Origin of the sequence: Paracnuella aquatica, assembly GCF_003332885.2 — a bacterium.
In the GTDB taxonomy this organism is placed as follows: domain Bacteria; phylum Bacteroidota; class Bacteroidia; order Chitinophagales; family Chitinophagaceae; genus Flavisolibacter; species Flavisolibacter aquaticus.
Window position 1 is genome coordinate 115344 of record NZ_QOWJ01000005.1, and the last position, 57536, is coordinate 172879.

The following is a 57536-nucleotide window of genomic DNA, read 5'->3' on the forward strand; positions in this document are numbered from 1 at the left end:
CGTACAACAGGCCTTCGTCCTGCAGCAATTGCAGGTGTTGCAGCAGGTGGTTGTAAAATCCGCCGCTGTTGAGCAGGAACACTTTTTTATCGTGTAGCGCCAGCCCGTTCCAGGTCAGCATTTCAAACAATTCGTCCAGCGTGCCAAAGCCACCCGGCAAAATAATAGCCGCATCGCACAACTCATACATCAGCCGTTTGCGCTGGTGCATGTTTTCCACCACGGTCAGCTCCGAAATCCCGGTGTGTTGCGTTTCCCATTCAATAAGCCGCGTAGGAATGATGCCCCGCACCGTGCCACCCGCCGCCATGCAGGCATCAGCCACGCAACCCATCAGCCCGTTTTTGCCGCCGCCATAAATCATGGTAATGCCTTTCTCTGCCATCAGCCGGCCCATTTCGGTGGTGTGGGTAGTAAATAGCGGGTTGTTTCCATACTTCGATGCGCAAAACACCGCCATTGATTGGATGCCCATTGATGATTATAAATTTTAGGCAGCAAAGGAAAACAAATTTTTCCCCCATAAAAAAAACCGCTTCTTTGCAGACGCGGAGCGGGGAAGAGTTGACAGTTGACAGTTAGTAGTTGATAGTGGGGAGTATGCGGCGTGTAATGGTTTTACTGATACCTGGTGCCTGCATTACAGAGATTAATTAGAAACAATTAATTGTTTCATCCGGCTGTTTACTCTCAACTACCAACTGTCAACTGTCAACTCCTCCCTCCCTCCGCATTCAACCCAACCCGTTCATATGTCTGCAACCCTGTTGTTTTCTTTTGTCATTGGTTATTTCCTGTTGCTGCTGGTGGTGGCTTATTTTACATCGCGCAACTCCAACAACGATTCTTTTTTCATTGGCAACCGCAGCTCCAACTGGATGCTGGTGGCCTTTGGTATGATCGGCACATCGCTCAGCGGCGTTACGTTTGTGAGTGTGCCCGGCACGGTGGGCAGCGCCGGACTGCAATATTTCCAGGTGGTCATCGGTTATTTTCTCGGCTACATTGTCATTGCCTACGTGCTGTTGCCGTTGTATTATCGTCTCAATCTTACTTCCATTTACAACTACCTGGAGCAGCGCTTTGGCATGGTGAGCTATAAAACCGGCGCTACCTATTTTATCCTTTCCCGCACGCTGGGCGCCACGGCCCGCATGTACCTGGTGGTAAACATCCTGCAAATCTTTATCCTCGATTCGATGGGCGTGCCGTTTTGGGCCACGTCGCTCATTATCCTGCTGCTCATCCTGCTCTATACTTTTGAAGGTGGTGTAAAAACCATTGTGTACACCGATACGCTGCAAACCTCCTGTATGCTCATTGGGCTGGTGGCCTGCATCATTGCTGTAATGAGCAAAATGGACCTGAGCCTGGGTGCTGCCGTCAGCCAGATGAGCGAAGCGGGTATGACCACCATCTTCAATACCGATCCAAAATCGCCGGGTTTTTTCCTGAAACAAATCATTGGCGGCGCCTTTATTACCATTGCCATGACGGGCCTCGACCAGGAAATGATGCAGAAAAACATCTCGGTGCGTACGCTTAAGGATTCGCAGAAAAACGTGATGACCCTGAGCGTGGTGCTCCTGTTTGTAAACGGGCTGTTCCTGCTAATGGGCGGGCTGCTCTACCTCTATGCCGGTTCCATTGGCCTCGACGTAAAAGGCGACGACCTGTTTCCAGCCATTGCCCTGGGCAATTACCTGTCCACCGGCATCGGCATCATCTTTATCATTGGGTTGATTTCGGCGCTTTTCCCTTCGGCTGATGGTGCGCTTACCGCACTTACTTCTTCTTTTTGCATCGACATACTGGGATTGAAACGCCGGGACGACTTAAATGAAAAAGGACGCAGGCGTACCCGCCTTACCGTGCATCTTACGTTTGCCGTGGTGTTTTTTCTGTGTGTAATGATGTTTAAATGGATCAACGACAAAAGCATCATTGACGTGATCCTGAAAGTGGCGGGTTACACTTATGGGCCACTGCTGGGGCTGTTTGCCTTTGGCATTCTTACCCGCCGCACCATCAACGACCGGCTTTCTTTGGTGGTGTGCATTGTGGCGCCACTGCTGGTCATTGGTCTCGACCTCATCAACAATGCCGAGTGGTTTGCCGGTAAATTAAAGCTCGCCGAAACATCGGCCGCCGCGCTGAAAGATTTTTCCAACAACTTGTTTTACGGCTTCCGCATTGGTATTGAGCTGCTCATCATCAATGGTGCACTGACGTTTTTGGGACTGTGGCTGATTTCGAAAAAAGCTCCGGAAGTGGCTAAATAAGTTTTCACGCAAAGGCGCGGAGTTTTGGGCATAAGGCGCAAAGGGCATGTTTGCCTAAATATCCTTCTCTGTGCTCCTTCGTTTCTTGGTGCCTTTGTGGTTCAAAAATCAAACGCAACATCCATGGAAATACTCCCCGAAATAGTACTCGAATATGCCGAAAGGTTCACTTCCCCCGAGGACGAACTGCTGCAGGAAGTTAGCGAGTACACCGTAGCCCACCACCCCAAGGCACACATGCTGAGCGGAAAGGTGCAGGGAAAATTTTTGGAAATGATTTCCTGCATGCTCAAACCGGCGCGGGTGCTGGAAATCGGCACGTTTACCGGCTACAGCGCACTCTGTTTGGCCAAGGGGCTGGCAATAGATGGCCAGCTTCATACGTTTGAACTACGCGAAGCAGACGCCGCCGTAGCGCAGGATTTTTTTAACCGGTCTGTTTTCAAAGAAAAAATTTTCTTGCACATCGGCGACGCCCACCAGATGGTCGGCGAACTGGATGAAACTTGGGATTTGGTGTTTATCGACGCCGACAAGACCGGTTATGAGGATTATTTTAAGCTTGTTTTGCCAAAATTGCGACCTGGTGGTTTTATCTTCGTTGACAATACGCTCTTTCACGGACAGGTACTAGAGAAAGAAGTCAGGGGCAAAAATGCGTTGGCGGTACACCGGTTCAACGAGTTTTTGCGGCAGCAAACCGGCATCGAGCATGTGCTGCTGCCTCTGCGGGATGGATTGACCCTTGTTCGTAAACTGTGATATTTTGCGGTTACCTGTGTAGTAAGATTTTGCCGGGTGTAGCCACTAACCACAATCGATAACCAAAAACACTTTATTTTTTGCACAGCCTCCCGGGGCTGCGCACCAAACCGTGTACTATCCAAATGAAAAAAAGCCGTTTCCCCATCCTGCTTGCCTTGCTGCTTACCGCACAGGCCACCTTTGCCCAATCTTCTGCAGTTATTCGCACCTATGTAATGCAGTTTAAAGACATTGCCATTGAAGAAATGAAACGCACCGGCGTTCCGGCTTCCATTAAGTTGGCGCAGGGTATTCACGAAACCATGGCGGGCCAGAGTGTGCTGGTGCGCAAATCGAACAACCATTTTGGCATCAAATGCAAAGAAACCTGGACCGGCCAGTCGGTAAAACACGACGATGATGCGCCGCAAGAGTGCTTCCGCAAATATGACCTTGCTGCCGAATCTTACCGCGACCACTCCGAATTTTTGCGTACCCGCAAACACTATGCTGCTCTTTTTGAGCTGGATCCCACCGATTACCGGGGCTGGGCTTATGGTTTAAAAAAAGCCGGATACGCCACCAACCCCAAATATCCGCAGATCATTATCAAGCTGATCGAAGATTATAACCTGCAGGATTATTCGCTCATTGCCTTGGGCCAAAAAACCGAAGGTCCCGATGTGCTGTGGGCACAGCAGGGCACCACGGTGCCACAGCCGCAGCAGGCCATTGTTGCCGTGGCAAAAGAAGCCGCGCCACAGCCCGTGGCTGCTCCCAAGCCGCAGTATCCTTCCGGCGTGTTTCGCATCAACGATACCAAAGTGATCTGGGTAGCCGCCGGCACATCTTACCTGAGCATTGCCGAAGAACACCATATTCCGCTGGCCCGCCTGTTCGATTTTAACGACATGCCCGTGCAGGAAACCGCCACCTCCGACGGCCTGGTTTATTTGCAGCGCAAGCGCAAAACCGGCAGCGCCGAAGCACACAAAGTAGCTTTTGGCGAAAACCTCCACAGCATTGCACAGGCCGAGGGCATTCGCCTCGAAAGCTTGTTGTCGCTGAACCATTTGGAAAGCGGCATGCAGCCCGAAATTGGTGAACTGCTGTTTTTAAAGGAAAAAGCCCCGGCTATGCCCCGCCTCATTACTGCCACCGCCCAGGTATCGGTGCCCCAGATGGCAGCGCTGGCATCGGGTCCGGCGGCAGCAACCGTTGGTGTGGAAGAAACCGAAGGATTTTCGGAGCACGTGGTGCAGCCCAAAGAAACCCTGTACGCCATTGCCCGCCGCTACTCGGTAAATGTGCAAGACCTGATGAAATGGAACGAACTGCAGGATGGCCATCTTAAAAGCGGGCAGACGCTGCGCATTAAAAAATAAATGGAAACAGTACACGTTAAGGACCGGAACTTTGGTACCTATCTCACCGAGGCCATGATCGCCGAAAAAGTGGCCCTGCTGGCTGCGCAGCTCAACCGCGATTATGCCGGCAAACAGCCGCTTTTTATTGCCATTTTAAATGGCGCATTTATGTTTGCCTCCGACCTGTTCAAGCAAATCAACATCGACGCAGAGATATCGTTTATCAAGCTGGCTTCTTACAAAGGCATGAAGTCAAGCGGCAACGTGATCACCGCCATTGGGTTGGAGCAAGACCTGTACGGCCGCGACGTGATCATTGTGGAAGACATTGTGGATACGGGCAAAACGCTGTATCATTTTTTGCCGCAGTTGCAGCACCAGCACCCGGCTTCGCTAAAAATTGCCGCCCTGCTGCACAAGCCCGAGGCCACAAAGTTTCCGCTGCAGATCGATTATGTTGGTTTTACCATCCCCAATAAGTTTGTGGTAGGCTACGGCCTCGATTATGATGGCCTGGGCCGCAACCTGAAAGAAATTTACCAGCTGGCGCAGGAGTAGCGTACCGTCTTCTCCCGGCAATAGAAATGATTGATGCAGCACCGATGCAGCGTAGAAAAAAGCGTAGCAGGTGCTGCATTTTTTATAAGTCGTTGAGCAACATACCGGCCCATACATTTTTAGAGCGTTGCCGGCGCTAAATTCGTACTTTGCAAATACTATCTGCTGCCGTGAACCTGAAAAACCTCATATACTTTTCGCTGCTGGTCCTGTTGCCCCGTTTGGGCATTGCGCAGCAGTTGTATGTTCGGGGCGAGGTCACGGACGAGCAGGGAAAGCCGCTGCCCAACGCCGCCATTTTACAACACAGCACCCGCTTTGTTTTTTACTCGGGTGGCACCGGCGGTTTTGGTGTGCTTTGTCCCAAAGCTACCGACTCCCTTACTTTTTCGATGGATGGCTACCAAAGCCTGAAGCTGCCCGCCGATGCGGCGCAATACCTGAAAGTGGTGCTCAAGCGCAAGCAGGTAACTGCCGGCTCGGTAACCAAACTGGCGTCGCTAACGCAAAACCTTACCCGCGAATGGCAGCAGCCCTGGCTTACCGGCGATGAAACCTATGTGTCGCTGCTGGAAAACGGTTTTGTGCCTGCGGCTGGTTTTCCATCCACCGGTGTCCGGCTTAATATCGACCGTGCCTCGTACAGCAATGTGCGGCGTTTTTTAAAAATGAGCACTCACGTGCCACCCGATGCGGTGCGCATCGAGGAAATGCTCAATTACTTCAACTTTCGCTACGAGCCGCCTCCTCCGGGTGAAACTTTTGCCATTAGGCCGGTGCTCACCGAGTGCCCATGGAATGCAGCCAACCGCCTGATGTTTGTGCAGGTGGCTTCCCGCCAGGTGCCGCTCGATAGCCTGCCGCCTTCGCATCTTACTTTTCTGATTGATGTATCGGGGTCGATGGATATGCCCAACCGGCTGCCGCTCCTCAAATCGGGATTTCGCAGCCTGGTGCAAAACCTGCGGCCTGTTGATTCAGTTTCGATTGTGGTGTATGGCGGATCGGTAGGGGTGTGGATGCCCACCACCGGCGGCGATCAAAAGGAAAAGATCTTTCGTGCTATTGATAGCCTGGAGCCGGGCGGTGCTACGCCTGGCGAGGCAGGGGTAAAACTGGCCTACCGGCTGGCGCAAACCCATTTTATCCGCAACGGCAACAACCGCGTAATACTGGCAACTGATGGTGATTTCAATGTGGGACTTCGCTCCGAATCGGACCTGGAAGAACTAATTACCAAGCACCGGCAAACGGGCATTTACCTAACCTGTCTCGGAGTGGGTATGGGCAATTATAAGGATTCCAAAATACAGGCGCTGGCGCAAAAAGGCCACGGCAATTTTGCCTATATCGACTCGTATGCCGAAGCAGAAAAAGTGCTGTTGCAGGAGTTTATGCAAACCCTGTATACCGTGGCCGATGATGCTTCGTTTATCGTGCAGTTTGATCCATCGGTGGTGCAACAGTACCGCCTTGTTGGGTTCGACAACAAAGTGGGTGCTTTCCTCGATTCGCTGGCGGCCATGGAAGGCGGCGAGATCGGGTCGGCTTATTCTTCTTTACTCATTTTTGAAGTAGAGCCGGCTACCTCATTTACTGCTTCGGTTCAGCCTGCACAGTTTCAACTCCTCTACCGCCTGCCTAACCAGAACAAAGTATTGCAGGTAAACGAATTTCCGCACATTACCGAAGTGCCCTGGACCCAGTTGAACCGCGAATACCAACTGGCCGGTTCGGTGGCCTTGTTCGGGATGTTGCTGCGCAACTCGCGGTACACCAAAAACATATCCTGGGACCAGGTAATGAATCTCGCCGCAGCTGCAGCCGATAAGGAAAACAAATCGCAGCAGGAGTTCCTGGAAATGATCAAGCTGGCGAAGAAGATTTATGGCAAAAAGAAGCGGGGCAAAGGATAAGTCGAAAACGCATTTTGATCCATTAAGAAGAAATAATTCTGCTCCTCGTAGATTTGAGTCGTCACTATTCTCAAATTGAATTCATGAAATGCCTGTTTAATTTGCAGGTTTCATCAGATAATAAGAATATTCAGTTCCAGGGTCAGTTCCTGTACTGAATGCTGAAATCAACTGCCAACCATCGGCGCCCAACGCATTAAGCGCGTCATCGGTGTACTTAAAGTTTTTTATTTTGGCCTTAAGCGCATCATTTACATGATCACTATTCACCCACATATTTTTAGGATTACCGATCCTGTCCCATTGATCATGAAAATACAGAACAGCATACGAATATTTTTTACTGGCTTGAGCCGTTGCTTTACTTACGGAACTTTGGGCTAGTGTGAACAAATAGGTGCAGGATGCGGCAATGGCTAGTACAATCACAATGAAGGTTCTGTTCATAATTATGGTTTTTAGTGGATAATCATTTTAACTATTACACAAAACCTCTTACTACGAATTTTGAATTGTGGTCCCACTTGTCCCCTCAAAGAAATTGGGATTGCTATACGGCTGCTATCATCGCAAATAGAAATTGCATAAGCCACATCCCTCTAAACAGGCGTATCATTTTTGGGCGTAGACAACAACCTGCACACTAATGTATTATTTTTTATTAATGCAATGGTGTAAACATACCAGCAACTTTATGTTTGCTTGTTTTTTTCGGACTCAATGTATAAACGGTAAAGTTTAATTGTTGTCTTCCTGATAAAAGATGCATTTTTTGGCACTCAATATGGGCTTTGCGAATACCCTTGGCCAGCAAGGAACACTGAATGATTCTTGCGCATTTGTTGATTTAAATCAGTGGAATGACTTAATGGCTCACAACAACAATGACCAAAGCCTCATGCATTCTATAAAAAAAGAGGCACTAGGCCTCTCCATATTTTTACCGGTAAACGGTGCACTGTTTTATCCAAACATTTCCCGCACCTTATCGTAAAACGACTTTTGATTTTTATCGGGAGCCGGTTTAAAGTTGGGCGAATTGGACAGCTTTTCCAGCATGCTTTTTTCCTCGCTGGAAAGGTGCTGCGGTGTCCAGATGTTTACATGCACCAGCTGGTCGCCTTTTTCGTAGCTGTTTACTGCCGGGAAACCTTTGCCCTTGAGGCGGAAAATCTTGCCGCTTTGCGTACCCGCCGGGATCTTGATCTTGGCCCTTCCATCGATGGTGGGCACTTCCACATTGGCGCCAAATACGGCTTCGGGGAAGGAGAGGTGCAGGTCGTACACCACGTTCAGACCTTCGCGCTGCAGTTCCTTGTGTGCTTCTTCTTCAATCAGGATAATGAGGTCGCCGGTGGGGCCGCCCCGTTCGCCGGCATTGCCGCGGCCACTGATGTTGAGCTGCATGCCTTCCTGCACGCCAGCCGGGATATCGATGGTTACGGTTTCTTCGCCATACACGCGGCCTTCACCTTTACAGGAGCCGCATTTGGCCGTAATGGTGCTGCCTTCGCCATTACAGGTGGGGCAGGTAGTTACGGTTTGCATCTGGCCCAAAAAGGTGCTGGTTACTTTGCGTACCTGGCCGCTACCACCGCAAGTGCCGCAGGTTTGAACGCTGCCGCTGTCTTTGGCGCCGCTGCCGCCGCAGGTATTACAGCCCACGTATTTTTTAACCTTGATGTTTTTGGTAACGCCCTTGGCAATTTCCTCGTAAGTGAGCTTGAGCTTGATGCGCAGGTTGGAGCCGCGGGTACCGCGGGCCCTTTGTCCGCCACGACCACCGCCGCCTCGGCCGCCACCAAAAAAGGAACCGAACATGTCTTCGCCGAAGATGTCGCCAAACTGGCTGAAGATGTCGTCCATGTTCATGCCGCCGGGGTGGAAACCACCGCGGCCATTGCCGCCCAGGCCGGCGTGGCCGTAGCGGTCGTACTGGGCTTTTTTATCGGCATCGCTCAGCACTTCGTAGGCTTCTGCCGCCTCTTTAAACTTTTCCTCGGCTGCTTTATCGCCCGGGTTACGGTCGGGGTGGTATTGCATGGCCACCTTGCGGTACGATTTCTTGATTTCGTCCGCAGAGGCGTTTTTGGCTACGCCCAGTACTTCGTAATAATCTCTTTTCGACATTGGGTTGTTTTCCTAATTATTTGTTCGGGGGTTGGACCCGAACGGTGCAGTGTGCGACGCAACAGGTGCCGACCGGAGCGGTGTAGGCGGCTACATCATCACTGCTTTCTTTTAAAGAACTGCTTTATTTTGCCAAAGCCTGTGGCCGGGCCACTCCTTCAGCGGCCTACCACCACTTTGGCGTGGCGAATGATTTTGTCGTTCAGGTAATAGCCTTTGATGATCTCGTCCACCACTTTGCCGCGGTGCTCATCGCCGGCTTCAATTTCGGTGATGGCCTCGTGCAGGTCGGCATCAAACTCCTGACCCTTGGCTTCCATGGGGCGCAGGCCGCGGCCGGCCAGGTTTTGGCGCAGCTTGGCAAATACCAGCTGGATGCCTTCTTTGATCTGGGCCAAATCGTCGGTTTTTTCCATTTGGATCATGGCGCGGTCGCTGTCGTCGAGTACATCGAGCAGGCCGCTGATCACGTCTTTGCCGGCGGTTTGCATCAGTTCGATGCGCTCCTTGGCGGTGCGGCGGCGGTAGTTGTCGAACTCTGCGGCCTGGCGCAGGTATTTATCTTTTAGTTCGGCCACCTGGGCCTTGAGGGCCTCCAGCTCCGAAGTCTCGTTTTCGGTTTGCGTTGTTTCCTCGCCGGCAGCATCATTCAGTTCCTGATCCTGCACGTTTTCTGGTCCGTTGGTGGGTTGTTCCTGAAATTCCTGTTGCTTCATATCGTAACAAAAAATTGTGTGCAAAGGTAGCGGTCAAATGCATTGCCAATGCCGGTTTTCGGGACAAATTGTCGCCTCGGGGCATAGCTTAACGAAACATTTGGCACATAGGGTTGGAACCACGGAGACACAACGGCACGGAGTGACACGGTAAATTTTTGAGTTGGTTTTAAAGATTATCACCGATACTGGTACGAAGAAATAAAACCGTGTTACTTCCTGTACACCCTGCCTCCGTGGTTCAAATCAGGTGTTCAGAAAAATACTGGCGGTTCGCTTTCTGCACCGGTTACCTTTGCAGCCTTATGGCTACGGTTCATTTAAAAAGAAAGATCGCCCCGCGGGTTGCCAATGGGCATCCCTGGATTTTTGCAAACGAGGTAGAGAAAGTGGAAGGCGACCCCGAGCCGGGCTCGGTGGTGCCGGTGTTGTACCACGATGGCAAGTTTGCCGGGCAGGGTTATTTCAATGCGCAATCGCAGATCATGGTGCGGCTGCTGACCCGCGACCGCAAAGAAGTAGTGAACGAGGATTTTTTCCTGAACAAGATCAGGGAGTGCTGGGCCTACCGCCAGCAACTGGGCTACGTGGAAAACTGCCGCCTGGTGTTTGGCGAAGCCGACGGCCTGCCGCAGCTGATCATCGATAAGTTCAACGATTATTTTGTCATTCAGTCGCTGGCGCTGGGCATCGACCAGTGGAAACCGGCCATTGTAAAGGCTTTGAATACCGTATTTCAACCCAAAGGCATTTTTGAACGAAACGACGTGCCGGTGCGGGAACTGGAAGGACTGCCGCAGCAAAAAGGCTTTCTTTCGGCGCCGTTCGATACCAAAATCATCATCAACGAAAACGGGCTCAAGTTTCATGTGGATATTGAAAATGGCCAAAAGACCGGCTATTTCCTCGACCAGCAGGACAACCGCCGCGCCATTCAGCATATTGTAAAAGGCGCCGACGTGTTGGGCGCATTTACCTATACCGGCACATTTGAAATCCATGCAGGGCACTACGGCGCTAAAAGTGTGCTGGGACTGGATATTTCGGAAAATGCGGTGCAGCAGGCTAATAAAAATGCGGCGCTGAACGGACTGCAGGATACCGTGAAATTTGAGACAGCCAACGCTTTTGACGTGCTGAAACAGTGGGGCAAGGACGGCCGCCAGTACGATGTGGTGATGCTCGATCCGCCGGCATTTACAAAAAGCCGCGCAAACATCCAGAAGGCCATTACGGGTTATAAAGAAATCAATTTGCGGGGTATGAAACTGGTGAAAAAAGGCGGTTTCCTCGTTACCTCATCATGCACCAACCTGGTGAATGCGGAGCTGTTTTTACAGATTATTGATATGGCTGCTAAAGATGCCCGCCGGCCTATCAGGCAGGTAACGTTTCAAAACCAGTCGGCCGACCACCCCATTATCTGGGGCATGGAAAACACGCACTACCTGAAGTTTTTGATTGTGCAGGTGGGGTAGGGAGAAGTTGGGGGACGGAGGTCCGAAAAGACCGGAAAGTCAGGAAAGACGGAAAAGACTGGAAGGCTTATTACTAAGCGAATTATTTTCGAATCGAGGGTTATAAAAACGAAAAGGATCGGGATTGCTCCCGATCCTAAATTATTTCACTGGTTACCAAAGCCAGGACTAATTCCTGCTTTTCCTTACGAATTCTTCTGGAATTTTCCCGACTCAACCAACTTTCCGGTGCGATCGTACAACTGGTAGATGTAGATGCCCCGGTTAAAATCCGACAGGTTGATGGTGGTTTTTTGGGACAAATTTGCAGACTCATACATCTTTTTGCCCAGAAAACTAAACACCTGGATGGAGTAGCCCCGTTCGTATTCTTTTTGAAAATCAAAAGTTACAAAACTGGTGGCCGGGTTGGGATAAAAGCGCACAATGGGGGAGGGTGCAGCGGCACCTTCCCGCGGCTGTGCCGGGGTTTGGGTGGTAATCAGTAGAATAAAGGACAGTATAGGTAAAATTCTCTTCAACGAACTTCCTCCTTTTTTAGTATTAGCAAAGTAAACGAATTTAAAGTTAATGCAAACTGTTTGCCGGGAAAAGAAAAGGTTTTGTCAAACCGAAGCTGAAATTTTTTCCAGTGCGGCTTCAATTTTTTGGAAATCGGGCTGTTCGCCGGCGTTTTCCAGCACTTCGGCATGCTGCAAAATGCCTGCCGCATCTAAAACAAATGCAGCACGTTTGGCCACGCCACGCAACTCCATCACAAATTCGGGGTACAATGCGCCGTAGACGGCGGATACTTCTTTGTTGAAATCGCTCAACAAATCAAAATTCAACGACTGGTCTTCCTTAAATTTTGCAAGGGTAAATGGAGAATCTACTGAAATGCCCAGTACTGTTGCGTCCAGCTCATTGAAGCGGGCAATATTATCGCGGACATGGCACAACTCGGCTGTGCACACCGAGGTAAACGCCATTGGGAAAAACAACAACACCACGTTTTGCCCACGCAGCTCTGATAGTGTAACTTTTTGTTTTGCGGTATTGAATAAAGAAAAATCGGGTGCTTGCTGGCCAATAACTGCTGCCATCTTAAGTATGTTTTTTTAGGTAAATGCCCTGCGGAAAAAATACCTGCAGGGAAGGTAGACCTAAAAAGAACAATAGCAGCGCCTGTTTGGTTGATGGCTTTTGGGCCACAAAACCGGCAGGCACTGCTGATGGCTGGTATTTTTTTAAAACCGGGGGCAACGCACTGCAAACTCGGTGGAAGTTGCGCGGTCGAGAAACCCGACGTAGGAAATGCCCAATTCAAACCCGCCGCGGCCAAACGATGATGTGCGCAGTTTAGAAATATTGAGGTCGTAGGAAAGAGAAACCGAAAACGGACGATAGTCCAGTTTTACCACCGGTATAAATGCATCATTCCAGCGCAGGAATGCGCCGCCGTGCAAAGTGTAAATCGGTTTGTCTTCCTCGGGGCCAATCTTAATTCCATACAATGCACCGGCGATGATCACCTGCGCATCATTTTGCAACATATAATCGCCCTGCAGCGTGATGTAGCTGGCCGGCGTAACGCCAAAACGAACGCCTGCTGAAGCCACCCAGTTGGGATCCAGTTCCACTTGCTGCGATTGGTAAAACGAGTTTTTGGGGCGGGTAAAATGATGATAGGCTAGGCCAACAAAAAAGTTATCGGCCGGGTTTTCGTTTAACTGCGAATTAAAACTCATGCCCACCGATGCATCCACATAAGTGTATTGCGCCCTTGGAAAAGTTTCGCCATCGCCGCGGCCCTCGTAACTTTCATTGGTGGTCATTTTTGAGCGGTCGATGCGGCGCTGCACCGGGCCAGCCATAAATCCAAGCGACAAGTAGCGGTTGTAATTTTCGCTTAAGGATTTGTGGTAGTTCAACGCCGGTTTCAGGTGTGCCGATGTCCAGCCCACGGTACCGGCTTTGTCGTATAAAATTTGTACCCCTGCGGTTACAAAATCGCTGCCTTTTACCGGCATTTTATATTCGGCGTTCAACGAGCCGGTGCGGTAAGCATTGGTCACACTGTTCCACTGATCGCGGTACACAACCTGTGCCCGCACATCGCCTTCAAAAAGACCGGCAAGTGAAGGATTGCGCAGCAGCGGTGCTTCGAAAAACTGCGAAAAATGGATGTCTTGCGCAGCGGCATTGCCTACCAACAACGAACCAAAAAGCAATGCGCTCAAGTGCCTCAAACCTTTTTTAAACATTCTGCTCATAGCCGTCGGTTTTATTGAATGAGGGCAACATTGCCTTCGATGCGAATGATTTCGCCACTGATACAATACACTTCTGCCTGGAACACATACACGTCGGGTTGCGGCCGTCCGCCTTTGTATCGACCATCCCAACCAACGGTAGCATCGTTGATGGGACATTCGCGGCGTTCAAATACCACTTCACCCCAACGGTTAAACACCCGCAGCATCCGCACCCGGTCGAGCCCTTCGCCACGCAGGTAGAATACATCGTTGGCGCCGTCGCCATTTGGTGAGAACGTATTGGGTGCAAAAACGTTTGCATCCGGGCAAATAATATTTACCTGCGTTTCCGCACTGTTATGACAATTGTTGCTGTCCAGCACATTAATGGTATAGCGGACATCGTTCTTAGGCGCAGCTATGGGTTGCGGGCAATCGGTACAACTGAGTGCTGTTGGCGGCGACCAAAAATATTTGCGTACGCTGCTGGAGTAGGTAGCCTGGAGCAACACCTGCTGGCCTGCTACAACCGTGTACAGCGGCGGCACCGCCACCTCCGGCCTCGGGTGCACCCTGATTCGTTTGACAATCGTATCGGCACAACCATCCGGGTTGTTGGCTATGGTAGAAATGGTGAAATCACCTGCATTTGGAAACAGCAGCATACCGGGTGTTTTAACCGTAGTGGTGGAGCCGTTGGGCAATTGCCATTTCCATTGCACCTGCGTTGAATCCAAGTTGTGCAGCACACCGGCGTATGGCCTCCGTTCCCGTTCGCACATTACGGTATCACCCAGCAACTCGATGCGTGGCGTGGTGGAAATGCGGATGGGAATTTGGGCCGAAGTGTCTTTACAGCCACTAGGTGTTTCGGTGATCAGCTGCACCATATAGTCGCCCGGTTTGTTGTAAAAATGCATCGGGCTCGATGCAGTGGAAGTGCCGCCATCGCCAAAATCCCATTTATAAAAAACGAGACGGTCGTTGGTGCTGGTGGAGTCGATGATGCGTAGCATACCCTCATCGCAGAACAGGTTTTGGTTTACACCAAATTTTGCTTTCACGCCAATGGCATTGATCGTATCGCGGCCTTTCAATGTTAGTACGCAACCGGAGGGCTCGTACAAAATTACGGAGGGCAGGTAGCTGCCGAAATCGCGGTAGATATGCGAAATCTTATTTGAAGAAGTGTCGATCACATTACCGTCGCCAAAGTCCCAGATAAAACGGCCGTTCATTTCTTCAAAAGCTTCCAAGTCCATACGCAGTGGGCTACATTCCGTAACCGCCACATAATTCAACTTGGCATCATTCGGGTCGCGAACCACTAAAGGCATGGTGGTGGAATCTTTACATCCGCCGGGGCTTGTAGCCACCAATTTGATGTTATAAGTGCCTTTATTAGTGTAATACGCCTGCGGGTTTTGCAGTGTGGAAGTGCCTTGTCCCAAGTTCCACAGCACCGAATTGGTGTAAGTGGAAGTGTTGGTAAACTTCGCTTCGTAAGGCGTACAGAAAGAAATAAAATTGTTGGCTTCAAAGCTGGCTTTGGGCAGGCCGGAGTAAACAAAGTTGGGTGTCACGGTCGAATCGGTACAACCCAGGTTGTTGGTCACCCAAAGGGTAACATTGAATGTGCCAGTGTCTTTGTAAGAATAACGGGGTTCTGCAACCGTTGCAGTGCCGCCGTCGCCAAAATCCCACCTGAACTTGGCTCCGCCACCCGGCGTTGTGTTTCTGAACTGCAGCGGAGTGCCGTTAGGGCAGGTTTGTACATCGCCGGTAAATGTGGGACGCACCACCGAGGTGGTTACAAAATTCCGTTTGATCAGGGCATCGCTACACCCACCTGCATCAGTTACTTTCAAACGAACGTTGAACGTTCCAATCGAATCGTATTGCTTAGAAAATGGTGGTTGTGTATAAACAGTGTCTGTATTATTGATGCCATACGACCATTCCCAACTTACGATGGCATTCGTGCCATCGGTTTTGGATTTATCAATGAAATTGACTGTTCGGCCGACACAAGTAGCAGCATTTGGACTTTCAAAATCCGCTTTTGGTCCATTAACCTTCAGGTATTTAAGTTTATCCACCGAACCACGTGGACAACCAAACGAGTCGATGATTGTCAGGCGTACATCGTAGAAGCCACTTTCTCTTAACGTAGTGGAAATTCCTTCCACAGTTGAGTTTTGCGTCTGAACATCCTGTCCATTTGTGAAGGTCCAGGTTAAGTTTCCAATACCCCTCAGGTCGGAACTTACGGGATTCAGGTTTACAGTAGCGGGTTTGCAGGCAATTAATGGATTACCCGTAAAATCAATTGTTCTCCTACCTATTGCAACGGACTGTACTTTCGAGTGCTCGCAGTCTCCATTGGTTACTGTAATCTTTATCGAATAGGTGCCCTCTTTTGGAAAAACATGTTTGTGTGGCCCCACGCCACTAACCACCGGCGACCCGTCGCCGAAATCCCATTTCCAGCTTTGTGCGCCAATTGACTGATCAATGAATTCATACTCCAACAACCGGTCGCAGTTTGGAATATTGTATTTAAAATTAGCGATAGGTGGTTTGATCCGGACATATTGCGGCTTGATCAATGTATCGCCACAGCCAATCCGGTATGCAATAAGGGTAACATCAAGCCGCCCGGTATCCGAAAACTCGTATTTGGGGTTCATTTCTTTCGAACTGCCACCATCCCCAAATTGCCATAAGTATTCTGTTGCATCTTCCGACTCGTTAATGAAATTGATTGCTGTAGAGGCGCAGGCTTCTAGTGGCGAAGCACTAAATGCAGCTTTAGGCTTGGTTCCTACCCGCACTGCATCTTTCATGGTAATGGTGTCTGTGCAACCGCTTACTGTAGTAACGATAAGCGTAACTCGGTAGCCCCTTGTTTGCGTATAAATGTGCGTGGGTTCGGCTTCGGTGCTGGTGTTGCCATCGCCAAAATCCCACAGGTAGGAAGCAATAGGTTCTACCGAGGAAATGATTGGTTTCAGCTTGGCCTCGTAAGGAATACAACCGTTTTGGGGCAGATTGGCAAATTGCACCCGAGGTTTATTGATGCGCACATAGTTTCGTTTTTTCAAAGTCGATACGCAGCCCAACGAGCTGGTGGCAGTGAGGGTCACGTCATAGCTTCCTAGGCTTGTGTACGTATGGCTGGGACTGGCCGCAGTTGAAAACGTACTATCACCAAATTCCCAGAAATATGAGGCAGCACCGGTAGTATTGTTGGTAAAAGTGGCAGTAAATGGGGCAAAACATTTTGCTGTGTCATTCGTAGTAAACGAAATAGTAGGCGGTGCCGAAACATTGATGGTTTTAGTAAGCGTATCGTTACATACGCCGAAGGAGTTGATCAACCTTATTTGTACAGGGCCCGCAGTGTTGAACACTTTCTGCGGGTTGGCTGCTGTGCTGGTGGAGCCGTCCGGGAAAAGCCATTGCGATGAGGTAGGCATTGGCCGTGAATTATTCAACAGTACCGCCGTTCCACCCGGGCAAATGCTATCCTTTAACTGAAAATCGGTATTAAATCCCCCCAATATTACCGCTCCTTTCTTGGTTAGTGTGTCGAAGCAGCCTTCGCTACTGCTCACTACCAATTGCACATTAAATGTGTCATTCGTAGTATAGGTGTGCGATGGGTTTCTGTCACTGCTGGTGCTGCCGTCGCCGAATAGCCAGTTATAGGTAAGTGTGCCGGGGCCGGTGCTCCGGTTGGAAAAACTCACCGTGGCGGGCGCCGTACAAACGGTTGGTTGGGCGTTGGTAAAATCGGGTTTTACACCAGGCGAAACATTCACAAATTTCGGTTTCAGGACGAGGCCCGAGCAGCCTTTGTCGTCGGTTACTTTGAGGGTAACGGCAAAATCGCCAGTGCCGCGGTACACATGCAGCGGATTTTTTTCATTGATCAAATTACCATCGCCCAAATCCCAGGCCCATTGCACAATGCGGTTACTGGTATCGGCAACCGAGGAGTCTCGCAACTGCACCCGCACCGGGCTACAACCCGATACTACCTCAGCGTAGAAATTTGCTTTGGGATTGTCAAAAATATTGACATGCTCCACCTTGGTCATGGTGTCCTTCAACCCTGCTGCATTGGTAACAATAAGGGTGATGGTGTATTTACCCGCCTTTAAATACGAAGTGGCGGGGTTTTTCAGCGTCGACGTATTGCCGTTGCCAAAATCCCAAAGCCAGGCGGTGGGGTTGCCAAACGAAAGGTCTTGAAAGGAGATTACTGCTGGCGCACAGCCAGTCGTCTTATCGGTACGGAAATTAGCGGCAAGTTGCTGCGAGTGGGCCGTAAACGCCCCCAGTATGCTCAGCAGCAGCATGGCTATTAGCTTGTTTGTTTTCAATTTCAGGTGTTTTCTCTAGCGGCGGTTTTGTCTGTTTGGGCCAATTAGCCCGGGCAAACATTTCTTACAATTTTTCCATGCGTAGGGTTCGTACAACACCGCTAACGGTAGCGGTTGCTGAAAGCGTGGTCAGGGTATTTTTGGTGATGTTCCACCGGGTGCTCAACAGGGGCAACGGGTGGGCAGCTGTGGCGTTGAACTGCGATTCAATGGTCCGGGCCACCACGTCGGCTTTCCAGCTTCCGGTGGCTTCAGTGGCGTTACTGCGTATGGCATCAACCGTGTTGTTTTTATTGAACCGGAAATGGTACGGCTGAAACGCACCATCCAGGTTGTTCGATCCTTCCGAAAAAGCAGTCACTTTCCACTCGGTGCCATCCAAAAAGCTGCCTGCGGCTTGTTCGGCAATCTGTTCTTTTGCTTTTTTGCAGCCCAATAGCAAAATTAGGGCCGTAAAATAGGGGAGGATGCGCTTCATAGCAGTTGATTCAAGATAACAAATTATATATCGTTCCGTACTTATCCAAAATGTAGCTCATGAAATGAGCGGTGTTCAGCCCTTCCCCGGTTACTTCCCTGCACAGTTCTTCACTGGTTTGCAGCCGCCCTTTTTGGTGGATATTGCGGCGCAACCATTCCAGCAGACCCGCTATCTCACCCCGTTGTATTTGGTTTTTCAAATGGGGCAGGGCTTTGCCGGCGGCTGCATAAAACTGCGCGGCATACAAGCTGCCCAGGCTATAAGTAGGGAAATATCCGAACGAACCATGGCTCCAGTGCACATCCTGCAGGCAGCCCTGTCGGTCGTCGGGCACGGTTACACCCAGCAGTTTTTGGTACTGCTCGTTCCAAAAATGGGGTATGTCGGCCGTGGCTAAACTTCCCTCCAACAGTCCTTTTTCCAGCCTATAACGTATGTACACGTGAAAATGGTACGTAATCTCATCGGCTTCGGTACGGATCAGCGATGGCTGTACCTTATTGATGGCCTTAAAGAACTGATTTTCATCTACCGACTGAAACTGCTGTGGAAAATATTTTTTTATATGGGGTAAAAAATGGTGGCAAAACGCCTGGCTCCGGCCCACATTATTTTCCCAAAGCCGCGACTGCGATTCGTGGATGCTGAGCGAACAAGCCTCGCCGGCCGGAAGCCCATAAGATGCCCGGGGCAAACCCTGTTCATAAAGCGCATGGCCCACTTCGTGGATGCAGCTCCAGGTCATGTTTGCAAAATCCTGCTCGTCTATCCGCGTGGTGATGCGTACATCATCGGCACCAAAAGAAATAGAAAAAGGGTGTTCGCTCCGGTCCTGCCGGCCGGCTTCCAGGTCGTAGCCCAGTTGTGCTACCAGCCACATGCCCCAGTCCCATTGGTTTTGTGCGGGGAAATGTTGTTTCAAAAATTGGTCGTCCACCTGCGGCTGCGCCAAAATGCGATCCAGCAAGTCTTTCAGTTGCGGCAACAGTGAGTCAAATGTCCGGTCGAGCAGGGCAACCGTAGCGCCTTTTTCATATTCGTGCAGCAAGGCATTGTAAGGATGGCCTTCGTAACCCAATACATCGGCCTCGGTCTTTTTTAATTGCACCAGCCGGTCCAGGTCGGGCAGGTAATGGGAAAAACTATTGGCCTTGCGGGCCTCAATCCACGAGTGAAAGGCAGCGTTGGAGGCGTCCGACAGCTGGCGCACCAGCTCGGGCGAATATTTTTGCTGCCGGCTGTAATCTTCCCAGGTTTGCACCACGTTTAACCGTTCGTTGCCGGTGAGGTCATCCTTCGATAAAAGTTCCTGGAGTAATCCGCCAAATTGTTCATCGGTAAACATGCGGTGCGCCATTTCGGTCAGCGTGCTGATCTGGCGTCCACGGGCGGCAGCACCTTTTGGCGGCAGGTAGGTTTCCTGGTCCCATTGCAACACGGCAGTGGCAAAGCGAACGTCGGCCACCCGCTCCATGTTTTCACGGTACTTTTGATACATTGTTATGGTCGATGCCATTGCCCAAAAGTATCATTTTAACAAAGAACAGCATATAACAAAGTGGAACACAATGCCACAGATGGGCTTTTAAGCCCAAAAATGCAGGCAATTGAAAAATCGACTCACCGTTTCATTCCTTCAATCTGCGTTTTTTAACCATACCGCCACGGGTGTCCCGGATGCTTTGCATCACGATAAATGCCTGTGGGTCGATGCGGCCTACTTCGGTGTTCAGGCGATTCACTTCCAGCCGGGTAATCACCACGAATATGATGTCCACGGGCTGGTCGCTGTGGCCCCTTTTGCCAAAGCCCCGCTGCCCAGAATAAATGGTGAGGCCCCAGCCCAATTTTTCCTTGATCATACTGGCCACCTGCTTGCTCCGGCTGGAAATAATGGTAACGCCGGTGTATTCCTCAATGCCCTCCAAAATAAAATCTACCGTTTTGGATGCGGCCAAATAAGTAAGAATGGAGTACATGGCGGTTTCGATGCTCAGCAGGTAGGCTGCCACCGAAAAAATAAAAATGTTCAACACTAGGATGATGTCGCCAACAGAAAGGCTGTAGCGTCGGTTGAGAAAAATGGCCAGCACTTCGGTGCCGTCAATCACACCCCCACCACGGATGCTGAGCCCAATGCCCGCTCCCAGGAAAAAGCCGCCGAAAAGCGCCACCAGGAGTTTGTCGCTGGTAACATTGGGGTAGGGCACAAACGCTACCGCCAGGGCCAGCAAGGCAATGGCAATAATGCTTTTTAAACTGAAAATATGGCTGATTTGCCGGTAGCCCAATAAGAGGAACGGAATGTTGAACAAAACAATCAGCAGGGGCACTGAAACGCCGGTTTGCTGGTTGGTAAGGAGCGAAATACCCGTTACGCCGCCGTCAATAAACTTGTTGGGAATAATAAAACCCCGCAATCCAAACCCGGCGGAAAGCACACCCAAAGCCAGTAACAGTGCATCTTTTACCATGCTGCGCACAAGCAGGCGGCGGCGTTTAGCTGCCTGCATCCGCTGGATATTTTCCAGCGACCGGTACGGCGAAGGCCACACCCATTGGCGCATGGAGCGCAGTATATGTTCAATTTTTGTAAGCAGGCAAAATGGTTTTGGAGCGGTTTTAAAAGGGAGAAAAACCTACCTTTCGGCGTTGTTTTAAACCCAATTGAAAATTACACTTTACACTTCGAAAAGGCTGTTTTTAAACACTTGATTATGATCATTCAGGATATTTTGGTGCACCTGGAGCGGCTGGCTGCCCCGGAACTTCAGGAAGACTGGGACAATGCAGGCCTGATTACCGGCCAGCGCCAGTGGCCCTGCACCGGTGTGCTGGTTTGCCTCGATGCTACTCCGGAGGTAATCCGCGAGGCAAAACAAAAGGGTTGCAATCTGGTTGTTGCCCATCACCCTATTGTGTTCAAAGGACTGAAACGCATCAACGGTAAAAATTATATCGAGCAGGCCATCATTGAGGCCATTAAAGCCGACATTGCCATTTATGCAGCCCACACCAACCTCGATCATGTGTTGCTCGGCGTCAACGGTAAAGCAGCAGAAAAACTAGGTCTGCAAAACATTTCCATTTTGCAGCCCAAACGAAAAGTGCTGCGCCGCCTCATCACCTTTGCCCCGTTGGATGCCGCTGAAACTGTACGCCAGGCCCTGTTCGATGCAGGTGCCGGCCATATTGGCCAGTACGCCGAGTGCAGTTTCAACAGCGAAGGCACCGGCACTTTCAAAGCCGAAGCCGGCGCCAACCCCTTCGTGGGCGAAGTGGGCAAGCGCCACGAGGAGCGGGAAACCAAGATCGAAATCGTGTATCCGTTTTACCTCGAGCCGCAAATCGTGCGGACCCTACAGCAAAGCCATCCTTACGAAGAGGTAGCCTACGATATTTTTACCATGGAAAATGTGCACCAGGGCATTGGTGCGGGCATTGTTGGCGAACTGGAAACCGAAATGGATGAAGCCGCATTTTTACAACACCTGAAAACCACCTTTGGCGTGCCGGTGGTGCGCCACACGGCGCTGCGCGGCAAGGCGGTAAAAAAAGTGGCATTTTGCGGCGGTGCCGGCTCTTTTTTAACCGGGGCAGCGCTGGGCACGGGCGCCGACTTTTACGTAACCGCCGATGTAAAATACCACGAGTTTTTCGACGCCGATGGCCGCATGGTGCTCGCCGATATAGGCCACTACGAAAGCGAAGCCGCCACCATCGATTTGCTCCATGAGCATTTGCATTCAAAAATTCCTACCTTTGCCGTCCTTAAAACAAGCGTGAATACCAATCCGGTGCGGTATTTTTCGTGAATGAGGAGTGGTGAATGGTGAATAATTTATTTCCACCAATTAGCCTTACTCTATTGACGATTGACCATTCACCATTCACGATAATAACTTACAAATCAGACAATTCTATATGGCTAACGTTAAAGAATTTTCGGTTGAAGAAAAACTTTCTTCACTGGTAGCTTTACAAAAAATCGAATCGAACCTCGACGAGATCCGTGTGCTGAAAGGCGAGCTCCCCATTGAGGTGGCCGATCTGGAAGACGAAATCCAGGGGCTGCATGCCCGCCAGATCCGCATTGAGGAAGAGATCAACGGCATCACCGAGTTCATCGAGCAAAAGAAAGCGGCCATCAAGGAAGCCCAGGATCTGGTTGCCAAGTACGAAAAACAAAGCGAGAACGTAAAAAATAACCGCGAGTTTGAAGCCATCAATAAAGAAATTGAGATGCAGCAGCTCGAGGTAAAACTTTGCGAAAAACACATCAAAGACGCCAACGAAGAAATTGCTGAAAAAGCAGTGTTGCTGGAGCGTGCCAAAAAGGCCATCGCCAACAAAGAAGGCGTATTGACCAACAAAAAAGGCGAGCTGGAAAAAATCATCACTTCTACCGAAGAAGAGGAGAAAGGTTTCCAGGATAAGGCTGAAGAAGCCCGCAGCCACGTTGATCCGCGCCTGCTGGCATCGTACACCAAAATCCGCAACAACTTCCGCAATGGCCTGGCTGTAGTGCCGGTTGAGCGTGATGCCTGCGGTGGTTGCTTTTACTCCATTCCGCCCCAAAAGCAAAGCGAGATCAAGCAGCGTAAGAAAATTATGGTATGCGAAAACTGCGGCCGCATCCTCGTGGATTCGGACCTGAACGATAGCGTTGAGGTAAAATAATTTCCCTGTTGAAAATTGGTACAGGCCGCTCCGCAAGGGGCGGCTTTTTTTTATCAAAACAACAGCAACGGCGGCCCCGCAATCTGCACCGCATTGATTAATTTGCTGCCCGTTCCGGCAATAGTTCACAGGTTTACGGGTTCGCGAGTTCACAAGTTGGAGGCAAGCCGCCTGCACCCTGAACTCGTGAACACGTGAACTGGTGAACGATGGAACTTTGCTCCTATGCTCAAAAAACTGCACATTACCAACTACGCCATTATCGAAAGCCTGGAAATCGAATTTTCGGCCAACCTCAATATACTTACCGGCGAAACCGGTGCGGGTAAATCCATCATCATGGGTGCGTTGGGCCTTATTTTGGGCCAGCGTGCCGAAACCGGCGCCCTGCTGCACCGCGACCGCAAATGCGTGGTGGAAGGCATTTTTACCCCCGAAAGCGAAGAGCTGGCCCAACTGATGGGCGAAGCCGACCTGGACATGGGCGAGGAGGTGGTGGTGCGTCGCGAGATTGCGCCCAACGGCAAGAGCCGCGCATTTGTAAACGATACGCCGGTAAACTTGGGCCAACTGCAACAGGTAACCAACCTGCTTGTGGACCTGCACCAGCAATTCGATACCCTAGAGTTGGGCGAAAGCGATTTTCAACGCGAAGTGCTGGATGCGCTGGCGGGGAATGGACCTGCCCTAAAAGCTTATCGCCGCCTGTTTGCGCAGGCGCAGGCAGCCAAAAATAAGTTCGAAACATTGCGGGAGCAAAAATCCCAGTTTGATAAAGAAGCCGATTACAACCAGTTTCAATTCAACGAGCTGGACGAAGCCGGTTTCAGGGAAGACGAAATGGAAGAAACTGAAAACGAGCTAAAGCTTTTGAATAATGCCGAAGGCATCAAAACGGCGCTGGCAAAAGCATATTACGGCCTGGAGGAAAGCGAAGAACCGCTGACCCGTCAACTCAAAGGCTTGTGCAGCGGCTTGCAGCAATACGCTGAGTTGCACCGCGACCTTCCCGACTTGGTAAAGCGCCTCGAGTCGGCTTATATAGAACTGCAGGACATTGCCGAGGAAACCGACCGCATCCACAACGAAATCAATTTTGACCCGGCATCTATTGAGCGACTCAACGACCGGCTTTCGCTGGGATACAAATTGCTGAAAAAACATGGTGTAAAAACCACTGCGGAGCTACTGGCAATAAGAGCAGCACTCGAAGAAAAGCTGCAGGCCGTGCTCCACATCGACGAAGAAATAAAAGCGGCGGAAGCGGAATGGAGCCGCCTTTTAGGCGAAGCCGAGGCAGCAGCGGAAAAAATATCTGCTGCCCGTAAAAAAGTGGTGGACGGCTTGGAGCAAAAAGTGGACGCCATGCTGCGGCAGGTGGGCATGCCCAATGCCCGCATCCAAGTTTCGATAAAAAAAGTAGCGCTCAACACCACCGGTTTTGATGAAGTGGAATTTCTCTTCGATGCCAACCGCAGCAACAATTTTAACCCGCTGCGCAAAGTGGCGTCCGGTGGCGAGTTGAGCCGCCTCATGCTCTGCATCAAATCCTTGGTGGCGCAAAGCATCAACCTGCCCACGCTTATTTTCGACGAAATTGACACCGGTATTTCCGGCGAAGCCGCCAAGCAGGTGGGCATCATCATGAAAGAGCTGGCCGGTGCCCGACAGGTTATTTGCATCACGCACCAGCCGCAGATTGCCGGCCGTGCCGATGCGCATTATTTTGTGTTTAAAAACGTACAAAACGGCGCCGTTACCACCGGCGTTCGCCTGCTCAATACTGAAGACCGCATTGTGGCCATTGCGCAAATGCTGAGTGGCGAAAAACCCACCGCTGCGGCATTGGAAAATGCCCGCGAAATGGTGGTGGCAGGCTAAGGGAAAAGCTCCGGTGCGGCCGGAGCTTTTCTTTTGGGGCCGCCGGCTGCGGCGCAAACAATTTTACCGGCGGTAGCTTCATTTCTTTTCACCTTTGGCCCGAAAAGATATATTTGCCTACTTGCTGCTGCAATTAAATGTAATTTAAACGGCCGGCCTGTTAAGCTCCGCTATACAACCAACGCAAAGCAACTAGTTTCAAACACCAACCCCGGTTCCGCTGCTATGAAAAATGATGTGATTCAAAACCTGCTGGATGCACTGGCCATATCGCCCGACAATATACCGCTGCGCATGCATGTGGCCGCGCTGATGCTGCAGGATGGCCTGTTTGACGATGCCGGAAAACAATATCAGCAGGTGCTGGAAAAAAGCTACGGCAACCGCGATGCAAAGCTGGGCCTGGCGGCCTGCTATCATGCCACGGGTAAATGTTCCGCTGCCATTGTTATTTACGAACAGCTCTCCGACGAACTTTCGCTGCCCGACCAGGTACGTTATATAAAATGCCTGTTACACGAACGGAGCACTGCCCATGCGGTAGAATTATACCAGCGGGTGCTGGCCCTCAACCCCGGATTTAGCGATGAAGAGCTGGATGCCCAATTGCGCATGCCCGCCCAAAACGGTTTTGAGTTTGAAGACGAAGACGGCCTGCTGCCCGAAGACGATGCTTATTTTTTGCAAAAACCGTCAGTGCGGTTTAAAGATGTGGGCGGCATGGAGCGGGTAAAGCGGGAAATTTCGATGAAAATTATTGAGCCGCTGCGCAACCCCGACCTGTACCAGGCATTTGGTAAAAAGGCAGGCGGCGGCATTTTGTTGTACGGCCCTCCGGGCTGCGGCAAAACCTTTATTGCTAAAGCCACGGCCGGTGAGATCGATGCTAAATTCATCTCCATCGGTCTGCACGATATTCTGGACATGTGGATGGGCAACAGCGAAAAAAACCTCCACGAGATATTTGAAATTGCCCGCCGCAATGCGCCCTGCGTTTTATTTATTGATGAAGTGGACGCCATGGGCGCTAGCCGCAACGATATGAAAGGCAATGCCCTGCGCCATGTGATCAACCAGTTTCTTTCGGAGTTGGATGGCGTAGCCACCAACAACGAAGGTGTGCTGGTGCTGGCCGCCACCAACGCCCCGTGGAATGTGGACGCTGCGTTTCGCCGCCCGGGCCGCTTCGACCGGGTGATTTTTGTGGCGCCGCCCGATACCGAAGCCCGCACCCAGATGCTGGAAAGCATGCTGCACGAAAAGCCGGTGGGCCGAATGGATGCGCAAAAAGTAGCCGCCGTTACCGAAAATTATTCCGGTGCCGACCTGAAGGCCATCATCGATATTGCCATTGAGCAAAAGCTACAGGATTCGCTGGCCAAAGGCGCCATTCAGCCCATTGAAACCGCTGACCTGCTGAAAGCGGCCAAGCAACACCGAGCCACCACGCTGGAGTGGCTGGCATCGGCCCGCAACTATGCCCTGTATGCCAACGAGTCGGGTCTGTACGACGATATTTTGCAGTATTTAAAAGTGAAAAAATAATGGTGGATACCGGTGTGCTGCTCGATCGTGCCGGCTTGTTGCTTGCCCAGGGACGTGCAAAAGACGCAGAGGTGGCCGCAAGGGAAGTGCTGGCCCAGGAACCTTATAACGATGCTGCGCTGGCCCTGCTGGGCCGTTGCGCTTTTGAGTTGGGCCATATCCCCGACGGCATGGGCTTTATTCGCGAGGCGCTGGCCATCAGGCCCGAGGCCAGTTTTTATTATTACCTGCTGGCTTATGGCCATTACCAGCAAGAACAATACGCACCGGCGCTGGAACACCTCGAAACCGCTGTGGGGCTGCAGCCTTATGTTGCCGAGTATTATGGCATGCAGGCATTTGTGCTGCTGGCGCAAAGGCAATGGGAAGCGGCGTTGGAAAAAGCCAACGAAGGCCTGGCCCTGGAAGCCGACAACCTCACCAGCCTCAATGCCCGGTCAAGGGCGCTCAATAAACTACGCCGCACCGACGATGCGATGGAAACCATGCAGGATGCACTGGCCGTGGACCCGCACAGCGAGCTTACACACCTGACCGTGGCCTGGAACTATTTGGAAAAAGGCCGCCACCGCGATGCGCAGCACCATTTCAGGGAAACGCTGCGGCTGAACCCCAACAACGATGGTGCCCGCTCTGGCTTGAAGGAAGCACTTAAATCGAATGTGGCGCCGTACCGCTGGCTGCTGCAATACAGTTTTTGGCTTCACAATAAGGGCAAAAAATGGCAAACCGCTGCGCCCATTATCCTGTATGTTTTGTTTAGGGTGGTGAGTGGTGCGCTGGGCGCAAGCGAAAGCACCAAAGGACTGGTGTGGATACCGGTTTCCCTATACCTGCTGCTGGTGGTTACTTCATGGACCATTGGGCCTATTTGCAACTTCGTGCTCTTGTTTCATCCTTTAGGCAAACATGCCGTTACGCTATCGGAGCGCTGGTCGGCCATTTCGGTGGTGTCGGCGCTGGTTGCAGGTTTGGCTTTGCTGGGTGTGGCGCAGGTGCCGTCGGTGGCTGCTGCTGTGCCGGAAAATGTATCGCTGGAACTGGCCGGCATTTTACTTCTTACCATAGCTTTCCCGCTGGGCGAAATGGTTTTTCCGCTGCGGTGGAAAGGGTTGTTGCGCCGGCAACGTGCGGCCATGCTGTTGGTGGCATTGGGCCTTGTTTCGGTGCTGGGTGCCTTATTTGCGCCGGTGCTGGTGCCCATCGCCGTAGTGTATGGTATTGGGTTTATTTTATATAGCTGGACGGGCATTTTCCGTTAGCCTTCATTTGGTTGGGTTAAAAGCAGAATCCTTTACTTTTGGGCCTTCTTATAACCGACTGTTTAGCAACAATCCAGAAAAATAGAGCAAATGGCTAATAACTTATTGCAGGGAAAAAAGGGAATCATCTTTGGTGCGCTGGACGAAAAATCCATTGCCTGGAAAACGGCGCTGGCCTGCCACGAGCAGGGCGCACAACTGGTGCTCACCAATGCCCCGGTGGCTCTGCGCATGGGTGAGATCAACAAGCTGGCTGAAGCGGTAAATGCACCCGTAATTGGCGCCGATGTCACCAATATGGACGACCTGAAAAAGTTGTTTGAAGGTGCCATGGAGCATTTTGGCGGAAAGATCGATTTTGTGCTGCACTCCATTGGTATGAGCCTGAATGTGCGGAAAGGCAAACCATACACCGACATCAACTACGAGTGGAACCAAAAGACCCTCGACATTTCTTCGATGAGCTTGCACCGGGTGCTGCGCACTGCCTGGGAAATGGATGCCCTGAGTGAGTGGGGATCGGTGGTGGCACTGAGCTATATTGCCGCACAGCGCTCCTTCCCCGATTACAACGAAATGGCCGATGCCAAAGCACTACTGGAAAGCGTGGCCCGTTCATTTGGCTACTACTACGGCAACCGCAACAAAGTTCGCATCAACACCATTTCACAATCGCCAACCCGCACCACTGCCGGCAGCGGCGTTAAAGGCTTTGACGGCTTTATTGAATACGCCGAAAAAATGAGCCCGCTGGGCAATGCACCGGCCGAAGCCTGCGCTAACTACTGCGTATTTATGTTCAGCGATCTGAGCCGATACATCACCATGCAAAACCTGTTTCACGATGGTGGATTTTCGTTTGTGGGTGTAAGTGAGGCCATCATCAACGGCATTGAAGCCGCCAACAAAGGCGAGTAATTTTTTTACATAAAATAAAAAGCCCGCAGCTTACTGGTTGCGGGCTTTTTGTTTGCCGTTTAGTGATGGGCCAAAAAAAGCCGCCCCGGATGGGAGCAGCTTGTAAAAGGGAAAAAGATTTTTTAGTATTCGTCTTCGTTGAACATAAAGCCTTCCTGCGATGGGTAGTCGGGCCAGATGTCTTCGATGCTTTCATACACTTCTCCTTCGTCTTCCAGTTCCTGCAGGTTTTCCACCACTACAATGGGAACACCAGAGCGAATGGAGTAGTCGATCAGCTCATCCTTGGTTGCGGGCCATGGCGCGTCTTCGAGGTAGGAGGCTAGTTCAAGTGTCCAGAACATTTTATCGCTGTTTTTGCTGTTAATGGTTTGGTTTGGCCCTAATTCTATGCCAGTTTTGGTGGGGTAAAAGGGGCCAATTTTCGGCAAAAGTAAAGGTAAATGCCAAATTACCAAATGAGGTTTTATCTGCAGCTGAAATGCCGCCTTTGAATGTTTATAAATAGCCGGAAGATTGTACCATTTTGGCGCCGCACATTGGAGCCAGCTCATTACTGCTGCATTTTGTTTACCGGTCAATACGGCTGTTGCTTTTCCCAAACTTTATGCATTCATGCGTTCAATGCTCCGCCAGTTTACGGATATTTGGGCCCTTTAGCCCCAACTATGGCAATACTGACCGCACAAAATATTCATAAGCGTTACGGAACGGTGGAAGTGCTCAAAGGCGTGGATCTTTCGCTGGAGCCCGGCGAGATCGTCAGCATTGTTGGATCATCGGGTGCCGGCAAAAGTACGCTGCTCCATATTTTGGGCACGCTTGATAAACCCGACGCCGGCGAAGTGGTGTTGGCCGGCGAAACAGTTAGCCGCTTGGATGGCCATAGGTTGTCGCAGTTTCGCAACCGCCATGTGGGTTTTGTGTTTCAGTTTCACCACCTGCTGCCCGAGTTTTCGGCGTTGGAAAATGTGTGCATTCCCGGTTGGATACAGGGCGGCAATAAAGCGGCGGTGCGCAAACGTGCACTGGATTTGTTGCAACTGTTAGGGCTGAGCCACCGCACCGAAAACAAACCGGGCGCCCTGTCGGGTGGCGAGCAGCAGCGGGTGGCCGTGGCGCGGGCACTGATTAATAACCCCAGCGTAGTGTTTGCCGATGAGCCCACGGGCAACCTCGATTCGGCCAATGCCCGCGACCTGCACCAGTTGTTTTTCGACCTGCGCAAAGAGTTCAACCAAACATTTTTGATTGTAACGCACAACGAAGAACTGGCGCATCTTACCGACCGGATGATCACGATGAAAGACGGAAAAATCCTGGCGCCGGAAACGGCGGAATAAGGCAAAAGTAAAAAGGCAAAATTCAAAAAGGGCGTCCGCTTAGGAACCAGCTTTTTTGACTTTAAATTTTTACTTAAGCCGGCACGTACAGCATGTATTTTTCCTGAAAATATTCCTCTTCAAAAAGCCGGCTGATCTCCATCATTTGGGGCTTGGTGTTGCTTTCAAAAATCTCCTGCGCCAGGTCGCCGCCTTTGAGGCAAATAAGCCCGGAGCGCACTACCGAAATGCCGCCTGCTTCGTGGATGGTAAAGTCGCGTTTCTTCAACAGCGGCTTAGCCCATTGCCACAAATCTTTCAGTGGCGCTACTGCACGGGATACGGCAAAATCAAATTTCTGGCTTTTTATTTCTTCAGCACGGGTGTGCTGCGTAGTGATGTTCTGCAGGTTCAGGGCCTCTTTTACTGCTTCGATGATCTTTAGTTTTTTGCCGATGCTATCAACCAGGTGAAAGCGCACTTCGGGAAAATAAATAGCCAACGGCACACCCGGAAAGCCGCCGCCAGTGCCGATGTCGATGATGTGGCTGCCCGCCGGAAAATCGAACGCCGCGGCAATGGCCAGCGAATGCAGCACATGTTTTTCGTACAGCGCATCAATGTCTTTCCGGGAAATAACATTGATCTTGGCATTCCAGTCTTTGTACAAATTTTCAAGTGCCGCAAACTGCTGCTGCTGCTGTTCGGTAAAGCCGGAGAAATATTTGATCAGAACATCCATGATGGCGGCAAAGGTAGGCCTTGAGAACAGATGAACAGACGAACGAGGAATGTCGAACATAAGGAGGAAGGAGCACAGGAATTATAAATGATGATTAATGAATGATGTTCGAGATGTAGCCGTAGCTGACATTTTTAAACATAATTAAGCAGAACAGGCAGCGGGCAAAAAAATGTGGGCATGGCCCACACCTGTTGGTAGCACCACATCCAGTAGGAAAAATATTTTGGGCGTAGCCCAAACCAATCCACCAGCTGCTTTTTTGCAATATTTCACCGGTTCGCGGTGTTGATCTACGATCAACGATAATTAAAGCAATCTGTAAAAGCCATTTTGCTACCAACAGGCTTGGGCCACGCCCAATTGCTGGCGCCGGAAATCAAATAGAATAACGAACAGACGAACAAGGAACAGACGAATGACGAAGTGGAATGATGAATTATGAATTTCGATTGCCCCCAATAATTAATAATTCATCATCAATAATTCATCATTCTTCCCGTCACTTCCAGCTTTTGCGCGGCCGCTTCCAAAGCGTGGGGGCAAAAATGATGTAGTAAATAAACATCCACAGGTCGAGCAGTACGAACCAGGGATATAGGTCGGCTTCTTTCAGTCGCTTCATGGCTTTATCCCAAACAATGGCCTGCACGCCAATGCGCACCAGGAGCGGGATCAGGGCCCAGCGCCAGTCGTAAAAAATAAGCGACGCTGCAAACAAGGGGTAAAACAGCATGAACGACAGCGTGTACAACCCAAGCCAGGCCTGGTGGCTTTTTTTATAATATTTACCCGTGGTATAATGTCTTGTTTTTTGCCGCACCCAGTCGGTCCAGGTTTGCTTGGGCAGCGATAAGGTAAATGCTTCCGGATCGAGCACCACCGTGGTGTTGTCCCTCGTGGCTACTTTATTAATGAACAGGTCGTCATCGCCGCTGGGCACATGGTTGATGGAAGCAAAACCTTTGTTGCGGAAAAAAGTGCCCCTCCGGTACGCCAGGTTGCGGCCCACGCCCATATAAGGTTTGCCCGCAAGGGCGTACGATAGGTATTGCAGCGCGGTATGAAAGGTTTCGAAGCGAATCAGTTTGTTGAGCAGGCCGGGTTGTTTGATGTAAGCGCCATAACCCAGCGCCACTTCCACACCGGGGCCAAAAGCATCCTGCATTTTATACATCCAGTTTTCCGATGCAGGCGCACAGTCGGCATCGGTGAGCAGCAGCACTTCGTGGCGGGCTTCTTTAATGCCTACGGACAGTGGAAATTTCTTGCCGTCAATCAGTTTGGCTTCCTGGGTGAGGTCGATGATATTGAGCTTGCGGTGTTGCTTTTGCAGGTCGCCCAGCAGGTACCGCGATTCATCAAAAGAGTTGTCGTTTACCACAATTACTTCGTGGGTGGTGGGATATTGCTGCTCCAGCACGGTGGGCAGGTTTTGGGCCAGGTTGGCGGCTTCGTCCCGGGCACAGATCACAACCGAAACCGGGTGTTGCAGCGACTGGCTGCGGGGTGGTGGGTTTTTGTAAAAAGCAAGTCTGCGGAAAAAATAGAGGTAGTAAAAAAGCTGAATGCCGGTAACGAGCACAAAAACGCCAAACAGCAGCAGTCCCACAGTCATAAGCATAGTAACCCGTGATGGGCAGGATTTTACAAGGATCGGAAAGATAATCGCTCCATACCCATCACGGGTGCAAAAGTATATATCCCGAACCAGTGATGCACATGATTTTATAAGGATTAATACTATTGGTCTACTGTCAAAGATGGTATTGATTTATAAAATAAATAATAACTAATTAGTAGTCAATGTGTATTCCCGGCTTCGCTCCCTGCTTTTCAAAACTTAGCCAGCGTCAGCATTAATTAATCATTCAAATCTTTCTGTAATCCTGTACATCACTGGTTACCTTTGCGCCCATTTATGGCAGCCTTACAATTCAACCTCCAACATACCGATGGGAAAACTTCGGCCCGTGCCGGCACCATCACCACCGATCACGGCACCATTCAAACGCCCATCTTTATGCCGGTGGGCACGATTGGCAGCGTAAAAGCGGTGGCGCAGCAACAACTGAAATCCGAGGTAAACGCGGAGATTATTTTGGGCAATACCTACCACCTGTACCTACGGCCCGGAATGGAAACCATGGAAGCTGCCGGTGGCCTGCATCGGTTTATGAACTGGGACCGGCCCATCCTCACTGACAGCGGCGGCTACCAGGTTTTTTCGCTGGCGGCCAACCGAAAAATCAACGAACAGGGTGTGATGTTTCAAAGCCATATCGATGGCAGCAAGCACTTGTTTACGCCGGAAAAAGTAATGGATATTGAACGCACCATTGGTGCCGACATCATGATGGCGTTTGACGAATGCCCGCCCGCCAACAGTACTTATAAATATGCGCAGGACTCGATGAACCTGACGCACCGCTGGTTGGATCGTTGCGTGCAACATTTTAGCAATACGCCGGATAAATACGGCCATACGCAAAACCTGTTTCCGATTGTGCAGGGCGCCGTTTTCCACGACCTGCGCAAAGCATCCTGCGAATACATTGCCTCGAAAGGGGCCACCGGCAACGCTATTGGCGGGTTGAGCGTAGGCGAACCGGAAGAAGTGATGTATGAGATTTGTGCGCTGTGCTGCGAGCATTTACCCCAAAACAAACCGCGGTACCTGATGGGTGTGGGCACGCCGTGGAATATTCTGGAAAACATTGCGCTGGGCGTGGATATGTTTGATTGCGTGATGCCCACCCGCAACGGCCGCAACGCCATGTTGTTTACCACTAAGGGCGTGATCAATATCGACAATAAAAAATGGGAGCGGGATTTTTCGCCCATCGATGAAGGGTTGGATAATGAAATGAGCCATTATTATTCGAAGGCTTATGTGCGCCACCTGTTCAAAGCGGATGAATTGTTGGGGCTCACTATTGCTTCGGTGCAAAACCTGTCGTTTTACCTGTGGCTGGTGCGTGAAGCCCGCAAACACATCATCGCCGGTGACTTTGCCAGTTGGAAAAGTGAAATGATCCCGGTGCTGAAGACCAGGCTGTAGCTACGTTTAAAGTTTAAGGTTTAAAGTTTAATGTTGTTCAATAAGTTCAATAGTTCAAATTGTTTTGAGCCGTGTTAGAAAAGAAAACAGTCTTTAGCTATCATTTATCGCATTGAATCCAGTTGAACCCATTGAAATCCTTAAACCTATTGAACCCATTTAACCGATTTAACTTTTCAACCGACTTTAAACCTTAGACCTTAAACTTTAAACTTTCCTATTACCACATAATACTTTACTTCGCCCTGCAATGCTCAAAAAGATAGACTGGTATATCCTGCGCAAATTCATCACCACGTTTGTGTTTTGCATGTTGCTGTTTACGGTTATTGCCGTGGCGGTGGACAGCAGCGAAAAAACGGATGAATTTGTACGCACCGGGCTTTCCACCGGCCAGATCTTCATGCAGTATTATATGGGTTTTATCCCATTCATCTGGGGGTTGTTGTACCCGCTGTTTGTGTTTATTGCGGTGATTTTTTTTACCTCCAAAATGGCGCTCCGCTCCGAGGTGATTGCCATTTTAGCCGCAGGCGTTACCTACAAGCGCTGGCTGCGGCCCTACCTCATTGGCGGGATTTTTTTTGCCACCATACTTTGGTTTGCCAACCGCTACGCCATACCTGCGGCCAACGGCATCCGCAGCCAGTTTGAGGTAACGTACCTCGATAAAGGCATTACGCCGGGCTGGGGCGGGCAATCCAGTTTTTACCTGCGCATTGATACCAACACATATGTTGGCGTACGCTATTACGACACGGCCTCCAAGTCGGCATCTTCGTTTTTCCTCGACCGCATCAAGGACAATAAAATGGCCTACAACCTGCGGGCATCGCGGATGCAGTGGGATACGGCCACCCGCGACTGGAAACTTTCTGAAGTGGTGGAGCGGCATGTGGACAGCATGAAGGAACGGGTAACGTACAAACCCGAAATGCACCTGAAACTGAACCTGAAACCCGAAGAACTGCGCAAGGACGAATTTGTAAAAGACAAGCTCTCCACGCCGCAACTAACAGCCTATATTGAAAAGGAAGAACTGCGCGGCACCGAAGGCCTCAATGCGCTGAAAGTGGAGCAATACCGCCGCAGCGCTACACCGGTTACGGTGCTTATCTTAACCATGATCGGTGCTATTGTGGCCGGCCGCAAAACCCGCGGTGGCAGCGGCTTACACCTCGCCATTGGTATTGGCATCGCATCGCTTTTCATTATCTCCGACCGGTTCTCCACCGTGTTTTCGGTAAAAGGAAACCTGCCACCGCTGCTGGCCGCGTGGATCCCCAATATTGTATTTGGGCTGGTTGCCTGGCGGCTATACCTCAAAGCGCCGAAATAAGTCAGACGGAAAGTTTCAAAACAAAAAAGCAGGATGGATTTATTGGTCTAATTCAAATGGGCATTTCCATTTTTGACCTGCCATTTTACGCCGCCACCGGCCCAAAAACGGCCGTCGTCGTTTTTGTAAACCTTTAACGTAATTAAAATAACTGTCCTGCTTATTTTTAGGGGGCTGTCAAAATAATAGACCTCCAAAGCGCATGTGCTGCACCGATTGATCTTGTTGTTTTTGATGGCGGCAATACCTTTTTGAAAACACCACCATTTTCATTTGGCTATGAATCACCTCATACACCTGCTTACCGTATCCCTGCTTTTTTTACAAACCGCCGTTGCGCCAGCAGCCCTCAGCAGCGCCGAACTGCCCGTGGCTCCCGTTACCGAAGATGAAACCATGATGGCCTGGAAATCGGACCGCAAACTTACCTGGGAGGACTTTAAAAGCGTGCCGGTACGCAACACCGAAGCCGTAGCATTGACGAGCACTTCGCTGGGCATTTCGTACCGCGTAAAAAACAACCAGTTCCTTTACGATATTTCCTGTGCTTTCTCCAAACAACATTCATGGGGCCTGCTCCGTACGCCATACATCCTGGCGCATGAACAAGCACATTTCGATATCACGGAAATTTATGCCCGCAAACTGCACAACGAGCTGCAGTTGTACCGCTTCAATGCAAAAACATTTAAAAAAGACATCAACGATATTTATTACCGCGTGGTAAAAGAAAAAGAAGCTTTCCAGGAGCAGTACGACAGCGAAACCGACCACAGCCGCAAAAAGGCCCGCCAGGAAGAATGGCTGGTGCGTATTGAAGCTTTGCTGGATGATACCGCGCCGTATATGAATTATCCATAGGGATAGTCAGTAAAGACGGGAAAGACAGTAAAGTCAGAAAAGAAGATCACTACCATAGAAAAAGTCCTATGAGTACAGAACATCACGATTCTGTACTCATAGGACTTTTCATTTCCTTAAACGCGTCTTTCCCGTCTTTTTAAAACAACCCAAACAACTCCGCATCAATCGAAGAAATGATCTTCCCCAGGTCTTCGGTGCGTTCCTGGAAGCGGTTTTCATCTACATTGATCACCAGCAGCGGGCCTTCTTTGTAGCCATCAATCCACTTGTTGTAATATTCGTTCAGGCGTTTCAGGTAGTCGAGGCGGATGTTCTCTTCGTACTCGCGGCCACGCTTTTGAATTTGCCCCACCAGCGTAGGCACGGAAGCCTGCAGGTAAATGAGCAGATCCGGCGGTTTTACCATTGCCTTCAGCGTTTCAAAAAGAGAAAAATAGTTCTCGAAATCCCGCTTGGTCATCAGGTTCATTTCGTGCAGGTTGGGCGCAAAAATTTGCGCATCCTCGTAAATGGTGCGGTCCTGGATCACCGTGTCGGAGCCCTTCTGAATATCGATCAACTGGCGGATGCGGCTGTTTAAAAAATAGATCTGCAGCTGAAAGCTCCAGCGTGGCATGTCCTCGTAAAAATCATTGAGGTAGGGGTTGTGGTCCACGTCTTCGAAATGCGGCAGCCATTTGTAATGCTTGCACAGCAGTTCGGTCAGCGTGGTTTTGCCGGCGCCAATGTTTCCGGCTATGGCAATATGTTGGGGCTTATTATTCTTAGGCATAACGAACGGTGCGGTTTTGGAACATGCGGCTTTGCCGCGGTTTGGTGCAGGTTAGCGAATATAGGCCAGTCCAAGCATTTCGCGGACAGCCTCGATGGTTTGGCGGGCACTGCTTCTTGCCTTTTCAGCGCCCTGGGCAATTACGTTATTTAAATAAGTTTTATCAGCATAAATCCTTTCCGACTGTTCGCGGATGGGTGCAATAAAACGCACCATATCTTCTGCCAGTTGCTTTTTCATATCGCCGTAGCGAATGTTGGCGTTGTTGAAATCGTCGCGGAATTTTTGCGTGGTGCTTTCTTCACTCACCAGCGACATCAATTGGAAAATATTCTGGATATAATCGGGCATTTCAGAATTTGGCTCGGTGGGGCCGCTGTCGGTTTTTGACTTCATCACTTTTTTGCGGATCAGGTCATCGCTATCGGCTAGGTACAGCGTAGCCATCTGGTTTTCGCTTTTGCTCATTTTACCCGTACCATCCAGCGAAGGAACTTTTACCAATTCAGCCCCATAGTTAAATGCAGCAGGCTCTGGAAACAGGTCGCCATAGCGGTGGTTAAAACGCTGCGCAAAATTGCGGGTCATTTCCAGGTGTTGCTCCTGGTCTTTACCTACGGGCACATATTTAGCGCGATGAATTAATATATCGGCGGCCATCAGCACTGGGTAAGTAAGCAGGCCGGCATTTACGTTCTCGGGGTGCTGGCGCACTTTTTCTTTAAATGTCACTGTTTTTTCCAGCTCGCCTTTATACGCCATCATGTTCAGCAGCATGTACAGTTCCGCAATTTCGGGCACGGTGCTTTGCACGTACAAACAGGCTTTTTCGGGATCGAGGCCGGCTGCAATGTTTTCGGCCAGTACCCGCTGCACCGAGTCGCGCAGCTCTTTTGTATCGGGGTGGGTTGTTAAAGAGTGCCAGTCGGCCACAAAGAAATAACAGTCGTACGCTTCCTGCATGCGCACATAATTGCGCATGGCGCCAAAATAATTTCCCAGGTGTAAAAAGCCGGTGGGCCTGATGCCGCTGACAACAATTTCTTTCATAAGAGCGGCAAAAATAGTTGATAGTTTGTAGTTGGTTGTTGGTAGTTGGCGGCAGTGGGCGGAAAAACCTTTTTTCGGCGGCGTAAACGTTTTGCAAACACGCTTGTTGTTTACTGCATTTGTATAAAAGTAAAAATATGTCGCCTTCATTTTGCAGAAACAAGGGCAGGAGGTAAACACCAAACTCTGGCTATATTTGTTGGATGCAGGTAAACGACGCATTGGTAGACAAACTGGCCACGCTGGCCCATCTGGAGTTCAACGATGGGGAGCGGGAAGCCATCAAAGGCGACCTTCAGAAAATGATTGGCTTCATTGATAAATTAGGGGAGCTGGACACCACCGGCGTGGAGCCGCTGATGCACATGAGCGATGCGGTAAATGTGCTGCGCGATGATGTGCCCGGCGATATGCTGAACCGCCAGCAGGCGCTGCACAATGCGCCCCACCACGATGCGCAATATTTTCAGGTACCTAAAGTGATCAAAAAGTAACAACCCATACCGCATGGCCGGCATTATTCATTTAGGCGACATCCGCAAAAATTACTTTCTGGGCCGCCAGGTTATCGAAGTGCTCAAGGGCATTTCGCTGGATATTTATAAAAACGAATATGTAGCCCTGATGGGACCTTCGGGTTCGGGAAAAAGTACGCTGATGAATATTTTGGGTTGCCTTGATACACCCACCGGCGGCACCTATGTGCTCAATGGCAAAGATGTAAGCCGCATGAGCGACAACGACCTGGCCGATGTTCGCAACCAGGAAATTGGTTTTGTGTTTCAGCAGTTCAACCTGCTGCCGCGCCTTACTGCCGTGGAAAATGTGGCGCTGCCCCTGGTATATGCCGGTGTGCCCAAAAAAGAGCGGATGGAAAAAGCGATGCAGGTGCTGGAAAAAGTAAGCCTTGCCGACCGCAGCCACCACCGCCCCAATGAAATGAGCGGTGGTCAAAACCAGCGTGTGGCCATTGCCCGTGCACTGGTGAACGACCCTTCCATTATTCTGGCCGATGAACCAACCGGCAACCTCGATACAAAAACATCGTACGAGATCATGGATATTTTTGAGCAAATCCATTCCGGCGGCAACACCGTGGTGCTGGTAACCCACGAAGAAGATATTGCCAACCATGCCCGCCGTATCATTCGCCTGCGCGATGGCGTGCTGGAAAGCGATAAACGTAGAGAAGAAACCACTACTGCAGTGCAGCTATAAGTAAAAAGGCAAAAGTCAAAAGAGTGGCTGTTTGATCAGCGAACCTTTTTTGACTTTTTACGTTTGAATTTTGCCTTGCCTCACTTCCATTATTATCAACCCTTAATCATGGCGTTTAAGATTTATACTAAAACCGGCGACGGTGGCAATACCGGATTGATTGGCGGTACCAAGGTTCCGAAGAACGATCTGCGGATTGAAACATACGGCACTGTGGATGAATTGAATTCATGGATCGGGATGATCAACGACCAGATGGCCGATCCGAGGTTTACCGATGAATTGAAAGAGATCCAGGACCGGCTGTTTACCATTGGTTCCATGCTGGCCACCGACCATGAAAAGGGCACTAAAATGCAGTTGCCCGACCTGTACGAAAGTGATGTGCAACACCTGGAGCAGCGCATCGATTTTATGACAGCACAACTGCCCGAAATGAAGTCGTTTATTTTACCTGGCGGGCATACCACTGTTTCCTCCATTCATATTGCTCGCTGCGTGTGCCGCAGGGCCGAGCGGCTGGCGGTGGCGTTGCAGCAACACAATGTACCTGTTGAGCCATTGGTGATTCAATACCTCAACCGGCTGAGCGATTACCTGTTTACACTGGCCCGATATGCAGGCCAACTGTTAGGCGCAGCCGAAATTCCGTGGAAGCCTCGGACGAATGGTTAAACAGTCCATACCGCAGATATATTTTAGGAGCATAAAAAAATGATGCAACGAAAATTCGTTGCATCATTTTGTGGGCGTAGCTCACACCTGTCGGTAGCGCAAAATGCATAACCGAAATGGGTTGATCGTAGATCAACCCTGTTCCTTTAAGTCATCATTGGTTTCAAATGGCATGGGGTTAGGCGTAGCCTAACATCAACGCTTGCTCAAATATTTGCTACCATCAGGTGTGGGCTACGCCCACAAAAAAAGCCCGCAACCTAAACATGTTGCGGGCTTTTGATTTTGTATTCAAAAAATTACCACTTCAATTCCAGCTTATTATTTCTCCTTTCCACATCCGCCATGCGTTGCGACGGATCTATTTCAACGGAAACAATATCGGTCAGGCGTTTTGCAGTGTTGATGTTATAAGTTGGGTGTGTCCATTTCCATGATTCATACACCTTGCGGCCTTCCTGTCCTTTCTCCGCCGGCTTCTCGCCAAACTGCAGGTACATGGGCACATAGTGCCACTCCGATGTGCCGTCCTTGAACGTTACTTTCACATCCATGGGCATGGGCATTTGGCCAATGCGGCGCAACCGGATTTGCGTAGCGCCGCCTGCTTCCCACAGGCTGTCGATGCCGTAATCAATGGTCTTGGTGCTGGCCACAAAATACTCTTGGTACCAGTCCAGTTCCATGCTGCTTACTTTTTCCGAAAGCCGCACAAAATCGTGCACATTGGGATGTTTAAAGCGCCATTGCTTGTAGTATTCGAGCAGGATGCGGTCGCGAACCGGAGCGCCGACAATGTATCCCAGTTGCTCCAAAAACACATTGCCTTTTGAATACGATGCAATGCTATACGCAAAGTTGGTATTGAAATGATCGGCATGCGTGGTCAGCGGTTCTTCGCGGCCGCTTTTCACCAACCCAAAATAACTGTTGTAATTGGGCGCATGATACAGCGGCAGTGCAGCAGCCACCAGCGAGTCGGATTTGCGTTGCTCTGCGGGGTTGCCGGCCAGGCGCTTTTGCAATACCTCTTTGCGGTAAAATTCCTCCACCAGGTTGGTGGCGTACTCGGTAAATCCTTCGTCCATCCATGCATACTGCGCTTCGTCGGTGCCCATCAGGCCCTGGTACCAGGTGTGCATCCACTCGTGAAATGCAGTGCCCAGGCTTGGTCCGGACAGCATGGTGCTCATGGGGTATTCCATGCCACCATCACCACCATGTATAAACGAATATTGCTGCCACGGGTATGCGCCAAAATTGGTTCTAATAAAAGGATACACCGCTACCGCTGCATCGGCAATTTCTTTCCATGCCGCTTCCTGGCGGGCATCGTTGCTTTCGTTTTTATACAACACATGAATGGTGGGTCCGTTCGCTATGTCGCGGCTAATATGTTTGAACTGCGGATCGGCGGCCCATGCAAAATCGTGCACGTTGGGTGCCACAAAACGCCAGGATAGTTTAGCACCGGCGGGGCGGGTTACTTTGGCCCCTTTGGCCTCGTAACCATAGCCAATGCTATTAGGGTTTTGCAGGTAACCGGTACCTCCAAGGATGTATGATTTTTCGATGTTGATGGTTACATCATAATCGCCCCATACGCCATAAAATTCACGGGCAATATATGGGTTGGGATGCCAGCCGTTGTAATCGTACTCCACCAGTTTGGGGTACCACTGCGTCATGGTGTAACGTACGCCGGTTTGCGGGTTATCGCGGCCGCTGCGGCGCACCTGCAGGGGCACCTGCGCATCCCAGGTCATATCAAAAACCGCTTTGCTTTTGGGCGCAATGGGCTTATCCAACTGCACTTCCAAAATGGTTTCGTGCAGTTTTGTTTTTTGTGCCCGGCCATCCATTTTGATGGAGGTTACATTTTCGTAACCGATCTCGTCGGGCTTGAGGTTGGAAATGCGGTCGCGAACCCGTGCATCCCAATCGCCAATGTCGTTGCCGTTGCGGTCCTGCCGCATCACTACCGAACCTTGGCGCAGGCTTCGGGCATCCATCATGCTACCGGGCTGAAATGCATTCCAGTACAGGTGAAAGAATACTCGGTCGAGGGTGTCGGGCGAATTGTTCCAGTATTCCAGTTTTTGCGTGCCTTTGTACTTGTTGGTTTGCACATCCATGTCAATGTTCATGGTGTACTTTACCTTTTGCTGCCACCGGTCGGGCTGTGCGCCTGCCACCAGCACACACAGGAGCCCGAGAAATAAGCTCAGATTTTTCTTCATGCGAACGGACAATTTTTTAAGTGGGTCTAAATTTCGGTGAATACGTGTTAGGAGAAAAACAAAAGTTTGGAAGGGGGTGTTGAACCACGAAGACACAAAGGAACAAAGGGAGCACGAAGAGGGGAGTTCGGAGTCTGGAGTTTGTAGTCAGTAGATCATGGTTATGACGGAAAGTGAACCGGTTTTAATAAGAAATTGAACTTGTCTTTTTATTGAAATTGAGCCTAAGCATAGTGCCGTTATTTCTATAAAAAAGGGCTGCGGTGTGCAGCCCTTTTTGAGATCTATAGAGTAATACTTTCGTGCACCAGTTTGCCCGACGCATTGAAGTAGAGATACTTTTTCTGCACGTCATTCTTTTCCACTTTTACGCGGTACAGTTCCACGCCGGCGGGGCGTGTAACCAGTTTGGTGTCGGCCACTTTCCAGTCGGTGCCGCTGTAGCGGCTTTTTTCAAAGCCGTCTTTTACATCGGCATTTAGCTTTTCAAAATCGTATGGCTGTTCAGTTTCTTTCCATTGGCCTTTGTTGGTAAACGTGGCCATCTTGGTTTCGCCGTTGTGCTCAAATTTCACCTGCACATTTACAATGTTATCAATATAGTTGGGTGTGCCTGCACCCTTAAACTGCACGGCAAAAGAATCTTTAACAGCTTTGGGCACTTCGCGGATCTGTGCGCCGGCTGCGTTCCAGCCAAATGCAGCAACCATGAGCAGGAGTAAAAAGCGTTGTTTCATAAGTCAAAGGTTTAGGGCGCCAAATTAATAAATAGGGCAGAAGGGCAGTGGTGTGGAAATGTGAAAGTCTTGTTGAATGCGCAACTAAGCGCAGGTTTGCCGATTGCTTAAGCTTCGGTGCCGGCTACTATAATTACGATCTCGCCTTTCACCGTTTTTTGCCGGAAATAGTCGGCCACCTCTTTCAGCGTACCGCGTTTGTTTTCTTCAAACATCTTGGTGAGTTCGCGGCTTACCGAGCAGCGGCGGTCGGCGCCAAAGTATTGCGCCATTTCATCGAGGCTTTTTACCAGCCGCATCGGCGATTCGTAGAAAATGAGCGTCCGCTCTTCGGTGGCCAGCTTGGTCAGTGCAGTATGGCGGCCTTTTTTCAGGGGCAAAAAACCTTCAAATGCAAAGCGGTGAATGGGCAGCCCGCTGTTGACCAGCGCCGGCACAAATGCCGTGGCGCCGGGAAGGCACTCTACTTTTATTTCGTGTTCAATACAGGCACGCACCAACAAGAATGCAGGATCGGAAATGCCCGGAGTGCCGGCATCGGTAACCACTGCCATCCGTTTGCCAGCACCCATTTGATCCACCAGGTGCTGCAGCACTTTGTGCTCGTTGTGCTGGTGAAAAGGCGTCAGCGGTTTGGTGATGTTGTAATGATTGAGCAGCCGAGCGGAGTTGCGGGTGTCTTCGGCAAGAATCACATCTACTCCCTGCAGGATTTCCAGTGCCCGCAGCGTGATGTCTTTTAAATTGCCAATAGGCGTAGGAACAAGAAACAGCATGGCATCGGTGTCCCTGAACTGGAAACCGGTGCTGGTGCTGCCTGTTTGTTCCAACGCATTGCTCATAACGGTGTTGTTTAGCCGAATTAGGCTTGCGACACTTCGATTTCGAAATATTCCATCACCTGGTTGGCCAGCAGCTTGCGTGCAGCTTCTTCGGCTACGGCTTTGGCGGCTGCCTCATCGGCCGCATCTACCTGCAGGGTAATGTTTTTTCCTACCCGAACATCGCTTACAGCCTTAAGTCCCAGGTTGCCCAGCCCGGTGAGTACGGCCTTGCCTTGCGGGTCCAGCAATTCTTTCAGGGGCATTACTTTTACCTGTATTGTATAGGTCATAACTTTTTATTTAAATGTATTTTCCTAAAATGCTGCGCAAACCTACGGAGAATATCAACAGAACAGAAGAACAAGGTCTTTAGAATAACGAACAAGGAACAAGGAATGTCGAATGACGAAGTATTGTGCAAATAATCAATAATCCGATAATCAGTAATTATTTATTATCGGCAGTTGTCATTCATCGGTTCATCATTCCTTGTTCCTTGTTCGATATTCTCCTCCAACTTCTTCTGTTCCTTGTTCATCTGTTCCTCTGTTCGTTATTCTACACGCTTCCTTTCACCGGGTGTACTGGAACAGTATCTTTTGCAAAGCCCGAAATTACCAGGTACAATACAAAGATCACCGGAACGGCCAGCCATTTCAATACTACCAGGGCTACCAGCGAAACGGCCAGCAGTATGTATTTCAGCAGGTTGTTGCGAAACGAAAAATCGGTAAACTTAATGGCCATCAGCACATGATTGCTCACCAGCAGGTACGACAGTACAGCGATGATGCCGTACAAAAACCAACGATTGATGAACAGGGTTTGGATGCCAAAGTACTCGTACCAGATAATGAGCGGAAACGAAGCCACCAGCAGGCCCGCAGCAGGCGAGGGCACACCCCGAAACGAACTGCTTTGGTTGGTGGCAATGTTGAATTTTGCCAGCCGCCAAGCCACTGCACCGCTGTAAATAAATGCAGGAATCAGCAGCAGCATCGACACATCCAGCCCCCCTTCATCCTGCGCAAATGAAATGCGCAGCAATTGGTATAAAATAAGCCCCGGCGCTACGCCAAAACTCACCACATCGCTCAGCGAATCGAGCTGTTTGCCCATTTCCGAACTTACCTTGAGCATGCGTGCCAGGAAGCCATCCAGAAAATCGACCACAGCCGCCGCAAAAATGAAGAGGGCACCCCAGGTCATCTTTTCGGCCAGCACCACCTGCGTGGCACCGCTGTTGTTATCGAGCAGCACAATGGACTGGCCGGTTTGCAAAATGAACACAATGGCAATGCAGCCAAATATGAGGTTGAGCAGCGTAAAGAGGTTGGGAATTTGACGTACCAAGTTGGTGTATTTTAAATGGGCTAATTAATGCTGCATCGCTGCTTCAATCTCTTCCACAGTAATCGGGATGCCGGCAAACAAATCAATATTGCCGTCTTCGGTAATCCACACGTTATTTTCGATGCGTACACCCATGCCTTCTTCTTCAATATAAATGCCCGGCTCGATGGTAAACAACATGCCCGCTTGTATGGGTTCGGTGCGGGTGCCCAGGTCGTGCACATCAATGCCCAGGTGGTGCGAAATGCCGTGGTACAGGTACTTGCGGTAAGCACGGTTTTCGGGGTCTTCGTTTTTCACATCGGCTTCGGTAATAAGGCCAATTTTCAGAAACCGCTGCGTCGCTTCTTCTCCTACTTTATCGGTATAATCAACAATGGAGATGCCCGGTTTTAAAATGCCCTTGCAAAAGTTGAGCAGGTGCAGGCAGGCGTTGTACACTTCTTTCTGGCGTTCGGTAAACTTGCCGTTTACCGGTACAGTGCGGGTTAAATCGGCTGCATAGCCGCCATAATCGGCGCCAAAATCCATCAGGATCAGGTCGCCATCTTTGCACTCCTCGCTGTTGTTTACATAGTGTAGTGTGCGGGCATTATCGCCGGAGGCAATGATGGAATGGTAGGCCGGGCCCGACGACCGCTGGCTTAAAAACGAATGATAGATTTCTGCTTCGATTTGGTATTCTGTTACACCGGGTTTAATAAATTGCAACAAACGATTAAATGTATTGCCTGTTATTTCAATGGCTTTTTTTACCACCTCAACTTCCTGCGCTGTTTTAATGCCCCGCAGCTCCTTCATCAGTTTGGCGGCACGTTCGTAGCGGTGCAGCGGGTAGCGGCTTTTCATTTCATCCACAAAGCGGTAATCCCTGGTGCGGATAAGGCTGGCCTTGCGGTCGTTTTCGTTGGTATCAAGGTAAATGGTATCGGCCAGGTGCACCCATGTTTGCAGCAGCGCATCAATCGAGTCGAGCCACACAATGGTGCCGATGCCGCTGATGGTGGTGGCTTCTTCGCGGCGCAGGCGCTTGCCGTCCCATTTTTCTTTCAGCTCGTTGGGGCGCACCAGCACCAGCACTTCGCGGTATTTAGGATCGGGGTTGTCGGGGAAAAGAATCACCATGCTGTCTTCCTGCGTAATGCCTGAAAGCCAGTACAGGTCGCTGTTCTGGCGAAACGGAAACAGGGCGTCGCCGTTGGTGGGCACTTCGTCGTTGCTTACAAATATGGCAATGGAGCCGGGCTGCATGCGGGCTGTAAAACGCTGGCGGTTGTTGATGAATAACTGCGAATCGAGGGGCAGATTTTTCATATATGCAATGATTTAACTGCAGGGCAGTGAATGAGCGAATAAGCGGCAAAGTAACCGAAAAAGAAGATTGACCAAGGCGAATTAATATGCACCAAAATGCCCCGGCCGGTTAGTGACAACCGTTAGTCGCGGGCCGATGTTTAACGCCACTTTAAGCGGGGCGGTAAACTCCTTTTTTGCTGCTCAGGTGCCAATCCATACCTTTACTGGATTCGATCGTTAACCTCATTAACCGCGACAAAAACCAACATAATGGGAGTGATTAAAGACCGCTTCAAAGACAAAGCAGACATACTTGCTGCGGAAATTAAGGATTTGATTAAAGAGCATGGTTCCAAAAAGATTGGTGAAGTAACCCTTTCCCAGATTTACCAGGGCATGCGTGGCATTACCGGACTGGTTTCCGAAACCTCGCTGCTCGATGCCCAGGAAGGCATTCGTTTCCGGGGCTATTCCATTCCAGAGCTGCAGCAAAAACTGCCCAAATACAACGGCGGCTCCGAGCCCATGCCCGAGGGCCTTTTTTACCTGATGCTGATTGGCGACCTGCCCACCGAGGAAGACGCCAACAACATGACCTCGCTGTGGCAGCGCCGCAGCCATGTGCCCAACCATGTGTTTGCAACCATCGAGGCACTGCCGGTGTCCACCCACCCCATGACGCAACTGGTGGTGGCCGTAATGGCCCTGCAAACCGAAAGTCAGTTTGCCCGCCGCTATGCTGCCGGCATGAACAAAAAAGAATATTGGGATGCGTCGTTCGACGATGCTATGGACCTGATTGCCCGCCTGCCCCGTGTGGCGGCATATATCTATCGCCGTAAATACAAAGGCGGCCAGCATATTCAGCCCAATGGGCTGCTCGACTGGTCGGGCAACTTTGCCCACATGCTGGGTTTTGATGATGAAGGTTTTATGGAGCTGATGCGCCTGTACATGACCATCCATGCCGACCACGAAGGCGGCAACGTATCGGCACATACCACACACTTAGTGGGCTCTGCGCTGAGCGATCCTTACCTCAGCTTTGCTGCCGGCCTCAATGGCCTGGCGGGCCCGCTGCACGGCCTGGCCAACCAGGAAGTGATCAAATGGATTTTTGAACTGCGCCAGGAGCTGGGCACCGACCTGCCTTCCAAAGAGCAGATTGAAGAATATGTAAAGAAAACGCTGAGCGAAGGAAAAGTGGTACCGGGCTACGGCCACGCGGTGCTGCGCAAAACCGATCCGCGTTTTACGGCACAAATGGAATTTGGCAAAAAGCACATGCCCAACGATCCGCTGGTGCAAACCATCTGGAACGTGTACGAGGTGGTGCCGCCCATTCTGCAATCGCTGGGCAAGATCAAAAACCCCTGGCCCAATGTGGATGCGCACAGCGGCGCCCTGCTGGTGCACTACGGCATGGTGGAGTACGAATTTTACACCGTGTTGTTTGGCGTAAGCCGGGCACTGGGTGTGTTGGCCTCGCTGTGTTGGGACCGGGCTCTTGGCCTGCCCATTGAGCGCCCCAAATCGGTTACTACCGACCTGGTGAAAGGCTGGCTCAAAGGCGAAGGCGAAATCTGGGGCGAGTAACCCGGATTTAATCCAGGCCTGTTTTTAAGTTGGAGATTCAATTATAGCTACACAGCCACTCTTTTGGAGTGGCTGTTTTGTTTTGTGTAGCCGGCTGTAATAAAACTATTGTGCTCCTGTTGCGTCGCACACTTGTACGTTCTGTAATGCTATTGTGCTTTGCCTATGCACCAGGAGTAGACTTTTTCTCTAATTAGCTGTCATGCCGAACTTGTTTCGGCATCTCCTTCCTCTCGCAGCGTTTACAAAAGCACAAGGGGATGCCGAAACGAGTTCGGCATGACTGGCTCTAATTGCTATAATTGTCATACACCGACGCTGAAATCATCCTCTTTGATTGCTATGCTTATTGCCCATCAATCACGCTTTTGCCTGTCATCCTGAGCGCAGCGAAGGATCTGAGTCTGAACCTGCAGAAATTTTGGAGAAAAGTGATCCTGCAATTTTTACTTAAGATTTTATAACTACAATATTTAGATACTTCGCTGCGCTCAGCATGACAAGCAGAAAGCGTTTGCTTTTTTTACAAACACATAAAGGCCCAATAACCCCAAATTACCCGCAGCAAAAAAGCCACAAAGACCTTAATCCTTGTGGCTTTTCATTCCTTAAAGAAGTTTCAATAACAACAACCCTTGCCGTTCAGTGACCGATATCAAAGCAGCGCTGCGGGCTTAAAAAAAATTATCCAGCGCTTTCAGGCTGATGGGCTTTTCCCAAATGGTCAGCTTGGCACCATCCAGCTCTGCGGGCATGGTGGGCCTGAACGCACTGATCAGGTGGTACTGGATGTTGGGATACTGCTCATACATCTCGGGTAGCTTATCCCAGCCCAGCCCGTCTGGCAGGTTGTAGTCAATCAGCAGGTAGTCGGGAATGATCTGATGCAGGCGGTTGATGCCGTCTTTTAAGGTATGGGCAATATAGACTTCGTAGTTTTTACGAACAAAATATTGCTTCATCAGCAGGCACAGGTCCACCTCATCATCTATGATTAAAACTTTCTTCCTTTGGTTCATAATATTTGTTACCCTGAGATTGTACTAATTTTTATACCAGAAAAACTGTGCAAAAGAACAAAGAATGGGTATTAGTTTTTCAGTTTTTCCTGTAGAGTTTTTTCCCCGGCGCTCCAGCAGTGGATTACTGCGCTTAACCATGCGGTTTGGTACGATTATTTATCCTCCGTTGGCAGAAACATTTGTTTAACCTTAAAATACCAAATCATGACCCAACGGACTAAACTCATCGTAGGTATCATTGGCGCTGCAGCTGCAGGTGTAGCCATCGGCATGTTGCTGGCTCCTGAAAAAGGTACCGATATGCGCCGCAATATTTCCAAAGCCACCGGAAGCTGGGCCTCCAGCCTGAGCGACCTCCTGGCCAACGCCAAAGGCGAACTGACCCGTGCCACTACCAAAGGCAAATTGCAGACTAGGCGCATGGCCAACAGGGCAGAAGATTTTATCTAAGCATATAGCTTCGTATAGTGCAGCAGGCCACGGCCTGCTGCTTTATGTTCACCCACCCAACTTCACCAGCTTATGGACGACCTGAAGACCAACTTTGCCAGCCTGAAGCAACACGCTACCGATTATGCCCAAACTTATGTGCAGCTGGCCAAGGCAAAAGCCACAGCCAGTGCATCTACAGCCGCTGCAGGTGCCGCCATTGGTGTTACCGCAGTGCTGCTCTCTGTTTTCTTTCTCATCTTTTTGTTTACGGGCATTGCCTGGTGGCTGAGCAGCGTACTCAACAGCAATGCTGCAGGCTTCTTGATCGTAGCTGGGTTCTTCCTGCTGCTGCTCATCCTCATTATAGCGCTGCGCAAAAAAGTAATCGTTCCCTGGATCCGCAATACCATCATCAGCAAAGTATATGAATAACAAAATACGGACTTACGAAGACCTGCTGGAAGAGCAAAAACGCCTGATGAACATCCTGAAGGGGCATGAAACGTTGTTGAAAACTGATGTGGCAGGTGTACGGCAAGGGTTGAAGCCGGTGGGCACTGCATTTAATTTTGTAAACAAAATGGCCACCCGCGACCATACCGGCCCGATGATGAACTTCGGCCTTGAGTTTGGCCTCGACCTGCTGCTGCGCCGCTTTGTGCTGGCCCGTGCAGGCTGGTTTACCAAAATAGCCATTCCATACGTGGTGAAGAACTATGCATCGCACCTCATCACCGAAGAAAAGCGGGAAATACTGATGCAAAAGATCAATGCATTTATGCAAAAGCTGCGGCCCAAACCCGGCCCTACCGCATACACACCGGAGGAGGCTGCACAGGACCCCCGAAAATATTATCCCGGCGGTGCGCCGCCACCCAAGGCAGCCACCACCGACCCGCTGGGCCCCGAGCCGGCGCTGTAATTGGCCTTTATATGCATGCAATATTTGCCCGGTACGCTGCCCTGCAGGTGCCGGTTCTTTTTTGCCCAAACCGGTACGGTTTTAGGCGTTTTATTGATTAATAACACATTGTTTGTTTCATTTAAAAAACATCACCATGGCACATACACCTAACGACCCGCGTTTGAAAAGAGAATTGAACCAGCCGCCAAACGGCCCCGGCGATAACATTAATGAACAGGCTGCCGGCCGTGAAGGTGGCGACGACTCGCTGAGCAACATCCGCCCTACCGATGACCGGGCCGACGAAAAAGTGATCGTTAATTCGCAGGAAGCGCAGCAAACCGTAAACAGGCCTTCGCAATCTGAAATTGACGGCAGCTATAGCGATGTGGTCAATGAGTAACGCATCTTGTTTTAAAAACCATTAATAACGCTCCAGCGTGCTGCAAAAGCCGAAGTGGAGTTTTTAGTTGTACAAAATGAGTTACAACAAAGGGGTGCAGCCATTGCACCCCTTTGTTGTTTTGGTCCATATATTTTTTACCTCCTTCTTCTAAAGCCGCCCACTAGTAACAACTGCACAAACAGGAAGAAAAAAAACAGCAATTAGGCAACAGAGACTACATCGGCTCCAATACAACCAAAGCCGGCGACGGCAGCCACAATGGCCGCCACCAGGAAAATTAATGTCCAGAGTAGCATATTCGTAGTTTTTAAGGGTGAAGAATTACCTCAAAATGTAGCCAAATAGCCATACTGGTTTTTGCCCGTAAGCCTTACTGCGCCTACATTGAGGCCTATTTTTAATTGGTACAATTTTTAAGACAGGGAAAGCGACAGAACACCTTTTTATGCAACCATCGAAAATTCAAAACACGCAAAAGCAAGTAATGCAGCCCGTGCTGGCTGGCGCCGGCAGGCCTGTTTCTCCTTTGGAGCGCAGCCGTTCGGCAGCCACTACCGTTAAAGGCGATCCTGCTTCCGGGGCAGTTGGTTCATACCCCGTTCCCAATTCGGGCAGGTTTGCGCCAGGCGGAGGCTAGGAGCAGGGGCTTAGCGAATGGACTGAGGCATATGATGTTGTGTGGAGCTAATGTAGTGCGCACCCAGTTGGGGAAAGGTTTCCTCAAAAGAGGCATTTTCATCCTGTAACTTTAAGCACTGCCATTGCATCCCCTTTTTGCTAATAACTAACACCCTGAATAACAAGCTCTTGTAAATATTTTAAAGCTGGAGTTTTTTGGTGCTTTGATTGTTTTAAAGACTGTAGCCAAAATCACCAGCATGATCAATCAACGCCTCACCCAAAAGCAGCGGCTGAAAATTTTACCGCAACAAATTCAGCTACTCAACTTTTTCCACCTCAATACACTTGAATTGGAACAAAGAATTCAGCAGGAGATTGAAGAAAACCCCCTGCTGGAAGACCAGAAAAATGAATTTGAGCCCCTGGTGGAAAAATTCAACAAAGACGCCGTACAGGATTACCACGATTGGGAAGAACACGGCTACGACGATATTCCGGATTACAAAGTAGAGTACAACAATTACCTCCACAACGATAAGGTGCCCGAGCGGCCCATTGTCGGTTATTTCGATTACCGCAGCAACTTGAAGGAGCAGTTCAAGCTGGGTTGCGATGACCCGAAAGAAGCGGAGTTGGCTGAATACATCATCGATTCGTTTTCCGACCAGGGCCTGATGGAGCAGGATCCCGAAGACTTGGCCGAAGACATTTCGTTCCGGATGAATCATTGGATTGAGCCCGACCAGATCATGGCCGTGGTGCACAAAATCCAGCAACTGGAGCCCGTGGGTGTGGGTGCACGCAGCATCCGCGAATGCCTGCTTATTCAGCTGCACCGGCTAAACCAAAAGCGGCCCGATGTGAAGATGGCGGTGCGCCTTTTGGAAAATCATTTCAACGACCTGCACAACCGCAACATGGATAAGATCAAACACATGTTGCGCCTCGAAGACGATGAACTGAAAATTGTGTTGCAACTGATTGCTTCGCTAAAAATGAAACCTATTTGCGAAGCACAGGACAGCATACAAGTAAACCAAAACATCCTGCCCGATTTTTTGGTGATCCGCAATGGCGAAGAGATCGAAGTATCGCTGTATCGCCACCGTTCCGAAAGCCTCAGCATCAACAGCTCGTGGAAACAAATGGCCGATAGCAACACCAAGGTAAACACCGATAAATCGGCGGTGCAATACCTGAAAAACAAATTGCAATCGGCGCAGTGGTTTATACATGCAGTGCAGCAACGCGAGGCCACCATGCTGAAAATTATGCGGGCCATTGTGCAGTTGCAGTATGCTTATTTTGTTACCGGCGATATCAACCAGCTGCAGCCGATGATCCTGAAGAACATTGCAGAAATGGTAGGCGTGGACATCAGCACCGTAAGCCGCATTACCTGTAACAAATACGCCGAAACACCATTTGGATTGATCTTGTTGAAAGACCTGTTTACCGAAGGTATTGCCAACGAAAAAGGCCAGGTAATTTCCAACAAAGTAATCCAGTCGGCCATTGAAGAAGTAATAGAAAGCGAAGACAAGCACAATCCTTACACCGACCAACAGCTCGTTACCATCCTGGCGCAAAAAGGCTTTTCGGTAGCACGGCGCACCGTGGCCAAATACCGGGAGCAATTGCAGATTCCGGTATCGCATGTACGCAGCTTGTGGGCATAATGTCAATCATTTAACTTCGAACAAGATAAATACGAACCAAAGAAACAGATAACATGCAAAAAATTCTCATTATTGATGACGACAGGGATATGTGCCTGTTGTTGAAACGTTTTTTGACCCGCCATGGATATGAAGTTATAGAAGCATACACCGGAAAAAAAGCATTGGAAATACTGGAGGAAACAGAACCTGCGCTGGTGATGTGCGACTTCAGGCTTGAGGATATTGAAGGCAACGTGTTACTGGGAAAGATCAAAGAAAAATACCCTTATATACCCGTGATCATCATCACCGGTTACAGCGATATCAAAATTGCTGTGGAGGTAATGAAAATGGGCGCTTACGATTATATTACCAAGCCCCTGTTCCCCGATGAAATTCTGATCACCATCAAAAAAGCATTGGACACACCTGCGGCTGCACATGAGCCGAGGCATATTATTCAAACCGACAACAGGGAAGCTGCACCTGCCGCCGCAGCACCGGTTGCTGCTGCACCGCAGGCTGCGGGCCGTGCCGATAGCAAACCCAACATCGTGCACTCCGGCGATTATATTTTTGGCGATTCGCCCACTTTCCGCGGCCTGCTCCAGCAAATCGACCTGGTGGCGCCCACAAACTACACCGTGATCATTTACGGCGAAAGCGGCAGCGGCAAGGAAGCCATTGCACAGGAAATTCACAAACGCAGCAAACGCAAAGGCAAACCATTTGTGGCGATCGATTGCGGCGCCCTCAGTAAAGAACTGGCCGGCTCCGAATTGTTTGGTCATGAAAAAGGTTCTTTTACCGGCGCCCTCAACCAAAAAATTGGTTCGTTTGAACTGGCCAATGGCGGTACTATTTTCCTGGATGAAGTAGCCAACCTGGGATACGACATACAAGTGTCGTTGCTGCGTGTGGTACAGGAGCGTAAAATGCGCCGCATTGGTGGCACAAAAGATACCGAGCTGGATGTGCGCATTATTGTGGCGTCCAATGAAAAGCTGTGGGATGCTGCCCGTAAAGGCAAGTTCCGCGAAGATTTGTTCCACCGCTTTAACGAGTTTGCTATTGATGTGCCGCCGCTGCGCCAGCGCCCCGACGACATCATGTTGTTTGCTGCGCATTTTTTACAGCAAACCAGCGACGAACTGGGCAAACGCATTCAGGGCTTCAGTGCCGAAACAGAGCAGATTTTCCGCAACTATGTGTGGTACGGCAACCTGCGCGAATTGAAGAACGTCATCAAGCGGGCTACCCTGCTATCCGATGGCGCACAGATCGAAGCATCGTCGCTGCCGTTCGAGATTCTGCATTTCAACAAACTGCAGTTTGAAAAGCAACCCGAGTTGGCGCCTGTGGCCGTAAACAGCCACAACAACACGATGCCGCCACTAATCCGCGAGGAGGCTGCCGAAGCCAATGCGCCGATTGTAAAAGGCATTTCCGAAACCACACTGAAAGGAGCTTCCATTGATGCGGAGTACGAAATGATCCTCAAAGCATTGAAAAAGGTAAACTTCAATAAAAGCAAGGCTGCCAAGCTGTTGAACATCGACCGCAAAACCTTGTATAACAAAATGAAGCAGTACCAGGAATTTAATAACCAGTAGGGATGAAACCAGTGCAGCATGCCCCGACTCCAGTGGCGTACGAGGCTACGATCAAACTAACGGACGATACAGGATTGTTGGTAAAGCGGGAAACCCTGAACCTCAATAGCCTGATTGCCGGTGCCGTAAAAGGAGCTGCCGGCGCCGCCGGTATCAATTTACGCATGGACGAGCTGCCCCTTGTGCGTGCCTATGCTGCGCCCATGCAGGAAGCCTTGTGCCTGCTGCTGCAGGCCATGCTGGCACAAAACGAGGCATGCAGCAAAGTGTATTGCTATGTACAGGGAGCGCCGGCCGGCCCCTCGCTGCTCGATGGGCATGAGGATGCCGGCGTGTACTCGGTAACCATACATACCAATGCGGAAGGCGCCGGCACCGATGCTGCACAACATTTACTACAGGAAGCAAAGCGGCTGTTTGCGCAAAACAAAATAGGGTTGGAGCACAAATGCATCCCGGCGGGCGGAGTGCATTTTATGCTCACCCTGTATCGCTGCGTGCAACCGCAAACCGAGCCCCGCCAATAAATTTATTTGGGAAAACCTTTTATGGCTGAACAACCTATACGCATCCTGATCATTGATGACGATGAGGATGACTTTTACATTACCTCCGAATACCTCAAGCAGATACAGGAATACAAACTGCAGGTTGACTGGTGCTTTCGCTTCAATGACGCCATCCAGTTTTTGCAAAGCCGTGCATACGACATGTATTTTGTGGACTATCGCCTGGGCGCTAAAACCGGTCTTGACTTTTTGAAAGAAGCCGTGGCGCTGGGTGTGGAAGAGCCTATTGTACTGCTCACCGGTAAAGGCAACAAAGCGGTGGATATTGAAGCCATGCAAATGGGTGCCACCGATTACCTCATTAAAACAGAACTGAACGTAGATAAACTGGAGCGCTGCATTCGCTACGCGATGGAGCGCACTTCGTATTTAAAAGCCCTGCGGGCAAACGAACGCAAGTACCGCAACATTTTTGAGTTGTCGAAAGATGCGGTGTTTATTGCCGACCGCGACCTGCGTTTCCGAGATATGAACCAGGCCACCTCCGACTTGCTGGGTTTTTCGAAAGAAGAATTGCAGGAGCGCAGCGTGTACGACCTGATCCCGGAAGAAATGCCTAAAGCTGTGCTGCGCAATATGCTCAATAGCAGCGGCGAGGTAAACGACCTGGAACTGGAATTTCAAACCAACGGCGGCGAACGCAAAAGCTGCGTATTTTCGGTGATTACGCAAATGGGCGGTTTGCCCACGGCACATTACCAGGGCCTGATCCACGACATTACCAACCTGAAGCGGGCGGCGCAAGCCAATTTGCTGGTGGAAAAACTGGCCGCAACGGGCCGCCTGGTGCGAACCCTGGCGCATGAAGTACGCAACCCGCTGAACAACATCAACATGTCGGTGGAGCAGTTGGCCCATGCCCCCGAAGTGGAGGAAGGACCGTTGTACCTCGACATCATCCAGCGCAACAGCAAACGGATTGGCGACCTCATTACCGAACTGCTCGATTCGTCGCGGCCTTCGGAACTGAACTTTGAGCGGTGCACGCTGCAATCAGTAATGGATGCAACCATTGCCGAAGCGCTGGACCGCATTACGCTGCAGCGCATCAACATGGCCATCAGTTATTGCGAAGAGCCTTGTTGGATAATGGCCAGCCCCGAAAAGCTGAAAATCGCGTTCCTCAATATCATCATCAACGCGGTGGAAGCCATGAAGGCAGGCGAAGGCGAGTTGGAGATTGTGCTGGAAAGCGCCAACTTTATTCATAAGATCAGCATCCGCGACAATGGCTGCGGCATTCCTGAAGAAAACCTGTCCCGCCTGTTCGAGCCTTATTTTACTTCGAAACGAAATGGTATGGGACTTGGCCTTGCATCCACGCTCAATATTTTACAAGCCCACAAAGCGCACATCGATGTCTCGTCCATCATTGGCACGGGCACTACGTTTGTGATTACGTTTCCGTCGGCGTAAGATGTGTCAGTAAAGACGGGAAAGACAGTAAAGTCTGGAAAGATAAATGATGTAAAAAGCGGGATTGTAATCGAATTGGCAGTTCAATTACAATCCCGCTTCTATTTTTATAAATACCTTATTGGCTTTCCCGTCTTTACTGTCTTTTCTGACTTTCTGGACTTTCCCAACTCACGTCGTCAACCTATTTGCCTTTTGGTGTAAAATAAAAAACAGCATGCCGCCAATAAGCGGTGCGGCCACTACGGCAATCAGCCAGAAGCGTTTTTGAAATGGCTTCATATCGCTGCGGGTACTGACGTTGATAATGCTCATGATCCACGTGATGCCGGCCAGCGCCGTAGCAGTAATAATGATATAATCACTGCCGCGGTAGCCATATGATTTTACAGCCACGCTGACGATAAAAAGTAAGATGCTGAGAAGGCCAACAATAAATGCTGGTTGCTTTAAATTTTTCATACCCGTCTGTTTTGAAATACGTGCTGGTGGCGCAATAATGCTTAGGGTACTCAAAAATTTATGCCATTTGTGCTGTGTTGAACTGCATATTTTACTTGTTTAGCGTTAGCCCCAAGCAGCGTCTTTATTTCTTTACAGGCGCAGCCTTTTCTTTTACTTGTAGTGTTGGCACTTCTTTCGATTCGCTTTTAATGATAAAAACGGCTGTGTCTTTTGGCCGGATACCGCCGCCGGCATACAGCGCAAACATTTTGGTAAACTCCGCACCGAAATATAGAATGATGGCGGTGTAATAAATCCACGAAAGAATAATGATGACCGATGCCGCCGCCCCATAAGTAATGCCGAGGCGTGTGTTGCCGATATAGTAACCGATCAGAAATTTGCCCAACAGAAATAGCAGTGCGGTAAATACCGCCCCAACAATTGCATCTTTCAGGGCAATCACTGCATCGGGGAGCACTTTAAAAATTACGGTAAACAAGAGGCTGATGACCACCAGCATCACCAGTGTGTTCAGTGTGTACAATACCTGCACGGAATAGTTGGGAATCAGTTCGTCGATAATGCGGTCGCTGAGTAAAGTGATCAGTGCATTTACCAACAGCGAGGCCAGCAAAATAAATGACATCACTACTATGAGCGAAAAAGAAAGCAGCCGGTTGATGATGAGTTTGAGCCAGCCTTTTTTGGGCTTTGCTTTTACCGAAAGAATATAGTTGATGGAGTCTTGCATTTCGGTAAATACGCCTGTGGCA

54 protein-coding genes (2 of these 54 cut by a window edge) are annotated in these 57536 nt (G+C 50.1%); 29 read left to right on the forward strand and 25 right to left on the reverse strand.

Going from position 1 to position 57536, the window contains the following annotated elements:
* Window positions 1-475 carry the 5' portion of an LOG family protein gene (locus DRJ53_RS09475; protein WP_114235386.1) on the reverse strand. Its footprint begins 62 nt before the window's first position, so the window shows 475 of its 537 coding nt (coding positions 1-475); its start codon is at window positions 473-475; its stop codon lies beyond the left edge, outside the window.
* 277 nt (window positions 476-752) lie between these two features.
* On the opposite strand from DRJ53_RS09475, the gene DRJ53_RS09480 reads away from it, so the two are divergent.
* The 5 genes from DRJ53_RS09480 (at window position 753) to DRJ53_RS09500 (ending at window position 6867) form a co-directional block, all read left to right on the forward strand.
* Entirely contained in the window at window positions 753-2282 is a 1530-nt protein-coding gene (locus tag DRJ53_RS09480) for a sodium:solute symporter (RefSeq protein WP_114235387.1), read from the forward strand.
* A gap of 123 nt (window positions 2283-2405) precedes the next feature.
* Window positions 2406-3044, forward strand: coding sequence for an O-methyltransferase (locus tag DRJ53_RS09485; protein WP_114235388.1), 639 nt, complete (start codon window positions 2406-2408; stop codon window positions 3042-3044).
* Window positions 3045-3169: 125 nt separating this feature from the next.
* A complete protein-coding gene (locus DRJ53_RS09490; RefSeq protein WP_123893467.1) occupies window positions 3170-4411 on the forward strand; it encodes a glucosaminidase domain-containing protein in 1242 nt (413 codons plus the stop codon).
* Window positions 4412-4951, forward strand: coding sequence for a hypoxanthine phosphoribosyltransferase (gene hpt / locus DRJ53_RS09495; protein ID WP_114235390.1), 540 nt, complete (start codon window positions 4412-4414; stop codon window positions 4949-4951).
* 149 nt (window positions 4952-5100) lie between these two features.
* On the forward strand, window positions 5101-6867 hold the full coding sequence (locus DRJ53_RS09500) for a YfbK domain-containing protein (RefSeq protein WP_123893469.1): 1767 nt from the start codon (window positions 5101-5103) through the stop codon (window positions 6865-6867).
* 96 nt (window positions 6868-6963) lie between these two features.
* Here DRJ53_RS09500 and DRJ53_RS09505 read toward each other — a convergent pair whose 3' ends face one another.
* The 3 genes from DRJ53_RS09505 to DRJ53_RS09520 all read right to left on the reverse strand — a co-directional run bounded on the left by DRJ53_RS09505 (window position 6964) and on the right by DRJ53_RS09520 (window position 9713).
* Window positions 6964-7314, reverse strand: coding sequence for a hypothetical protein (locus tag DRJ53_RS09505; RefSeq protein ID WP_123893471.1), 351 nt, complete (start codon window positions 7312-7314; stop codon window positions 6964-6966).
* Between the two features lie 516 nt (window positions 7315-7830).
* Window positions 7831-8997, reverse strand: a complete 1167-nt coding sequence (dnaJ, locus tag DRJ53_RS09515) for a molecular chaperone DnaJ (RefSeq protein WP_114235394.1) — start codon at window positions 8995-8997, stop codon at window positions 7831-7833.
* 158 nt (window positions 8998-9155) lie between these two features.
* On the reverse strand, window positions 9156-9713 hold the full coding sequence (locus DRJ53_RS09520; RefSeq protein ID WP_114235395.1) for a nucleotide exchange factor GrpE: 558 nt from the start codon (window positions 9711-9713) through the stop codon (window positions 9156-9158).
* 305 nt (window positions 9714-10018) lie between these two features.
* On the opposite strand from DRJ53_RS09520, the gene DRJ53_RS09525 reads away from it, so the two are divergent.
* Window positions 10019-11191, forward strand: coding sequence for a class I SAM-dependent rRNA methyltransferase (locus tag DRJ53_RS09525; protein ID WP_114235396.1), 1173 nt, complete (start codon window positions 10019-10021; stop codon window positions 11189-11191).
* Between the two features lie 185 nt (window positions 11192-11376).
* Here the strand turns inward: DRJ53_RS09525 and DRJ53_RS09530 are convergent, their stop codons facing one another.
* From DRJ53_RS09530 to DRJ53_RS09560, 7 genes are all read right to left on the reverse strand, one after another.
* Entirely contained in the window at window positions 11377-11712 is a 336-nt protein-coding gene (locus DRJ53_RS09530) for a T9SS type A sorting domain-containing protein (protein WP_162303846.1), read from the reverse strand.
* Between the two features lie 84 nt (window positions 11713-11796).
* Window positions 11797-12276, reverse strand: a complete 480-nt coding sequence (locus tag DRJ53_RS09535; RefSeq protein ID WP_114235398.1) for a redoxin domain-containing protein — start codon at window positions 12274-12276, stop codon at window positions 11797-11799.
* Window positions 12277-12420: 144 nt separating this feature from the next.
* A complete protein-coding gene (locus DRJ53_RS09540; protein WP_241558506.1) occupies window positions 12421-13446 on the reverse strand; it encodes a PorP/SprF family type IX secretion system membrane protein in 1026 nt (341 codons plus the stop codon).
* Window positions 13447-13457: 11 nt separating this feature from the next.
* A complete protein-coding gene (locus DRJ53_RS21780) occupies window positions 13458-17816 on the reverse strand; it encodes a PKD domain-containing protein (RefSeq protein ID WP_123893473.1) in 4359 nt (1452 codons plus the stop codon).
* Window positions 17817-17880: 64 nt separating this feature from the next.
* On the reverse strand, window positions 17881-18294 hold the full coding sequence (locus DRJ53_RS09550; RefSeq protein ID WP_114235401.1) for a hypothetical protein: 414 nt from the start codon (window positions 18292-18294) through the stop codon (window positions 17881-17883).
* Between the two features lie 10 nt (window positions 18295-18304).
* A complete protein-coding gene (locus DRJ53_RS09555) occupies window positions 18305-19813 on the reverse strand; it encodes a carboxypeptidase M32 (protein ID WP_114235402.1) in 1509 nt (502 codons plus the stop codon).
* A 112-nt stretch (window positions 19814-19925) separates the two neighbouring features.
* Window positions 19926-20864 (reverse strand): YitT family protein, encoded by a 939-nt coding sequence (locus DRJ53_RS09560; protein WP_114235403.1) that lies wholly within the window; start codon window positions 20862-20864, stop codon window positions 19926-19928.
* 150 nt (window positions 20865-21014) lie between these two features.
* Between DRJ53_RS09560 and DRJ53_RS09565 the strand changes: the two genes are divergently transcribed.
* The 6 genes from DRJ53_RS09565 to DRJ53_RS09595 all read left to right on the forward strand — a co-directional run bounded on the left by DRJ53_RS09565 (window position 21015) and on the right by DRJ53_RS09595 (window position 28583).
* On the forward strand, window positions 21015-22112 hold the full coding sequence (locus tag DRJ53_RS09565; RefSeq protein ID WP_114235522.1) for a Nif3-like dinuclear metal center hexameric protein: 1098 nt from the start codon (window positions 21015-21017) through the stop codon (window positions 22110-22112).
* Between the two features lie 109 nt (window positions 22113-22221).
* Window positions 22222-22977, forward strand: coding sequence for a zinc ribbon domain-containing protein (locus DRJ53_RS09570; protein WP_114235404.1), 756 nt, complete (start codon window positions 22222-22224; stop codon window positions 22975-22977).
* Between the two features lie 225 nt (window positions 22978-23202).
* Window positions 23203-24858: a DNA repair protein RecN gene (recN, locus tag DRJ53_RS09580; RefSeq protein WP_114235406.1), complete on the forward strand. Its 1656-nt coding sequence runs from the start codon at window positions 23203-23205 to the stop codon at window positions 24856-24858.
* Between the two features lie 225 nt (window positions 24859-25083).
* A complete protein-coding gene (locus DRJ53_RS09585) occupies window positions 25084-26403 on the forward strand; it encodes an AAA family ATPase (protein WP_114235523.1) in 1320 nt (439 codons plus the stop codon).
* Window positions 26403-27665, forward strand: a complete 1263-nt coding sequence (locus DRJ53_RS09590) for a tetratricopeptide repeat protein (protein ID WP_114235407.1) — start codon at window positions 26403-26405, stop codon at window positions 27663-27665. Before DRJ53_RS09585 ends, DRJ53_RS09590 begins: the two co-directional genes overlap by 1 nt.
* Window positions 27666-27755: 90 nt before the next feature.
* Complete coding sequence (locus DRJ53_RS09595; protein ID WP_114235408.1) at window positions 27756-28583, forward strand: enoyl-ACP reductase FabI; 828 nt, start codon at window positions 27756-27758, stop codon at window positions 28581-28583.
* Window positions 28584-28705: 122 nt separating this feature from the next.
* Here the strand turns inward: DRJ53_RS09595 and DRJ53_RS09600 are convergent, their stop codons facing one another.
* Window positions 28706-28927, reverse strand: coding sequence for a DUF2795 domain-containing protein (locus DRJ53_RS09600; RefSeq protein WP_114235524.1), 222 nt, complete (start codon window positions 28925-28927; stop codon window positions 28706-28708).
* Between the two features lie 324 nt (window positions 28928-29251).
* Here DRJ53_RS09600 and DRJ53_RS09605 point away from each other — a divergent pair, with 324 nt between their 5' ends.
* Window positions 29252-29926 (forward strand): ABC transporter ATP-binding protein, encoded by a 675-nt coding sequence (locus DRJ53_RS09605; RefSeq protein WP_241558507.1) that lies wholly within the window; start codon window positions 29252-29254, stop codon window positions 29924-29926.
* 73 nt (window positions 29927-29999) lie between these two features.
* Here DRJ53_RS09605 and rsmG read toward each other — a convergent pair whose 3' ends face one another.
* On the reverse strand, window positions 30000-30647 hold the full coding sequence (rsmG, locus tag DRJ53_RS09610; RefSeq protein WP_114235409.1) for a 16S rRNA (guanine(527)-N(7))-methyltransferase RsmG: 648 nt from the start codon (window positions 30645-30647) through the stop codon (window positions 30000-30002).
* A gap of 502 nt (window positions 30648-31149) precedes the next feature.
* A complete protein-coding gene (locus DRJ53_RS09615) occupies window positions 31150-32265 on the reverse strand; it encodes a glycosyltransferase (RefSeq protein ID WP_241558508.1) in 1116 nt (371 codons plus the stop codon).
* A gap of 303 nt (window positions 32266-32568) precedes the next feature.
* On the opposite strand from DRJ53_RS09615, the gene tgt reads away from it, so the two are divergent.
* The 3 genes from tgt (at window position 32569) to DRJ53_RS09630 (ending at window position 35908) form a co-directional block, all read left to right on the forward strand.
* Window positions 32569-33708, forward strand: a complete 1140-nt coding sequence (tgt, locus tag DRJ53_RS09620; protein WP_114235411.1) for a tRNA guanosine(34) transglycosylase Tgt — start codon at window positions 32569-32571, stop codon at window positions 33706-33708.
* Between the two features lie 250 nt (window positions 33709-33958).
* Entirely contained in the window at window positions 33959-35047 is a 1089-nt protein-coding gene (locus DRJ53_RS09625) for an LptF/LptG family permease (protein WP_114235412.1), read from the forward strand.
* Between the two features lie 279 nt (window positions 35048-35326).
* Entirely contained in the window at window positions 35327-35908 is a 582-nt protein-coding gene (locus DRJ53_RS09630; protein WP_114235413.1) for a DUF922 domain-containing protein, read from the forward strand.
* Window positions 35909-36047: 139 nt separating this feature from the next.
* On the opposite strand, the gene DRJ53_RS09635 is transcribed toward DRJ53_RS09630, so the two are convergent.
* Both DRJ53_RS09635 and trpS read right to left on the reverse strand, forming a co-directional pair.
* Window positions 36048-36683, reverse strand: coding sequence for a deoxynucleoside kinase (locus DRJ53_RS09635; RefSeq protein WP_114235414.1), 636 nt, complete (start codon window positions 36681-36683; stop codon window positions 36048-36050).
* A gap of 51 nt (window positions 36684-36734) precedes the next feature.
* Window positions 36735-37733: a tryptophan--tRNA ligase gene (gene trpS / locus DRJ53_RS09640; protein WP_114235526.1), complete on the reverse strand. Its 999-nt coding sequence runs from the start codon at window positions 37731-37733 to the stop codon at window positions 36735-36737.
* Between the two features lie 203 nt (window positions 37734-37936).
* Here trpS and gatC point away from each other — a divergent pair, with 203 nt between their 5' ends.
* The 3 genes from gatC (at window position 37937) to DRJ53_RS09655 (ending at window position 39626) form a co-directional block, all read left to right on the forward strand.
* A complete protein-coding gene (gatC, locus tag DRJ53_RS09645) occupies window positions 37937-38227 on the forward strand; it encodes an Asp-tRNA(Asn)/Glu-tRNA(Gln) amidotransferase subunit GatC (RefSeq protein ID WP_114235415.1) in 291 nt (96 codons plus the stop codon).
* A gap of 13 nt (window positions 38228-38240) precedes the next feature.
* On the forward strand, window positions 38241-38951 hold the full coding sequence (locus tag DRJ53_RS09650) for an ABC transporter ATP-binding protein (protein WP_114235416.1): 711 nt from the start codon (window positions 38241-38243) through the stop codon (window positions 38949-38951).
* A gap of 108 nt (window positions 38952-39059) precedes the next feature.
* Window positions 39060-39626, forward strand: coding sequence for a cob(I)yrinic acid a,c-diamide adenosyltransferase (locus DRJ53_RS09655; protein WP_114235417.1), 567 nt, complete (start codon window positions 39060-39062; stop codon window positions 39624-39626).
* A gap of 299 nt (window positions 39627-39925) precedes the next feature.
* Here DRJ53_RS09655 and DRJ53_RS09660 read toward each other — a convergent pair whose 3' ends face one another.
* The 6 genes from DRJ53_RS09660 to DRJ53_RS09685 form a co-directional block, all read right to left on the reverse strand.
* A complete protein-coding gene (locus DRJ53_RS09660) occupies window positions 39926-41866 on the reverse strand; it encodes a M1 family metallopeptidase (protein WP_114235418.1) in 1941 nt (646 codons plus the stop codon).
* Between the two features lie 284 nt (window positions 41867-42150).
* Window positions 42151-42603: a PepSY-like domain-containing protein gene (locus DRJ53_RS09665; protein ID WP_114235419.1), complete on the reverse strand. Its 453-nt coding sequence runs from the start codon at window positions 42601-42603 to the stop codon at window positions 42151-42153.
* A 107-nt stretch (window positions 42604-42710) separates the two neighbouring features.
* Entirely contained in the window at window positions 42711-43445 is a 735-nt protein-coding gene (gene rsmI, locus DRJ53_RS09670; RefSeq protein WP_241558509.1) for a 16S rRNA (cytidine(1402)-2'-O)-methyltransferase, read from the reverse strand.
* Window positions 43446-43465: 20 nt separating this feature from the next.
* Complete coding sequence (gene purS / locus DRJ53_RS09675; RefSeq protein ID WP_114235420.1) at window positions 43466-43717, reverse strand: phosphoribosylformylglycinamidine synthase subunit PurS; 252 nt, start codon at window positions 43715-43717, stop codon at window positions 43466-43468.
* Window positions 43718-43985: 268 nt separating this feature from the next.
* Window positions 43986-44780: a CDP-alcohol phosphatidyltransferase family protein gene (locus DRJ53_RS09680; RefSeq protein ID WP_114235421.1), complete on the reverse strand. Its 795-nt coding sequence runs from the start codon at window positions 44778-44780 to the stop codon at window positions 43986-43988.
* Between the two features lie 24 nt (window positions 44781-44804).
* Window positions 44805-46094 carry an aminopeptidase P N-terminal domain-containing protein gene (locus DRJ53_RS09685; RefSeq protein ID WP_114235422.1) on the reverse strand — a complete coding sequence of 430 codons (1290 nt, stop codon included), beginning with the start codon at window positions 46092-46094 and terminating at the stop codon, window positions 44805-44807.
* A 252-nt stretch (window positions 46095-46346) separates the two neighbouring features.
* Between DRJ53_RS09685 and DRJ53_RS09690 the strand changes: the two genes are divergently transcribed.
* Complete coding sequence (locus DRJ53_RS09690; RefSeq protein ID WP_114235423.1) at window positions 46347-47672, forward strand: citrate (Si)-synthase, eukaryotic; 1326 nt, start codon at window positions 46347-46349, stop codon at window positions 47670-47672.
* Between the two features lie 674 nt (window positions 47673-48346).
* Here DRJ53_RS09690 and DRJ53_RS09695 read toward each other — a convergent pair.
* Complete coding sequence (locus DRJ53_RS09695; RefSeq protein WP_114235424.1) at window positions 48347-48691, reverse strand: response regulator; 345 nt, start codon at window positions 48689-48691, stop codon at window positions 48347-48349.
* A 207-nt stretch (window positions 48692-48898) separates the two neighbouring features.
* On the opposite strand from DRJ53_RS09695, the gene DRJ53_RS09700 reads away from it, so the two are divergent.
* The 9 genes from DRJ53_RS09700 to DRJ53_RS09745 all read left to right on the forward strand — a co-directional run bounded on the left by DRJ53_RS09700 (window position 48899) and on the right by DRJ53_RS09745 (window position 56316).
* A complete protein-coding gene (locus DRJ53_RS09700) occupies window positions 48899-49144 on the forward strand; it encodes a YtxH domain-containing protein (RefSeq protein WP_114235425.1) in 246 nt (81 codons plus the stop codon).
* A gap of 72 nt (window positions 49145-49216) precedes the next feature.
* Window positions 49217-49558 carry a phage holin family protein gene (locus tag DRJ53_RS09705; protein ID WP_114235426.1) on the forward strand — a complete coding sequence of 114 codons (342 nt, stop codon included), beginning with the start codon at window positions 49217-49219 and terminating at the stop codon, window positions 49556-49558.
* Window positions 49551-50048, forward strand: a complete 498-nt coding sequence (locus DRJ53_RS09710; RefSeq protein WP_114235427.1) for a hypothetical protein — start codon at window positions 49551-49553, stop codon at window positions 50046-50048. Before DRJ53_RS09705 ends, DRJ53_RS09710 begins: the two co-directional genes overlap by 8 nt.
* A gap of 136 nt (window positions 50049-50184) precedes the next feature.
* Window positions 50185-50433, forward strand: coding sequence for a hypothetical protein (locus DRJ53_RS09715; protein WP_123893475.1), 249 nt, complete (start codon window positions 50185-50187; stop codon window positions 50431-50433).
* A 448-nt stretch (window positions 50434-50881) separates the two neighbouring features.
* On the forward strand, window positions 50882-51073 hold the full coding sequence (locus DRJ53_RS09725; protein ID WP_114235429.1) for a hypothetical protein: 192 nt from the start codon (window positions 50882-50884) through the stop codon (window positions 51071-51073).
* A 241-nt stretch (window positions 51074-51314) separates the two neighbouring features.
* A complete protein-coding gene (gene rpoN, locus DRJ53_RS09730; protein WP_114235528.1) occupies window positions 51315-52736 on the forward strand; it encodes an RNA polymerase factor sigma-54 in 1422 nt (473 codons plus the stop codon).
* A gap of 53 nt (window positions 52737-52789) precedes the next feature.
* Window positions 52790-54331 carry a sigma-54-dependent transcriptional regulator gene (locus tag DRJ53_RS09735; RefSeq protein ID WP_114235430.1) on the forward strand — a complete coding sequence of 514 codons (1542 nt, stop codon included), beginning with the start codon at window positions 52790-52792 and terminating at the stop codon, window positions 54329-54331.
* A gap of 2 nt (window positions 54332-54333) precedes the next feature.
* Window positions 54334-54858, forward strand: coding sequence for a hypothetical protein (locus DRJ53_RS09740; protein ID WP_114235431.1), 525 nt, complete (start codon window positions 54334-54336; stop codon window positions 54856-54858).
* A 21-nt stretch (window positions 54859-54879) separates the two neighbouring features.
* Window positions 54880-56316, forward strand: a complete 1437-nt coding sequence (locus DRJ53_RS09745) for a hybrid sensor histidine kinase/response regulator (RefSeq protein WP_114235432.1) — start codon at window positions 54880-54882, stop codon at window positions 56314-56316.
* Between the two features lie 171 nt (window positions 56317-56487).
* On the opposite strand, the gene DRJ53_RS09750 is transcribed toward DRJ53_RS09745, so the two are convergent.
* Together DRJ53_RS09750 and DRJ53_RS09755 are read right to left on the reverse strand one after the other, a co-directional pair.
* Window positions 56488-56778: a PLDc N-terminal domain-containing protein gene (locus DRJ53_RS09750; protein ID WP_114235433.1), complete on the reverse strand. Its 291-nt coding sequence runs from the start codon at window positions 56776-56778 to the stop codon at window positions 56488-56490.
* 124 nt (window positions 56779-56902) lie between these two features.
* Window positions 56903-57536, reverse strand: partial view of a YihY/virulence factor BrkB family protein gene (locus tag DRJ53_RS09755; RefSeq protein WP_114235434.1) — the 3' portion only. Its footprint extends 314 nt past the window's final position; 634 of the gene's 948 nt are visible here — the last part of the coding sequence; the start codon falls outside the window, past its right edge; its stop codon occupies window positions 56903-56905.

Excerpts from the sequence above, each read along its gene's own strand:
- DRJ53_RS09650 (WP_114235416.1), top strand. The coding sequence starts at position 38,241 with ATGGCCGGCATTATTCATTTAGGCGACATCCGCAAAAATTACTTTCTG.
- purS (WP_114235420.1), bottom strand. The coding sequence starts at position 43,717 with ATGACCTATACAATACAGGTAAAAGTAATGCCCCTGAAAGAATTGCTG.
- DRJ53_RS09565 (WP_114235522.1), top strand. The coding sequence starts at position 21,015 with ATGATCATTCAGGATATTTTGGTGCACCTGGAGCGGCTGGCTGCCCCG.
- rpoN (WP_114235528.1), top strand. The coding sequence starts at position 51,315 with ATGATCAATCAACGCCTCACCCAAAAGCAGCGGCTGAAAATTTTACCG.
- DRJ53_RS09715 (WP_123893475.1), top strand. The coding sequence starts at position 50,185 with ATGGCACATACACCTAACGACCCGCGTTTGAAAAGAGAATTGAACCAG.
- DRJ53_RS09550 (WP_114235401.1), bottom strand. The coding sequence starts at position 18,294 with ATGAAGCGCATCCTCCCCTATTTTACGGCCCTAATTTTGCTATTGGGC.
- recN (WP_114235406.1), top strand. The coding sequence starts at position 23,203 with ATGCTCAAAAAACTGCACATTACCAACTACGCCATTATCGAAAGCCTG.
- DRJ53_RS09585 (WP_114235523.1), top strand. The coding sequence starts at position 25,084 with ATGAAAAATGATGTGATTCAAAACCTGCTGGATGCACTGGCCATATCG.
- DRJ53_RS09540 (WP_241558506.1), bottom strand. The coding sequence starts at position 13,446 with ATGAGCAGAATGTTTAAAAAAGGTTTGAGGCACTTGAGCGCATTGCTT.
- DRJ53_RS09520 (WP_114235395.1), bottom strand. The coding sequence starts at position 9,713 with ATGAAGCAACAGGAATTTCAGGAACAACCCACCAACGGACCAGAAAAC.
- DRJ53_RS09660 (WP_114235418.1), bottom strand. The coding sequence starts at position 41,866 with ATGAAGAAAAATCTGAGCTTATTTCTCGGGCTCCTGTGTGTGCTGGTG.
- DRJ53_RS09705 (WP_114235426.1), top strand. The coding sequence starts at position 49,217 with ATGGACGACCTGAAGACCAACTTTGCCAGCCTGAAGCAACACGCTACC.
- DRJ53_RS09615 (WP_241558508.1), bottom strand. The coding sequence starts at position 32,265 with ATGACTGTGGGACTGCTGCTGTTTGGCGTTTTTGTGCTCGTTACCGGC.
- gatC (WP_114235415.1), top strand. The coding sequence starts at position 37,937 with ATGCAGGTAAACGACGCATTGGTAGACAAACTGGCCACGCTGGCCCAT.
- trpS (WP_114235526.1), bottom strand. The coding sequence starts at position 37,733 with ATGAAAGAAATTGTTGTCAGCGGCATCAGGCCCACCGGCTTTTTACAC.
- DRJ53_RS09505 (WP_123893471.1), bottom strand. The coding sequence starts at position 7,314 with ATGAACAGAACCTTCATTGTGATTGTACTAGCCATTGCCGCATCCTGC.
- DRJ53_RS09740 (WP_114235431.1), top strand. The coding sequence starts at position 54,334 with ATGAAACCAGTGCAGCATGCCCCGACTCCAGTGGCGTACGAGGCTACG.
- DRJ53_RS09745 (WP_114235432.1), top strand. The coding sequence starts at position 54,880 with ATGGCTGAACAACCTATACGCATCCTGATCATTGATGACGATGAGGAT.
- DRJ53_RS09655 (WP_114235417.1), top strand. The coding sequence starts at position 39,060 with ATGGCGTTTAAGATTTATACTAAAACCGGCGACGGTGGCAATACCGGA.
- DRJ53_RS09700 (WP_114235425.1), top strand. The coding sequence starts at position 48,899 with ATGACCCAACGGACTAAACTCATCGTAGGTATCATTGGCGCTGCAGCT.
- tgt (WP_114235411.1), top strand. The coding sequence starts at position 32,569 with ATGGCAGCCTTACAATTCAACCTCCAACATACCGATGGGAAAACTTCG.
- DRJ53_RS09525 (WP_114235396.1), top strand. The coding sequence starts at position 10,019 with ATGGCTACGGTTCATTTAAAAAGAAAGATCGCCCCGCGGGTTGCCAAT.
- rsmG (WP_114235409.1), bottom strand. The coding sequence starts at position 30,647 with ATGGATGTTCTGATCAAATATTTCTCCGGCTTTACCGAACAGCAGCAG.
- hpt (WP_114235390.1), top strand. The coding sequence starts at position 4,412 with ATGGAAACAGTACACGTTAAGGACCGGAACTTTGGTACCTATCTCACC.
- DRJ53_RS09595 (WP_114235408.1), top strand. The coding sequence starts at position 27,756 with ATGGCTAATAACTTATTGCAGGGAAAAAAGGGAATCATCTTTGGTGCG.
- DRJ53_RS09625 (WP_114235412.1), top strand. The coding sequence starts at position 33,959 with ATGCTCAAAAAGATAGACTGGTATATCCTGCGCAAATTCATCACCACG.
- DRJ53_RS09725 (WP_114235429.1), top strand. The coding sequence starts at position 50,882 with ATGCAACCATCGAAAATTCAAAACACGCAAAAGCAAGTAATGCAGCCC.
- DRJ53_RS09490 (WP_123893467.1), top strand. The coding sequence starts at position 3,170 with ATGAAAAAAAGCCGTTTCCCCATCCTGCTTGCCTTGCTGCTTACCGCA.
- DRJ53_RS09485 (WP_114235388.1), top strand. The coding sequence starts at position 2,406 with ATGGAAATACTCCCCGAAATAGTACTCGAATATGCCGAAAGGTTCACT.
- DRJ53_RS09735 (WP_114235430.1), top strand. The coding sequence starts at position 52,790 with ATGCAAAAAATTCTCATTATTGATGACGACAGGGATATGTGCCTGTTG.
- DRJ53_RS09600 (WP_114235524.1), bottom strand. The coding sequence starts at position 28,927 with ATGTTCTGGACACTTGAACTAGCCTCCTACCTCGAAGACGCGCCATGG.
- DRJ53_RS09605 (WP_241558507.1), top strand. The coding sequence starts at position 29,252 with ATGGCAATACTGACCGCACAAAATATTCATAAGCGTTACGGAACGGTG.
- DRJ53_RS09665 (WP_114235419.1), bottom strand. The coding sequence starts at position 42,603 with ATGAAACAACGCTTTTTACTCCTGCTCATGGTTGCTGCATTTGGCTGG.
- DRJ53_RS09685 (WP_114235422.1), bottom strand. The coding sequence starts at position 46,094 with ATGAAAAATCTGCCCCTCGATTCGCAGTTATTCATCAACAACCGCCAG.
- DRJ53_RS09710 (WP_114235427.1), top strand. The coding sequence starts at position 49,551 with ATGAATAACAAAATACGGACTTACGAAGACCTGCTGGAAGAGCAAAAA.
- DRJ53_RS09690 (WP_114235423.1), top strand. The coding sequence starts at position 46,347 with ATGGGAGTGATTAAAGACCGCTTCAAAGACAAAGCAGACATACTTGCT.
- rsmI (WP_241558509.1), bottom strand. The coding sequence starts at position 43,445 with ATGAGCAATGCGTTGGAACAAACAGGCAGCACCAGCACCGGTTTCCAG.
- DRJ53_RS09750 (WP_114235433.1), bottom strand. The coding sequence starts at position 56,778 with ATGAAAAATTTAAAGCAACCAGCATTTATTGTTGGCCTTCTCAGCATC.
- DRJ53_RS09635 (WP_114235414.1), bottom strand. The coding sequence starts at position 36,683 with ATGCCTAAGAATAATAAGCCCCAACATATTGCCATAGCCGGAAACATT.
- DRJ53_RS09480 (WP_114235387.1), top strand. The coding sequence starts at position 753 with ATGTCTGCAACCCTGTTGTTTTCTTTTGTCATTGGTTATTTCCTGTTG.
- DRJ53_RS09590 (WP_114235407.1), top strand. The coding sequence starts at position 26,403 with ATGGTGGATACCGGTGTGCTGCTCGATCGTGCCGGCTTGTTGCTTGCC.
- DRJ53_RS09560 (WP_114235403.1), bottom strand. The coding sequence starts at position 20,864 with ATGCGCCAATGGGTGTGGCCTTCGCCGTACCGGTCGCTGGAAAATATC.
- DRJ53_RS09695 (WP_114235424.1), bottom strand. The coding sequence starts at position 48,691 with ATGAACCAAAGGAAGAAAGTTTTAATCATAGATGATGAGGTGGACCTG.
- DRJ53_RS09570 (WP_114235404.1), top strand. The coding sequence starts at position 22,222 with ATGGCTAACGTTAAAGAATTTTCGGTTGAAGAAAAACTTTCTTCACTG.
- dnaJ (WP_114235394.1), bottom strand. The coding sequence starts at position 8,997 with ATGTCGAAAAGAGATTATTACGAAGTACTGGGCGTAGCCAAAAACGCC.
- DRJ53_RS09555 (WP_114235402.1), bottom strand. The coding sequence starts at position 19,813 with ATGGCATCGACCATAACAATGTATCAAAAGTACCGTGAAAACATGGAG.
- DRJ53_RS09535 (WP_114235398.1), bottom strand. The coding sequence starts at position 12,276 with ATGGCAGCAGTTATTGGCCAGCAAGCACCCGATTTTTCTTTATTCAAT.
- DRJ53_RS09630 (WP_114235413.1), top strand. The coding sequence starts at position 35,327 with ATGAATCACCTCATACACCTGCTTACCGTATCCCTGCTTTTTTTACAA.